Raw genomic sequence first — 57,000 nt, 5'->3', positions numbered from 1 at the left:
GATATCCATAAAGACTCCATGTGTAAGTAATTTTGCGTGCCAGCAGATTACAAGGTTCAACGAGAAATGGTAAGCGAGAAAAATGCGCTATAGATTTACGTTTTAGCCAGGGCGCAGCCTTTTTTGATCTCGTTTAGCTAAGCCATCAACCACTAAATTCCATGAATCGTTGATCAGATCGCGAAGTAACGCTTCGGAGATTTCTTCGCCGGGATAGACCGAAATCCAGTGCTTTTTATTCATGTGATACCCAGGCTTAATGCTTGGATATATCTGCTGATTTAACAGGGATTTTTGTGGATCGGACTTCAAATTGATAAAGGGAACGCCGCGCAGTTCTGACGACAACATAAAAATCTTGCCGCCAATTTTAAAGACATCAAACTCCGGGCCAAACGGCCAGCAAAGCTCGACAAAGGGTAACTCAAGGGCCAGGCGTTTCGCCGTTTCGTGCAGTGATTGCTTATCCATAAACGTTCCTTTAGGCGAAGGAGAATAAGCAAAGTATGCCGCGAAGCACGACGATAATCGACGTTTAATCCGCCAGCGAGAACCAGCGTCGCCAGATAAAGCGCAGAACAAAATACTCAATAGCGCCCAGCACTAAAAACCACAGGCAAAACAATAAAGTGTAAAGCTGGCTAAGATCCATCAAATGGAACGAGGTCACCAGTTTTTGTGCCAGCGTCAGCCCCAGTGCGGGGGCGGGCAGCAGCAGGCAAGAGAGAAAAGCCATCAGCAAGATGCCAGCTGCGGTGGTCAAGGTTTCTAAAGGGTGTTTCATAACATTGTTAAATGTAAGTTAAAACACCATTGTCAGGGATATTCTTCTGTAAGGCAATTCCCGGCTTAGTCACCGGCCCAGATCTCACAATGCTTTTTCACCAACCCAATCAGCGAGCCGCCATCGGCGACGAAATCGCGCATCAATTGTGCTTCATTCAGGCCGCTGGCAACCTGGCGATACAGGGCCTCAATCGCACTCGACGCACCAATTTTATGTGCGGAAGGGGCGATTTTTTCCAGTAAACGCAAGGTGTCTTCCGTTAGAGGCCGACGATCGCCGGTGTGCGGATCGGTAATGACGCCTTCCAGACCATAACGGCAGGCCTGGAAACGGTTGAATTTATACAGCAGGTAATCTTTCTCCTGATGTTTGAACGGGCGTTCCGTCAGTAACCAGTGGGCGGTAGCCTGAATCAATCCTGCCATATTTACCGCATGGCTAAGAGTTAACGGGGTATCCATCACCCGAACTTCCACCGTACCAAAATGGGGGCTGGGGCGAATATCCCAGTGCAGATCTTTAATGCTGTCGATCATCGTGGTGTAACTCAGACAGCGAAACAGGGCTTCAAATTGTTGCCAGTTACTGACCCACGGCATCGGGCCATTATCGGGAAAGGCGGAAAAAATATTGGGTCGTGAGGAGGCAAAGCGTGTATCCGTTCCTTGCATATACGGTGACGCGGCGGAAAGGGCGATAAAGTGCGGCACAAACCGTGACAAGCCGTGCAGCAAATAAATAGCGTCATCGCCACTGGCGCAGCCAACATGGACATGCTGACCAAAAACGGTCGCTTGCTGGATGAGATAGCCAAAGTTTTCCAGCGTTCGTTGATAGCGTTCGTTATCGCATACCTCCTGACGCTGCCATTTCTGAAACGGGTGTGTGCCACCGCCGCAAATTTCCAGATGATGGTCTGCGGCTGCCTGCAATACGACTTTCTGCATTGCTGAAAATTGCCCGGCAGCCTGGTTGATATCACGGCAAACATCCGTCGCCAGCTCCAGCATACTTTCGGTGATATCGTGCTTTACCTCCCCGGCAGTGATCTCATTTTTAACCGCGTCAATCAGCGTTGAAGAGTCCTGGCTTAAGTCATAGCCCGGCGGATTAACCACCTGCATTTCCAGTTCAATACCGAGGGTAAAAGGTTCAGAAACATGAAAATTGGGTAATGGCATAGGTTTCTCTTATGTTGGCGTTTTCATTTCAGTATAGAAGTGGGAGCGGCTGGGCGAGATGCGGAAGTTCTGGAATGTTTCTTTCTTGTTGTGATTGCGAACTGATATAACAGTTTAAGACATCAGCAAAAGGGGAAGGTCGTGCCGGAAATTAATCAATATGGACAGACGGTCGGCGATGCGCTGCCGGACTGGCAAGGTGCAGCGGTTTTACCGCGTCATTTACTGGAAGGACAATGGTGTCGACTGGAGCCACTAGACGCGCAACGTCACGCAGGCGATCTGTTTGATGCATATGCTCAGGCGCCAGACGAGCGTGACTGGACGTGGCTTGCCAGCAGTCGTCCGGCAAGTGTTGCTGCTACCGAGTCATGGATTGCTGGCAAAGTGAATGATCTTTCACTGGTGCCCTTTGCCGTGGTTGATAATCGTTCTGCGCGGGCCGTTGGGCTGGTCTGTTTTATGGCAATCGAACGCGAACATGGTTCGGTTGAAATCGGCCATGTTACCTGGTCTCCGCGAATGAAAAATAGCGTGCTCGGTACAGAAGCGATCTGGTTACTTTTGCAATGCGCCTTTGCTCATAATTATCGGCGCGTGGAGTGGAAATGTGATTCGCTTAATCTGGCATCACGCCGCGCTGCTGAACGTTTAGGTTTTGTTTTTGAAGGTCGTTTCCGGCAGAAAATCGTGCGCAAAGGGCGTAACCGTGACAGCGACTGGTTATCGATTATTGATAGCGAATGGCCGCAATGTGGCAAGGTGCTGCAGAGCTGGCTGGCGGAGGAGAATTTTGACGAGCTGGGAGGGCAGAAAAAAAGCCTGGCCAAGTTGCGGATCGGATAATGAATGACAGAAGTCCGAAACAGGATTTACTGTATAAATAAACAGCCATTTTGCTAAGGAAGGGTAAGATAACTGCGGGTGCCTGAAGCTTTCCGGTTTCAGGTTTACTCTGAGGTCTGGAAAGATGAAGCCCCAGGAGATATTTCTATCAACCCTGGGGCTACCACTCCAAACCCGAACAATTTGGATGGTAGTCCCTTCTTCGCATGGAGGCAATATAAACATGCTGACGAAATATGCCCTTGTGGCAGTCATAGTGCTGTGCTTAACGGTGCTGGGATTTACGCTTCTGGTCGGAGACTCGCTGTGTGAGTTCACCGTAAAGGAACGTAATATTGAGTTTAAGGCTGTTCTCGCTTACGAACCGAAGAAGTAGCCGTTGTGCGGGGAGTAATCCCCGCATATCCGGTTGTCAGGTCAGGATGGTAAGGCACCTGCTTTACACTTTCGCCCGCGGTCAGTGATGGCTGCGGGCGATTTCGTTTTAAGGGCAATGATCAGTTTTGCCGACAGAAGTCCGAAACAGGATTTGCTGTATAAATAAACAGTTATTTTGCTAGGAAAGGGTAAGATAACTGCGGGTGCCTGAAGCTTTCCGGTTTCAGGTTTACTCTGAGGTCTGGAAAGATGAAGCCCCAGGAGATATTTCTATCAACCCTGGGGCTGCCACTCCGAACCTCAACAACTCGGATGGTAGTCCCTTCTTCGCATGGAGGCAATATAAACATGCTGACGAAATATGCCCTTGTGGCAGTCATAGTGCTGTGTTTAACGGTGCTGGGATTTACGCTTCTGGTCGGAGACTCGCTGTGTGAGTTCACGGTAAAGGAACGTAATATTGAGTTTAAGGCTGTTCTCGCTTACGAACCGAAGAAGTAGCCGTTGTGCGGGGAGCAATCCCCGCATATCCGGTTGTCAGGTCAGGGTGGTAAGGCACCTGCTTTACACTTTCGCCCGCAGTCAGTGATGGCTGCGGGCGAATCGTACCAGATGTTGTCAATTAATCGTGTTGGCACAGTGATATGACTATCTTTTGTTTAAGCTGCCAGTGCACAGCAAACTGCTCATCCTCTCGTCGAATGATGATCCGCTGTTTATTCCAGCTAATTATCTGATAATCCAGAAAACCTGGAGCGGCCTGTATCTTGTTTGCCTTAAATGCACTCTCTTTGGCGGAAAATGCCAGTGTCAGCGCCAGAGAAAAGGCTAAACCGCAGTCTGCGAGTCGCTCGTGTTCCGCTGGTGTAATAATGCTGTCTGTCAATTCTGCCGCTGTTTGCGCAGAAAAAATTTCTTCGATATCAATGCCAATCGGTTGACGAGATACCACGGCTAATGCCGTAGTCCCGCAGTGGCTAATACTGCCATTTAACCCCGCAGGCCACACAGGTTGGCGTAGCTCGCCGATTGCGGGTACACCTTTATAGCCATATTCCCGCAACGCATAAACAGCAGCGATCCGCCCGGCCAAATGTTCGGCTTTGCGTTTCCGCCCAGCGTTTTGCAGTTGCGCGTAGTGCGGTAGCCAGAGTAAATCCTGCTCGCGAAAACTCGCCGGATCAAACTCAACAAAATGTAGCGTATGTCCGGTAAAGGGGAGGGAGGTATGCGTAGTTTTCATGTCGACCATATTAGAGGCTGATGACAAACGCAAAACTGCCTGATGCGCTACGCTTATCAGGCCTACGTGGTCCTGCAATATATTGAATTGGCAAGATTTTGTAGGCCTGATAAGGCGTTCACGCCGCATCCGGCATGAACGACGCGCGCTTTGTCAACAATCTGACGTTAGCATCAGAAGTGAGTGTTAACGCTCATATACCACGTACGTCCCGGCTCGTTATAGGTATACGCCCCGGCACCTGCGATATAGTTGGCGCCTGCCAGATCGCCTGTGGTCTGGGCATTACCCGCACGCCACAAACGCTTGTCGAACAGGTTGTCCACGCCGCCGGTCAGACTGACATTCTTCGTCACATCCCAGGTCGCGCTCAGACCCACAATGCTGTACGGACTGATTTCTTTGGTTTCCGGGCCAACGGCTGGCTGACCTTTATAGTTGTACTTCTTCGGCTGCTGCTTGCCGTACCAGGTGAAGGTCGTTTGCATCGACAAATCTTCCCGTGCCTGCCAGCTCAGCGTTGAGTTCAACGTATATTCCGGGATGATCGACAAACGGTCGCCCGTGGTTTTGTTTTCACTCTTCAGCATATAAGTGATGTTATTAGTCCACATGACCGTTTCGCTAACCGGTACGTTTAACGATCCTTCCAGACCTTCAACTACCGCTTTCGGCACGTTATCCCACTGATAGAGATCGGTGCCAGCCGCATTTTGCCCTACAGCCACATAGCCCGCTTCAATCTTATTGCGATAATCGTTACGGAACCAGGTGACGCCCGCCAGCCAGCCGTCGCGTTTGAACTCCAGACCAATTTCTTTGTTGATACTGGTTTCCGCTTTCAGGTCATCGTTACCCTGCAGATAGCAGCCGCCCGCGCTGGCGTAACAGCCCTGACCTTTACTGTAGAGAATGTAGTTCGGGTTGGTCTGGTACAGGCTCGGCGCTTTATAGGCGCGGGCAATGCCCATTTTCAGCGTGAAGTCATCGCCTAAACCTTGCGATATGTTCAGCGCCGGGCTCCAGTTATCGCCAACAATGCTGTGATGATCGAAACGCAGCCCTGGCGTTACGATGGTGCTGTCAGTCAGCTCCATGTTGTTTTCGGCAAACAACGAGAAAATTTCTGCTTTTGAATATGGGCTACGGTCGGTGGCGCTCACGCCATCAATAGCACCACCGGTATTCGTTCCGGTCAGCGCCTGTGTGTTGGAACTCAAGTCCTTCATCCGCTGCTGATTCCACTCCGTACCCAGCGTCAGCGTCTGGTTAACAAGGAAATCAATCGGCAGGTTAACTTCGCTGTGCAACATCACGTCATCAAGATCGATATCGACGAAATCCTGTGTCGCTTTTTCGTTAAATTTCCCTTCGGTGCCGCCCGCCAGACCTTCCGGAATACGCGAGTTACGCGTGTGTTCGTACTGTACCCAGTTGCTGGTGGTCACGCCGTTATCCCAGCCGCCGTTCCAGGTCAGTGAGTAGTTCTGACGATACAAGCGGTTGGTTTCATCACCATATTTCGAGCGGGTATAGGAATCGGAGTTGGTGTTCTGTGTGTCGCCCGCATACAGGTTGCCCTGGCGGCTGTAGCCTGCTTCCAGTTCGAGTGATTGCAGAGGCGCGAAGTCCCAGCGAACTACGCCATTAATATCCTTGTTGATCACCCCTTCGCGCCCAGCGGGCAGCGTATCCGCATATGTACCGGCACGCGCGGACTGATGCCCCTGGTTAATATCCCACGCGTCGGCCTGGGTTTTGTCGAGGTTGCCATATAGACGGAAGCTGAATTCATCTCCCAGCGGACCGGTCAGGCTGAAGTTGGTACGTTTGGTGGCACCTTCCTCTTTATGTTCTGGGGCGTTGAAATAAGCATCCCAGGAGCCATGCCACTCACCGCTGCCTTTTTTGGTAATGATGTTAACCACGCCGCCCGCAGCGCCGTTACCATAACGCGCAGCTGCCGGACCACGCAGAACTTCAATACGTTCAATCATTTCAGGCGGCACCCAGGAAGTATCACCACGGGTATCGCGCTCGCCACGCCAGCCCTGACGCACCGAGTTACGGCTGCTGACCGGCTTGCCGTCAATCAAAATCAGCGTGTTTTCCGGCCCCATGCCGCGAATATCAATCTGGCGGTTATTACCACGTTGACCACTGGTGGAGTTGCCGGTCAGGTTAACGCCTGGCATGGTACGGATGATTTCCGACACATCGCGGGCAACGGGGTTTTTGCGGATTTCATCTGCGGTGATGGTAGAAACGCCAGGCGCTTGCAAGTTCTGCTCGGCGGCGGTAACGACAATGGTATCGTCATGTGAAACAGGAGTATCGGTTGGCTCTTGTGCCTGTGCTACCCCATAAATCCCCAGATTGACCAACAAGGCCAGGGAATGAATCTTCTTGTTCATTGTTTTATTCCTGCATTTTTGCCACGAATTGCAACTGTCGGGCATGGTCGTCATCAACACGACGCATCCCGCTACCGCGAAAACCTTTGATCCTGAAAGACACGCAGTGCAGTTGGTTAATAAATGTCCGCGCTTCCCACGGCGCGCCATTACGCTATTGCAAATGCAAATAGTTATCAATAATATTATCAATATATTTCTGCAATCAATGAAAAAATTCACAATAAACATAAGGTTATGATGTGGCGGCGTTAAAGGTGGGAAGTGATAGCTGGTGGCAGTCGAAACATGGCCCTGAATGGCAGCGTCTTAATGACGAAATGTTTGAGGTCACTTTCTGGTGGCGTGATCCACAAGGTTCTGAAGACTACTCGACGATAAAGCGCGTATGGGTCTACATCACTGGCGTCACCGATCACCATCAAAATAGCCGCCCCCAGTCGATGCAGCGAATTGCAGGTACCGATGTCTGGCTGTGGACGACACAACTCAATGCCGAATGGCGCGGCAGCTACTGTTTTGTTCCCAGCGAACGCGATGACATTTTTTCTGCACCATCCCCTGATCGCCTCGAATTGCGTGAAGGCTGGCGAAAACTATTACCTCAGGCGATAGCCGATCCGCTGAATCCACAAAGCTGGAAAGGCGGGCGAGGGCACGCTGTTTCTGCACTCGAAATGCCGCAAGCGCCCCTGCAACCGGGTTGGGATTGTCCGCAAGCGCCAGAAACGCCTGCTAAAGAAATTATCTGGAAAAGTGAACGTCTGGGAAATTCACGCCGTGTATGGATTTTTACCACCGGAGATGTAACAGCAGGAGAACGCCCGCTGGCAGTTTTGCTTGATGGCGAATTTTGGGCGCAAAGTATGCCTGTCTGGCCTGTGCTGACTTCGCTGACCCATCGTCAGCAACTTCCTCCCGCCGTGTATGTGTTGATCGACGCTATCGACACCACGCACCGCGCCCACGAACTGCCGTGTAATGCTGATTTCTGGCTGGCAGTACAGCAAGAGTTATTACCCCTGGTGAAAGCTATTGCCCCTTTTAGCGATCGTGCCGATTGCACCGTGGTCGCCGGACAGAGTTTTGGTGGGCTTTCCGCGCTGTATGCCGGACTGCACTGGCCTAAACGCTTTGGTTGTGTATTAAGCCAGTCAGGATCGTACTGGTGGCCGCATCGGGGCGGGCAGCAAGAGGGCGTGTTACTTGAACAGCTAAAAGCTGGTGAAGTTAGCGCCGAAGGTCTGCGCATTGTGCTGGAAGCGGGTATTCGCGAGCCGATGATCATGCGGGCCAATCAGGCGCTGTATGCGCAATTACACCCCATAAAAGAATCCATTTTCTGGCGTCAGGTTGACGGCGGACATGATGCGCTTTGTTGGCGCGGTGGCTTGATGCAGGGGCTAATCGACCTCTGGCAACCGCTTTTCCATGACAGGAGTTGAATATGGCATTCAGTAATCCCTTCGATGATCCACAGGGAGCGTTTTACATTTTGCGCAATGCGCAGGGGCAATTCAGTCTGTGGCCGCAACAATGCGCGTTACCGGCAGGCTGGGACGTTGTGTGTCAGCCGCAGTCACAGGCGTCCTGCCAGCAGTGGCTGGAAGCCCACTGGCGTACTCTGACACCGGCGAATTTCACCCAGTTGCAGGAGGCGCAATGAGCCAGCATTTACCTTTGGTCGCTGCACAGCCCGGCATCTGGATGGCAGAAAAACTGTCGGATTTACCCTCCGCCTGGAGCGTGGCGCATTACGTTGAGTTAACCGGAGAGGTTGATGCGTCATTACTGGCCCGCGCGGTGGTTGCCGGATTAGCGCAAGCAGATACGTTGCGGATGCGTTTTACGGAAGATAACGGCGAAGTCTGGCAGTGGGTCGATGATGCGCTGACGTTCGAACTGCCAGAAATTATCGACCTGAGAACCAACATTGATCCGCACGGTACTGCGCAGGCATTAATGCAGGCAGATTTGCAACAAAATCTGCGCGTCGATAGCGGTAAACCACTGGTCTTTCATCAGCTGATACAGGTGGCGGATAACCGCTGGTACTGGTATCAGCGTTATCACCATTTGCTGGTCGATGGCTTCAGTTTCCCGGCCATTACCCGCCAGATCGCCAACATTTACCGCGCATGGCTGCGTGGCGAACCAACGCCTGCTTCGCCGTTTACGCCTTTCGCTGATGTGGTGGAAGAGTACCAGCAATACCGCGAAAGCGAGGCCTGGCAGCGTGATGCGGCATTCTGGGCGGAACAGCGTCGTCAACTGCCGCCGCCCGCGTCACTTTCCCCGGCACCTTTACCGGGGCGCAGCGCTTCGGCAGATATTCTGCGCCTGAAACTGGAATTTACTGACGGGGAATTCCGCCAGCTGGCTATGCAACTGTCAGGTGTGCAGCGTACCGATTTAGCCCTTGCGCTGGCGGCTTTGTGGCTGGGGCGATTGTGCAACCGCATGGACTACGCCGCCGGATTTATCTTTATGCGCCGCCTGGGATCGGCAGCGTTGACGGCGACCGGACCCGTGCTCAACGTTTTGCCGTTGGGTATTCACATTGCGGCGCAAGAAACGCTGCCGGAACTGGCAACCCGACTGGCGGCTCAACTGAAAAAAATGCGTCGCCATCAACGTTACGATGCAGAACAGATTGTCCGTGACAGCGGACGCGCGGTGGGAGAGGAACCGTTGTTCGGTCCGGTACTCAATATCAAGGTGTTTGATTATCAACTGGACATTCCTGGTGTACAGGCGCAAACCCATACCCTGGCAACCGGTCCGGTTAATGACCTTGAACTGGCGCTGTTCCCGGATGAACACGGTGATTTGAGTATTGAGATCCTCGCCAATAAACAGCGTTACGATGAGCCAACGTTAATCCAGCATGCTGAACGCCTGAAAATGCTGATCGCCCAGTTCGCCGCGGATCCAGCGCTGTTGTGCGGCGATGTCGATATTATGCTGCCAGGTGAGTATGCGCAGCTGGCGCAGATCAACGCCACTCAGGTTGAGATTCCAGAAACCACGCTGAGCGCGCTGGTGGCAGAACAATCGGCAAAAACACCGGATGCTCCGGCGCTGGTTGATGCGCGTTACCAGTTTAGCTATCGGGAAATGCGCGAGCAGGTGGTGGCGCTGGCGAATCTGCTGCGTAAGCGCGGCGTTAAACCAGGCGACAGCGTGGCGGTGGCATTACCGCGCTCGGTCTTTTTGACCCTGGCGCTACATGCAATTGTTGAGGCTGGTGCAGCCTGGCTACCGCTGGATACCGGCTATCCGGACGATCGCCTGAAAATGATGCTGGAAGATGCGCGTCCGTCGCTGTTAATCACCACCGACGATCAACTGCCGCGCTTTGCTGATGTTCCAGATTTAACCAGCCTTTGCTATAACGCCCCGCTTACCGCACAGAGCAGTGCGCCGCTGCAACTTTCACAACCGCACCACACGGCTTATATCATCTTCACCTCCGGTTCCACTGGCAGGCCAAAAGGGGTAATGGTCGGGCAGACGGCTATCGTTAACCGTCTGCTTTGGATGCAAAATCATTACCCGCTCACGGGCGAAGATGTCGTTGCCCAAAAAACGCCGTGCAGTTTTGATGTCTCGGTGTGGGAGTTTTTCTGGCCGTTTATTGCCGGGGCGAAACTGGTGATGGCTGAACCGGAAGCGCACCGCGACCCGCTCGCTATGCAGCAATTCTTTGCCGAATATGGCGTAACGACCACGCACTTTGTGCCGTCGATGCTGGCGGCATTTGTTGCATCGCTGACTCCGCAAACCGCTCGCCAGAATTGCGCGACGTTGAAACAGGTTTTCTGTAGTGGTGAGGCCTTACCGGCTGATTTATGCCGCGAATGGCAACAGTTAACCGGCGCGCCGTTGCATAATCTATATGGCCCGACGGAAGCGGCGGTAGATGTCAGCTGGTATCCGGCTTTTGGCGAGGAACTGGCACAGGTGCGCGGCAGCAGCGTGCCGATTGGTTATCCGGTGTGGAACACGGGCCTGCGCATTCTCGATGCGATGATGCATCCGGTGCCGCCGGGTGTGGCGGGTGATCTCTATCTCACTGGTATTCAACTGGCGCAAGGATATCTTGGACGACCCGATCTGACCGCCAGCCGCTTTATTGCCGATCCTTTTGCCCCAGGTGAACGGATGTACCGTACTGGAGACGTTGCCCGCTGGCTGGATAACGGCGCGGTGGAGTACCTCGGGCGCAGTGACGATCAGCTAAAAATTCGCGGGCAGCGTATCGAACTGGGCGAAATCGACCGCGTGATGCAGGCGCTGCCGGATGTCGAACAGGCTGTTACTCATGCCTGTGTAATTAACCAGGCGGCAGCCACTGGTGGTGATGCGCGTCAACTGGTGGGCTATCTGGTGTCGCAATCAGGCCTGCCGCTGGATACCAGCGCATTGCAGGCGCAGCTTCGCGAAACATTGCCACCGCATATGGTGCCCGTGGTTCTGCTGCAACTTCCACAGTTACCACTTAGCGCCAATGGCAAACTGGATCGCAAAGCCTTACCGTTGCCTGAACTGAAGGCACAAGCGCCGGGGCGTGCGCCGAAAGCGGGCAGTGAAACGATTATCGCCGCGGCATTCGCGTCGTTGCTGGGTTGTGACGTGCAGGATGCCGATGCTGATTTCTTTGCGCTTGGTGGTCATTCACTACTGGCAATGAAACTGGCAGCGCAGTTAAGCCGACAGTTTGCCCGCCAGGTGACGCCGGGGCAGGTGATGGTCGCGTCAACCGTCGCCAAACTCGCAACGATTATTGATGGTGAAGAAGACAGCTCCCGGCGTATGGGATTCGAAACCATTCTGCCGTTGCGTGAAGGTAATGGCCCGACGCTGTTTTGTTTCCATCCGGCGTCCGGTTTTGCCTGGCAGTTTAGCGTGCTCTCGCGTTATCTCGATCCACAGTGGTCGATTATCGGTATTCAGTCGCCGCGCCCTTATGGACCCATGCAGACGGCGGCAAATCTGGATGAAGTCTGCGAAGCGCATCTGGCAACGTTACTTGAGCAACAACCGCACGGTCCTTATTACCTGCTGGGGTATTCGCTGGGCGGTACGCTGGCGCAGGGCATTGCGGCGCGGTTGAGGGCTCGTGGCGAACAGGTGGCATTTCTTGGCTTGCTGGATACCTGGCCGCCAGAAACGCAAAACTGGCAGGAAAAAGAAGCCAATGGTCTGGACCCGGAAGTGCTGGCGGAGATTAACCGCGAGCGCGAGGCCTTTCTGGCAGCCCAGCAGGGAACGGCGTCGACAGAGTTGTTTACCACCATTGAAGGCAATTATGCCGATGCAGTGCGGCTATTAACCACCGCCCATAGTGAACCGTTTGATGGCAAAGCTACGCTGTTTGTTGCGGAGCGTACACTTCAGGAAGGTATGAGCCCCGAACGCGCCTGGTCGCCGTGGATAGCAAAGCTGGATATTTATCGCCAGGATTGCGCGCATGTGGATATTATTTCTCCAATCGCATTTGAAAAAATTGGACCAATTATTCGTGCCGCGCTAAATAAATAACTTTATCTTAAATGCAAATCCATAATTACGATAAATAATTATGGATTTTGTTATTTATCGTATTAATATTTACTGAGTGGTTTGTCTGAAAATGCGCCAAACATTGCGTTTGCTGCGTGGAATTTACAAAGTTCAGCTTCGGATAATTCTCACCAACTGGTAAAGTGTGCGCCGTGGAAATTTACCCTCATTGGACTCATTTTCAGGTTATACCGTATGTCAACACTGAATATTAAGCAGGAAAGCGACTCGCATTTTCCCGATTATCATCTGGCACCAGCCCGTAATAATGAAATTGATTTACTTAATCTTATCGAAGTTTTATGGCACGCAAAAAAACAGATCATGGCTGTCGTTTTTGCCTTTGCCTGTATCGGGTTGCTGGTGTCATTTATCCTACCGCAAAAATGGACCAGTGCGGCGGTTATAACGCCGGCAGAACCTGTGCAATGGCAAGATCTGGAGAAAACATTTACTAACCTTCGGGTACTGGATCTGGATATCAAAATTGATCGTACAGAAGCATTTAACCTGTTTATCAAGAAGTTTCAGTCCATTAGTTTGTTGGAAGATTATCTTCGTTCATCGCCGTATGTTATGAACCAATTGAAAGAGGCGAAAATTGATGAACAGGAGTTGCATCGGGCTATTGTCACATTGAGCGAGAAGATGAAAGCGGTTGATGACAATGCCAGTAAGAAAAAAGATGAACCGTCATTGTATACCTCCTGGACGCTAAGTTTCACCGCACCTACCAGTGAAGAGGCACAGAAAGTGTTGGCCGGGTATATCGATTATATCTCTGCGTTGGTGGTGAAAGAGTCGATAGAAAACGTACGTAATAAACTGGAAATCAAAACCCAGTTTGAAAAAGAAAAGCTGGCGCAGGATCGCATTAAAACGAAAAACCAACTCGATGCAAACATTCAGCGTCTCAATTATTCACTCGATATTGCTAATGCAGCAGGCATTAAAAAACCTGTTTACAGTAATGGTCAGGCAGTAAAAGATGACCCTGATTTTTCTATTTCTCTCGGCGCAGACGGTATTGAACGCAAACTGGAAATTGAAAAAGCGGTCACCGATGTTGCGGAACTGAACGGTGAATTACGTAATCGTCAGTATCTTGTAGAACAATTAACAAAAGCAAATGTCAACGATGTTGATTTTACGCCGTTTAAATATCAGTTGCGTCCGACGTTGCCGGTGAAAAAAGACGGTCCGGGCAAAGCGATTATTGTGATCCTTTCCGCGTTGATCGGCGGTATGGTGGCTTGTGGTGGCGTGCTGTTGCGCCATGCGATGGCATCCAGAAAACAGGATGCCATGATGGCAGACCACTTAGTTTAAATCTTCGCGGTTGAAGGTGCCGTTCGCCCGAGCGGCACCACGAGCGGCGTTCCGGCAACTGGATCGTCAATAATCATGCAGCGCAGACCATAAATGCGCTCGATCAATTCAGCAGTGACAATCTCCTTCGGCGCTCCCTGAGCAACAATTTTCCCTTCCCGCAACGCAATCAAATGGCTGGCGTAACGACAGGCCTGATTAAGATCGTGCAGCACTGCCGCCAGGGTATAGCCTTTCTCACGGTTCAGTTCGCTTAACAGTTCCAGCAAATCAATTTGATGACTGATATCCAGCCAGGTCGTTGGTTCATCAAGCAGCATAATCGCCGTTTCCTGGGCCAGCACCATCGCGATCCACGCCCGCTGGCGTTGTCCGCCGGAGAGGGTATCCACGCTTTGATCCGCCAGATGAGTTATTCCCGTGGCCTGCATCGCATTCGTTACCGCTTCTTCATCTTCTTTGCGCCAGCGGGTAAACAGCGGTTGATGCGGGTAACGCCCCCGCGCTACCAGCTCCTGCACGGTGATATCTCCCGGCGTGGTAGCATTTTGCGCCAGTAGACCAATCCGGCGTGCAACTTCTTTACTGGCGTAATGTTGAATGTGCTCGCCATCCAGCCAGACATGCCCGTGAGCAGGCGTCATCAGGCGGCTTAGGGTACGCAGTAACGTGGATTTACCGCAGCCATTTGGCCCGATAATTGCCGTGAAGTGACCATCAGGAATTTCTACAGTCAGATTTTCCGCAACGGTATATTTGCCATATCCCAGGGTTAACTGTTCGCCGCGCAAACGGGCTACTGATTCGGTCATTTTTTGCGAGACTCCTGAATTAACAAGACGATAAGGTAAATACCGCCGAGGCTGACGGTAACGACACCAACCGGAAGTTGATACGGCATAAACAGTTGCTGAGCGCAGAGATCGGCCGCCAGCAGTAACAGCGCTCCGCACAGCGCCGCCTGGGTCAGCCCCCAGCGAGCGGTGCCGCTAATGCGTCGGGCAATGTGTGGCGCGACCAGCGCAATAAAGGAAATCGGCCCCGCCAGAGCAGTTGCCGCAGCGGTAAGCACCACCGCCACCAGCATCATTAACAGACGCGAACGTTCGACGCTGACGCCCAGCGCACACGCGGTATCATCGCCCATTTCCAGTAAGCGCATTCGCCGCACCAGCAAGGCGGCGGCAATGAGCATCAATATAATGATGGGTGCGGAAGGCGAGGTTTTTGCCCACGTCAGGCCGTTGAGCGATCCGGCATTCCACAAACCCGCTGTTAGCGCCGTTTCTAAAGACGCTTTCAGCAGCAGCCAGGTATTAAAGGCCACCAACATGGCGCGGACGCCGATGCCGATAATAATCAACCGAAAGGTGTCGATGCCGTTACGCCAGGCAAGCAGCCAGACCAGCAGTGACGTGACAATACCCCCTGCCATTGCTGCCAGCGCGATAGCCGTCAGGTCCTGACCAAACAGCACCATCGCCACCAGCACGCCGCTCCACGCTCCGGTGTTAAAGCCCATTACGTCAGGGCTGCCGAGTGGGTTACGCATCAACGACTGAAAAATCGCGCCGCTGACGCCCAGCGCCGCGCCAATTAACAACGCCATCAGCACGCGTGGTAAACGCCATTCGGTGACCACCATCGTCATACTGCGCGGCGCATCACCCATCAGCGCGGCGAATACCTGCGAGGTTTCCAGCGTGACGGCACCGCTGCGTAATCCCCAGACACTCGCCACCACGCAGGCGGTAATCAGCAGTAAGCAGGTGATGATTAATCGGCGAGAGACGTAAATCATGCGCCACCTCGTGTTTTACGTCGCACGAGGAAGATCAGCACCGGAGCACCAATAAAGGCACTGACCACGGAAACGCGCAGCTCGCCGGGCACAATCACACGCCCGATGATATCGGCAAACAGCAGCAGGGCAGGGGTAGCGAGTAGCGTGACGGGCAGCGACCAGCGATGATCGGCACCTACCAGCCAACGCGCCATATGCGGCATCATCAGGCCAATAAAGGCAATCGGGCCAACTACCGCCGTCGCACTACCACAAAGCACGGTAATCGCCAGCAGACCAATCAACTGTGTGCGCGCCACGCGACTGCCCAGCGCCGTCGCGGTGTCGCTGCCAAGGCTTAAACTGTTCAGCGCGCGACTCAGTAATAGCGCAGTTGCTCCGGCGATCAGCACCGGGATCAGCACCACTTTTAAAGTGTGTAGATTACGAATATCCAGCGAACCGGCTTGCCAGAAACGCAGTTGATCGTAGACGTCAGGATTAAGCAGGGCGATGCCGCTGGTCAGTCCTTCCAGTACCGCCGCCAGCGCCACGCCCGCCAGGGTTAAACGCACCGGACTTAATTGCCCGCCGCCCTGGCTGCCGGTAAAGGCTACAATCAACGAGGCCACCAGCGCCCCGGCGAAGGCCATCGCCAGTTGTTCCTGCGCGGATGAGTAACCAAACAGCGCCGCACCCAGCACAATGGCAAAACTGGCTCCGGCATTCACGCCAAGTAAACCAGGATCGGCAAGTGGATTTCGGGTGAGGGTTTGCATTAACGCCCCGGCAAGCCCAAGCGCACTGCCCGCCAGCAATCCGGCCAGGGTACGCGGCAGTCTCGCGTCGAGGACGATAGTGCAGTCGGCGCTCTGGCAGGTGCCGGAGAGGGCCTCCAGCACTACGGAAGCGGGGAGTGATTTTGCCCCAATGAGCAGGCTTAATGCCGTCGCGATAATCAGTAATAACAGCAATCCGGGCACGGCAATGGCGCGTGTCACGGCAACAGAACCAGACATACGAACTTCCATGATAATGAAATTAATTATCGTTATCGATCTTATTTGGATATGTTAGCATGTGCAGCCTAAGAATAGGTATTTAAAATATTTGATGGCAAGGCATTGTAATGAATAAACAATCCTGGCTGCTTAACCTCAGCCTGTTGAAAACGCACCCGGCGTTTCGCGCAGTATTCCTCGCTCGTTTTATCTCTATTGTTTCTCTGGGTTTGCTCGGCGTCGCGGTGCCGGTGCAGATCCAGATGATGACGCATTCTACCTGGCAGGTGGGGCTTTCGGTGACGCTGACCGGCGGCGCGATGTTTGTCGGTTTGATGGTCGGCGGCGTGCTGGCGGATCGCTATGAGCGCAAAAAAGTGATTCTGCTGGCGCGCGGCACCTGTGGCATTGGCTTCATTGGACTGTGCCTGAACGCGCTGCTGCCGGAGCCGTCTTTGCTGGCAATCTATTTACTCGGATTATGGGATGGTTTTTTCGCGTCACTTGGCGTTACGGCGCTACTGGCGGCGACACCTGCACTGGTAGGGCGTGAAAACTTAATGCAGGCCGGGGCGATCACCATGTTGACCGTGCGGCTGGGATCGGTGATTTCGCCCATGATTGGCGGCTTACTGCTGGCGACTGGCGGCGTAGCCTGGAACTATGGGCTGGCGGCGGCGGGCACGTTTATTACCTTGCTACCGTTGTTAAGCCTTCCGGCGTTGCCACCGCCACCGCAGCCGCGTGAGCATCCGTTGAAATCATTACTGGCAGGATTTCGTTTTCTGCTCGCCAGTCCGCTGGTGGGCGGCATTGCGCTGCTGGGTGGTTTATTGACGATGGCGAGCGCGGTGCGCGTACTGTATCCGGCGCTGGCTACCAACTGGCAGATGTCGGCGGCACAGATTGGTTTTCTTTATGCGGCGATCCCGCTCGGCGCGGCTATCGGCGCATTAACCAGCGGGAAGCTGGCACATAGCGCGCGACCAGGGTTGTTGATGTTGCTCTCCACGCTGGGATCGTTCCTCGCCATTGGTCTGTTTGGCCTGATGCCGATGTGGATTTTAGGCGTGGTTTGTCTGGCGCTGTTCGGCTGGCTGAGCGCGGTCAGTTCGTTGCTGCAATATACAATGCTGCAAACACAGACGCCGGAAGCGATGTTAGGGCGGATTAACGGTTTGTGGACGGCACAGAACGTGACGGGCGATGCCATAGGCGCGGCGCTGCTGGGCGGTTTGGGAGCGATGATGACACCGGTGGCTTCCGCAAGCGCGAGCGGTTTTGCTTTGTTGATTATCGGCGTGTTGTTGTTGCTGGTGCTGGTGGAGTTGCGGCGTTTTCGCCAGACGCCGCCGCAGGTGACAGCGTCCGACAGTTAATGCTTAAAACAGCGCCTTAAGTCGTTCCAGCACTTGCATGGCGCTGTAGTAATCCAGTCGGAACGTCTCGGTTCCCAGCGCATAAACCTGCTTGTTTTGTACTGCAGGCAGGTGCGCGAGCAGCGGATTGGCATAAATTGCATCGGCATCTTTCTGATCACCAGCGAACAGGAATAGTGACTCGCCATTTAACCCTGCCGCCAGATTTTCCCCACCAAGCTGAATGATGTCATGGCGTTTGCCCTGGCTTTGGCTGGCGTTTAACCCTGCGGGCAACTTCGCCAGCGTAAAGCCGAGTTGTTCCAGCATCTGCCCTTGTGCTGATTCCGGCGTCCAGAGATTGGCACTGTGTGCAGCGGCGGTATAGACAATGGCAGTGACCGGCTGCGGCGGTAATTTGATTTGCTCTTTCGCCGCCGCCAGTTGCTTATCAAACTGTGCAATCCGCTCTGCCGCTTGCTTCTCATGCCCGGTAATTTCGCCAAGTTGCGTTAACAGCGACTGCCAGCTTTTGTCGTCGTAATTGATGATTAATGTCGGGGCGATGGTGGAAAGCTGATCATACAGCGCCAGCGCCGAATCCCCGCCTGTTGCGCTAATTAAAATCAGATCCGGCATTTGCGCGGCAACGGCTTCGGCGCTCGGTTCGCCGATATAGAGCCGTTGCAGTTTGCGTTCTTTCGCCACCTTGCTCCACTGGCGTAAAAAGCCCTGGTCATCCGCGACGCGGTTATTTGGCGTGGTCGCGCCGCTGGCAATCACTGGGGCATCAATCGCCAGCAACGAACCCGTCAGCGTGACGCTGGTTGAGACGATGCGCTGTGGCTGGCTTTCCAGCATATGAGTGCCGCGGCTGTCAGTCACCTGACGCGGCCAGTCGGCGGCCTGCACTGCGGATATTCCTGAAAGTAAAAAGCCTGTTAGTAGAAGAGCGGTGCGGTAGAGCGGGGCGAGTCTCACAAATCAGCGTCCTGTTATTAATGAAGTTAATGCTTCTCATTTTCATTGTAACGACAACCAGATGCAACCCCGAGTTGCAGATTGCGTTACCTCAAGAGTTGACATAGTGCGCGTTTGCTTTTAGGTTAGCGACCGAAAATATAAATGATAATCATTATTAAAGCCTTTATCATTTTGTGGAGGATGATATGGATACGTCACTGGCTGAGGAAGTACAGCAGACCATGGCAACACTTGCGCCCAATCGCTTTTTCTTTATGTCGCCGTACCGCAGTTTTACGACGTCAGGATGTTTCGCCCGCTTCGATGAACCAGCTGTGAACGGGGATTCGCCCGACAGTCCCTTCCAGCAAAAACTCGCCGCGCTGTTTGCCGATGCCAAAGCGCGGGGCATCAAAAATCCGGTAATGGTCGGGGCGATTCCCTTCGATCCACGTCAGCCTTCGTCGCTGTATATCCCTGAATCCTGGCAGTCGTTCTCCCGTAAGGAAAAACAAGCTTCCGCACGCCGTTTCACCCGCAGCCAGTCGCTGAACGTGGTTGAACGCCAGGCAATTCCGGAACAAGCCACGTTTGAACAGATGGTCGCCCGCGCCGCCGCTCTTACCGCCACGCCGCAGGTCGACAAAGTGGTGTTGTCACGGTTGATTGATATCACCACTGACGCCTCCATTGATAGCGGCGTATTGCTGGAACGGTTGATTGCGCAAAACCCGGTTAGTTACAACTTCCATGTGCCATTGGCTGATGGTGGCGTTCTGCTCGGGGCCAGCCCGGAACTGCTGCTGCGCAAAGACGGCGAGCGTTTTAGCTCTATTCCGTTAGCCGGTTCCGCGCGTCGTCAGCCGGATGACGTGCTCGATCGCGAAGCGGGTAATCGTCTGCTGGCGTCAGAAAAAGATCGCCATGAACATGAACTAGTGACTCAGGCGATGAAAGAGGTACTGCGCGAACGCAGTAGTGAGTTACACGTTCCCTCCTCTCCACAATTGATCACCACGCCGACGCTGTGGCATCTCGCAACTCCCTTTGAAGGTAAAGCGAATTCGCAAGAAAACGCACTGACTCTGGCCTGCCTGCTGCATCCGACCCCCGCGCTGAGTGGTTTCCCGCATCAGGCCGCGACCCAGGTTATTGCTGATCTGGAGCCGTTCGACCGCGAGCTGTTTGGCGGCATTGTGGGTTGGTGTGACAGCGAAGGTAACGGCGAGTGGGTGGTGACTATCCGCTGCGCGAAGCTGCGGGAAAATCAGGTGCGTCTGTTTGCCGGAGCGGGGATTGTGCCTGCGTCGTCACCGTTGGGTGAGTGGCGCGAAACAGGTGTCAAACTTTCTACCATGTTGAACGTTTTTGGATTGCATTAAGGAGCGAGGATGAGCATTCCATTCACCCGCTGGCCGGAAGAGTTTGCCCGTCGCTATCGGGAAAAAGGTTATTGGCAGGATTTGCCGCTGACCGACATTCTGACCCGCCACGCCGCGAGTGATAGCATCGCGGTTATCGACGGCGAGCGGCAGTTGAGTTACCGGGAGCTGAATCAGGCGGCGGATAACCTCGCCTGTAGTTTGCGCCGTCAGGGCATTAAACCTGGTGAAACCGCGCTGGTACAACTGGGTAACGTCGCTGAACTTTATATTACCTTTTTCGCGCTGCTGAAACTGGGCGTTGCGCCGGTGCTGGCGCTGTTCAGCCATCAGCGTAGTGAACTGAACGCCTATGCCAGCCAGATTGAACCCACATTGCTGATTGCCGATCGCCAACATGCGCTGTTTAGCGGGGATGATTTCCTCAATACTTTCGTCACAGAACATTCCTCCATTCGCGTGGTGCAACTGCACAACGACAGCGGTGAGCATAACTTGCAGGATGCGATTAACCATCCGGCAGAGGATTTTACTGCCACGCCATCACCTGCTGATGAAGTGGCCTATTTCCAGCTTTCCGGCGGCACTACCGGCACACCGAAACTGATCCCGCGTACCCATAACGACTATTACTACAGCGTGCGCCGTAGCGTCGAGATTTGTCAGTTCACACAACAGACGCGCTACCTGTGCGCGATCCCGGCGGCTCATAACTACGCCATGAGTTCACCAGGATCGCTGGGTGTGTTTCTCGCTGGCGGCACTGTCGTTCTGGCGGCCGATCCCAGCGCCACGCTCTGTTTCCCATTGATAGAAAAACATCAGGTTAACGTTACCGCGCTGGTGCCGCCGGCAGTCAGTCTGTGGTTGCAGGCGTTGATCGAAGGCGAAAGCCGGGCGCAGCTTGCCTCGCTGAAACTGTTACAGGTCGGCGGTGCGCGTCTTTCTGCCACGCTTGCGGCGCGTATTCCCGCAGAGATTGGCTGCCAGTTGCAGCAAGTGTTCGGCATGGCGGAAGGGCTGGTGAACTACACCCGACTTGATGATAGCGCGGAGAAAATTATCCATACCCAGGGCTACCCAATGTGCCCGGATGACGAAGTGTGGGTTGCAGATGCTGACGGAAATCCACTGCCGCAAGGGGAAGTTGGACGCCTGATGACGCGCGGGCCGTATACCTTCCGCGGTTATTACAAAAGTCCACAGCACAATGCCAGCGCCTTTGATGCCAACGGTTTTTACTGTTCCGGCGATCTGATCTCTATTGATCCAGAGGGTTACATCACCGTGCAGGGGCGCGAGAAAGATCAGATCAACCGTGGCGGCGAGAAGATCGCTGCCGAAGAGATCGAAAACCTGCTGCTGCGCCATCCGGCGGTGATCTACGCCGCACTGGTCAGTATGGAAGATGAGCTGATGGGCGAAAAAAGCTGTGCTTATCTGGTGGTAAAAGAGCCGCTGCGCGCGGTGCAGGTGCGTCGTTTCCTGCGCGAACAGGGTATTGCCGAATTTAAATTACCGGATCGCGTGGAGTGTGTAGATTCACTTCCGCTGACGGCGGTCGGGAAAGTCGATAAAAAACAATTACGTCAGTGGCTGGCGTCACGCGCTTCAGCCTGAAGGAGAGAACACGATGGCTATTCCAAAATTACAGGCTTACGCGCTGCCGGAGTCTCACGATATTCCGCAGAATAAAGTCGACTGGGCCTTTGAACCGCAACGTGCCGCGTTGTTAATCCATGATATGCAGGACTATTTTGTCAGCTTCTGGGGTGAGAACTGCCCGATGATGGAGCAGGTGATCGCCAATATTGCGGCGCTGCGCGACTACTGCAAACAGCACAATATTCCGGTTTATTACACTGCCCAGCCGAAAGATCAGAGCGATGAAGATCGGGCGCTGTTGAATGATATGTGGGGGCCGGGCCTGACCCGCTCGCCGGAACAGCAAAAGGTGGTGGATCGCCTGACGCCAGATGCCGACGACACGGTGCTGGTGAAGTGGCGCTACAGCGCGTTTCATCGTTCTCCGCTGGAGCAAATGCTCAAAGAGAGTGGACGTAACCAGCTGATTATTACCGGGGTATATGCCCACATTGGCTGTATGACCACCGCAACCGACGCATTTATGCGCGATATTAAACCGTTTATGGTGGCGGATGCGCTGGCCGATTTCAGCCGTGACGAGCATTTGATGTCGCTGAAATATGTGGCCGGACGGTCTGGCCGGGTGGTGATGACTGAAGAATTACTGCCAGCACCTGTCCCCGCCAGCAAAGCGGCGCTGCGTGAGGTGATCCTGCCGTTGCTGGACGAGTCCGATGAACCGTTCGATGACGACAACCTGATCGACTACGGTCTGGATTCGGTGCGCATGATGGCGCTGGCGGCGCGCTGGCGCAAAGTGCATGGTGATATCGACTTTGTCATGCTGGCGAAAAACCCGACCATCGACGCCTGGTGGAAGCTACTCTCCCGCGAGGTGAAATAATGGATTTCAGCGGTAAAAATGTCTGGGTAACTGGCGCGGGGAAAGGTATCGGCTACGCCACGGCGCTGGCGTTTGTTGAAGCGGGAGCGAAAGTTACAGGTTTTGATCAAGCATTCACTCAGGAGCAATATCCCTTTGCGACCGAAGTGATGGATGTTGCCGATGCTGCGCAGGTGGCGCAAGTGTGTCAGCGACTGTTAGCTGAAACGGAGCGACTGGACGCGCTGGTCAATGCGGCGGGAATTTTGCGCATGGGCGCGACCGATCAGCTCAGTAAGGAAGACTGGCAACAGACTTTTGCGGTCAATGTCGGCGGTGCGTTTAACCTGTTCCAGCAGACCATGAATCAGTTTCGTCGCCAACGGGGCGGGGCGATTGTCACTGTGGCGTCCGACGCTGCGCACACGCCGCGTATTGGCATGAGTGCTTATGGCGCGTCGAAAGCGGCGCTGAAAAGCCTGGCGTTGAGCGTCGGACTGGAACTGGCGGGTAGCGGTGTGCGCTGCAATGTGGTTTCGCCGGGTTCAACCGACACCGATATGCAACGCACGCTGTGGGTGAGCGATGACGCCGAAGAGCAGCGTATTCGCGGCTTTGGCGAGCAGTTTAAACTCGGCATTCCGCTGGGGAAAATCGCCCGTCCACAAGAGATCGCCAACACGATTTTGTTCCTCGCTTCCGATCTCGCCAGCCATATCACCCTACAGGATATCGTGGTAGATGGCGGCTCAACGCTGGGGGCATAAGCATGATCTGGAAACGCCATTTAACGCTCGACGAACTGAACGCCACCAGCGATAACACAATGGTGGCGCATCTGGGAATTGTGTATACCCGTCTGGGCGATGATGTGCTGGAAGCCGAAATGCCAGTTGATACCCGTACTCATCAGCCGTTTGGCCTGCTGCATGGCGGCGCGTCGGCAGCGCTGGCGGAAACGCTGGGATCGATGGCCGGATTTATGATGACCCGCGACGGACAGTGTGTGGTGGGCACGGAACTTAACGCCACCCATCATCGCCCGGTGTCTGAAGGCAAGGTACGCGGCGTCTGCCAGCCGTTGCATCTTGGGCGGCAAAATCAGAGTTGGGAAATCGTCGTTTTCGATGAACAGGGGCGGCGTTGCTGCACTTGTCGGCTGGGTACGGCAGTTTTGGGATGAGCCCGACAGAATTAAATGAGATTGTTGGAAAACTCGGTTAACGGAGTGATCGAGTTAACATTGTTAAGTTAAATATTGGTTTCAACTCCGATTTGCATGGTTGCTGTGTTGTTAAATTGCACAAAGATGTTATAGAAACAAAATGTAACATCTCTATGGACACGCACACGGATAACAACTATGAACAAATCAGGGAAATACCTCGTCTGGACAGTGCTCTCTGTAATGGGAGCATTTGCTCTGGGATACATTGCTTTAAATCGTGGGGAACAGATCAACGCGCTGTGGATTGTGGTGGCGTCGGTCTGTATCTATCTGATCGCTTACCGTTTTTATGGTCTGTATATCGCCAAAAATGTGCTGGCGGTTGACCCGACGCGTATGACGCCAGCGGTGCGCCATAACGATGGGCTGGACTATGTACCGACAGACAAGAAAGTGCTGTTCGGTCACCATTTTGCGGCTATTGCCGGAGCAGGCCCGCTGGTGGGGCCAGTGCTGGCAGCGCAAATGGGCTACCTGCCGGGGATGATCTGGCTGCTTGCCGGGGTGGTTCTTGCTGGTGCAGTGCAGGACTTTATGGTGCTGTTTGTTTCTACGCGCCGTGACGGTCGTTCGCTGGGTGAGCTGGTCAAAGAAGAGATGGGGCCAACCGCCGGGGTGATTGCGCTGGTCGCCTGCTTTATGATCATGGTCATTATCCTTGCCGTGCTGGCGATGATCGTGGTGAAAGCCCTGACCCATAGCCCGTGGGGAACGTATACCGTTGCGTTCACCATTCCGCTGGCGCTGTTTATGGGGATCTACCTGCGCTATCTGCGTCCGGGGCGTATTGGCGAAGTGTCGGTGATTGGCCTGGTGTTCCTGATTTTCGCCATTATCTCTGGCGGCTGGGTGGCAGAAAGCCCGACCTGGGCACCGTACTTTGACTTTACCGGCGTGCAGCTGACCTGGATGCTGGTGGGTTACGGTTTTGTGGCGGCGGTGCTGCCGGTGTGGTTGCTGCTGGCTCCGCGTGACTACCTCTCTACCTTCCTGAAAATCGGGACTATCGTCGGTCTGGCGGTGGGCATTTTGATTATGCGCCCGACGCTGACCATGCCTGCGTTGACTAAATTTGTTGATGGTACTGGCCCGGTATGGACTGGTAACCTGTTCCCGTTCCTGTTTATCACCATCGCCTGTGGCGCGGTGTCTGGCTTCCATGCGCTGATCTCTTCCGGTACCACGCCGAAGATGCTGGCGAACGAAGGGCAGGCGTGTTTTATCGGCTACGGCGGAATGTTAATGGAATCCTTCGTGGCGATTATGGCGCTGGTTTCTGCCTGTATCATCGATCCAGGTGTGTACTTCGCCATGAACAGCCCGATGGCGGTGCTGGCTCCGGCAGGAACGGCGGATGTGGTCGCTTCTGCCGCGCAGGTAGTGAGTAGCTGGGGTTTTGCGATTACTCCGGATACGCTAAACCAGATTGCCAGCGAAGTGGGTGAACAGTCGATCATTTCCCGTGCGGGCGGTGCGCCGACGTTGGCGGTGGGGATGGCCTACATTCTGCACGGCGCGCTGGGCGGCATGATGGATGTGGCGTTCTGGTATCACTTCGCCATTCTGTTTGAAGCACTGTTTATTCTGACCGCAGTAGATGCAGGTACGCGTGCTGCGCGCTTTATGTTGCAGGATCTGCTGGGCGTGGTTTCTCCGGGCCTGAAACGGACCGATTCACTGCCTGCTAACCTGCTGGCAACGGCGCTGTGCGTGCTGGCGTGGGGCTACTTCCTCCATCAGGGGGTGGTCGATCCGCTGGGCGGTATTAACACTCTGTGGCCGCTGTTTGGTATAGCCAACCAGATGCTGGCAGGGATGGCGCTGATGCTCTGTGCCGTAGTGCTGTTCAAAATGAAACGTCAACGTTACGCCTGGGTGGCGCTGGTACCAACGGCCTGGTTGCTGATTTGTACCCTGACCGCAGGCTGGCAGAAAGCGTTTAGCCCGGATGCGAAAGTCGGCTTCCTGGCGATTGCTAACAAGTTCCAGGCAATGATCGACAGCGGCAATATTCCGTCGCAGTATACTGAGTCACAACTGGCGCAACTGGTGTTCAACAACCGTCTGGATGCTGGGTTAACCATCTTCTTTATGGTGGTCGTGGTGGTTCTGGCACTGTTCTCGATTAAGACGGCACTGGCGGCATTGAAAGAGCCGAAGCCAACGGCGAAAGAAACGCCGTATGAGCCAATGCCGGAAAATGTCGAGGAGATCGTGGCGCAGGCGAAAGGCGCGCACTAAAGTCAGAGTGTGGGGGAATGTGCCGAGCGTTCCCCTTACTCTCAGCCCGAGCGTGTTGATAGCAATTAAGCCCTCATAATTCAGGAGGGCATTTGTATTACCGGAGGTTTAGATGTTTGATTCACTGGCAAAAGCCGGAAAATATTTAGGTCAGGCGGCGAAGCTGATGATCGGTATGCCTGATTACGACAACTATGTCGAACATATGCGGGTTAACCATCCTGATCAAACGCCGATGACCTACGAGGAGTTTTTCCGTGAGCGGCAGGACGCGCGCTACGGTGGAAAAGGCGGCGCGCGCTGCTGCTAAATGTGTACGTCAGGCTTTAAACGATTCCACTTTTTCGAACGCTGCACGCAAGGTATCAGGTGTCAGCGTGACTGGCAGGTAATGAATGGATTCCACCGGACGTAAGGTGTGGGTAATCACTTTGTCGATCTCCGCCTGATTATTGATATCCACTTCCAACTCCGCCAGCGTAGTCGGCAGATGAAAACGCTGATACGCCCCGGTTAATTGCGCCAGCACATCATCCTGGCCCAGCAAGGCGCTTTGCACCAGAATACCGTAGGCAACTTTGGTGCCGTGGAGAAACTTCTCGGTTTGCGGCAGTACAGTCAGACCGTTGTGCACGGCATGGGCCGCCGCCACACGCGTAAAACGATCGCCCAGACCACCGACCATTCCGCCTCCGGCAATAATGGCATCCACCACATCGCAAAATGATAGTGTTAACTGCTGATTTTGCTGATCGGCAAGCGCCTGCTCGCTACTGTTTAACAAGACGTCGCGAATGGCCTGCGCGTTATTAATCCCCAGACGCACGGTTAGCGGCAACGTTTCTGGTTGCGGGGCCAGTACTACCGCTTCATACCATTTCGCCAGCGTGTCACCGATCCCCGCCAGCAGATATTGTTGCGGCGCATTGAGGATAATCTCCGGTTCCACCAGCACCATAAAATTGGCGTCGTCGAAAATCTCATAATGCAGCGCCTGTCCGGCGTCGTTATACCAGACGGAGAGCGGTGTCCAGGCAGCGCAGGTGGCGGCGATCGTCGGAACGGCAACAAATGGCAGACCGAGACGGCGGGCGAGGGCTTTCGCGGTGTCGAGCAGTGCACCGCCCCCGACGCCAATCACCACGCTGCGATCGTCACCGGACTCAGCCGCCAGTTGTTGTACATCGCTTTCGCTGCAATGACCGCGAAACAAAATATGCTTTGCCCCCGGCAGTTCAAACGCTGTCGGAAGTTTGGTTTGCGCCGCAGCAATGGCGCGTTCGCCGTAGATCCACACCGCGCGAGAAAGTTGTTCATCAGTGAAAAAATCGTGCAGGTGATTGAAACTTCCAGGATGAGAAAAGTAGTTAGCCGGGCCGACGACGACGCGGATGGGATTGTGAGGCATGTTGTGTTGTCCTTATTGTTTTATTTAGACATCTAAACGTCTTGATTGCCAAATACTAGCATCGTGTTATAGTGCCTTCAACACGCAACTTCGTCAGGTACAATAAAAATGACAAATAACCCTCTGATTCCACAAAGCAAACTTCCACAACTTGGCACCACTATTTTCACCCAGATGAGCGCACTGGCGCAGCAACACCAGGCGATTAACCTGTCGCAAGGCTTTCCTGATTTTGATGGTCCGCGCTATTTACAGGAGCGGCTGGCGTACCACGTTGCCCAAGGGGCAAATCAATATGCGCCCATGGCCGGCGTGCAGGCATTACGCGAGGCGATTGCTGAGAAAACCGCGCGGCTGTATGGCTATCAACCAGATGCCGATAGCGATATCACCGTAACGGCAGGGGCGACGGAAGCGTTATATGCAGCGATTACCGCATTGGTGCGCAATGGTGATGAAGTGATTTGCTTTGATCCCAGCTATGACTGTTACGCCCCCGCCATCGCGCTTTCGGGGGGAATAGTGAAGCGTATTGCACTGCAACCTCCGCATTTTCGCGTTGACTGGCAGGAATTTGCCGCATTGTTAAGCGAGCGCACCCGACTGGTGATCCTCAATACGCCGCATAATCCCAGCGCCACCGTCTGGCGGCAGGCTGATTTCGCCGCTTTGTGGCAGGCAATTGCCGGGCACGAGATTTTTGTTATTAGTGATGAAGTGTACGAGCACATCAACTTTTCACAGCAGGGCCATGCCAGCGTGCTGGCGCATCCGCAGTTGCGTGAGCGGGCGGTGGCAGTTTCTTCATTTGGCAAGACCTATCATATGACCGGCTGGAAAGTGGGCTATTGCGTTGCGCCTGCGCCCATCAGCGCCGAAATCCGCAAAGTGCATCAATATCTGACCTTTTCGATCAATACCCCGGCGCAGCTGGCGCTTGCGGATATGCTACGTGCAGAACCTGAGCATTATCTTGCGTTACCGGACTTTTATAGGCAGAAACGCGATATTCTGGTGAACGCCTTAAGTGAAAGTCGGCTGGAGATACTACCCTGCGAAGGTACTTACTTTTTGCTGGTGGAATACAGCGCCGTGTCTACGCTGGATGATGTTGAGTTTTGCCAGTGGCTGACGCGGGAGCATGGCGTGGCGGCGATCCCGCTATCGGTATTTTGCGCCGATCCCTTCCCCCATAAACTGATTCGTCTCTGTTTTGCCAAGAAGGAATCGACGTTGCTGGCAGCAGCTGAACGCCTGCGCCAGCTTTAGTTATTTGACAGTCCAGGCGCGGGAATATTGACGGTCGGCAAACAGTTCTTGCAGGCCGTTAATTTGCTTCAGGCGCAGCACTTCGTCGCTATCCATTCCCAGTTCTTTGCCGATTTTATTGTCGTCCCATCCCAACTGGCTGAGTTCACGGACGATTTCTGACATGGCGGTGATTTGATGGCGTCCACGAGCGCGGTTGTGGCGAATTGTTGCAGCGATGCACTCGTTACGATCCCCTCCCAGACAGGTAACCGGTAAATACCCTTTTAAGCGCGTTTTTAACGTGTTAGATCCTTTACCAATTTCATGACGGTGAAAGCCATCAACAATCTCTATTGTGTCAGATTGAGTGTTAGTCACCACGATAGGTTGGGTAAAACCATCAATTTCAATGGATTTTTTTAGCAGCTTCTTCTCTGGCGGTGCCACATTATTGGGGTTGTAATCATTCGGCACGAGTTGGCTATTTTTAACCCACAGAACGCAATCCACGGGCTCTTCACGAAAGGGGCTAACCTGATGGATCGCCATGCGGATTTCATTAATCGCTTTGATGCGATCGTCTTCCGGCAAGCTGGCGAGAAATTGGGTTAAATCCTGCGTTAATCGTTGTTGCATAGTATCCCCCATTCCTGACGTTTTCCTTTTATCCGTTCGTTATAACGCTGATAGTTCTTCGCTTTCGTAGGACTAAATGATAATGCCCGGCACCAGTAATCGTTATTGAGTAAAACTTTGCATATTCGCCGCCAGGAGGGGATATCTTTCGTGCCAATGTCCCCTTGCTGGGTTTGTGGAACCTCGATGCCTTTTTTCTGATACCAGTGCAAATAAATGGCGATTTTATTGCGGTAATGCTCAGCTGTTTTCTCCGGCATGCTATCGAGCAGCAATAATGCATACTCTTGCCAGTCTAAATGCTCTGGCTTGAGGATTTTCCGATGCCCATAGAAATGATTGTCATGTCCGGCGTAAATTCCGCCGCTTTTTACACCGCTGACTCGTGCGCACATAGCAGCCCAGCGATCCGGTTCGATAACGTGATAGAGCCATAATCCCTGCCGTTGCTCCGGGCCAAAAGGTTCGCAAATTCGCATCTGACGCAGAGGGACGCCTGCCTGATACATTAGGTTATACAGTGGGTTGCAGAGACTTTGATGATTTGCATACCAGGTCCAGATATCAGCCACTTTCCAGTCGTAGATGGGGTAAATGTACCAGCTATGACCGCCTGGTGCGGCCGTAGTCCAGGGTTTATCGTCGGCAAAACGCTGTTTATTCGAACTGGCGATAGCAACGAAACGGTTATAGGACTCGTCAGCCCGGATGCCGATCATCATGTCCGCCGGACGTTTTTGCGAAAACCATTCGGCAAATTCACGCACGAAATGTTCAAACGTCATACCCGGTTGATAAAACGAGAAAAATGTCGGATCGGTTATCGCATCTTCCGGGGGCAGGCGTACCCATTCAACATCAGGTTCCCAGCATTGCCATTCGGGTTGATACTGAGAAAGAGAGTTTTGCGTCGTAAGAGGCAGCGCTACCCAATAAAATTCTTCAATGACATCTGCATACTGCTCTCGTAGGGACTGAATATAGTGAATAGTTAAAGAAAACTGTGCTTCCCAGTCGATAAACAGAACGTATATTTTTTTTCCCATTTTTCTGGCCAGATTCGCGGTTAGATGAAGCATTAAGCCTGAATCTTTACCGCCAGAAAATGAGACACAAACGCGGGGTAGGGTGTTGAGTGTCCAGGTAATACGCTCTTGTGCAGCTTCCAGAATATTGAGCGGAAGCGGAATTTTATAAATGGACATCTGAAAACGCTCTCTTAACGTGATCTGGAGAATAGTGCGATAGTTTTCTGATTATAGTAGTAACAAATTAAAATAAGATATCTCATTTTATATTCATCGGCTGAATTTTTTATGAGGAGCATTGTCCTTATTGAACGGTGTTCAGGATAAATTATCATTTAAGCGATCAATAAATCGGGAGAATCCCAGATTGTTTAATGATGATTTGTTATAGGAGATATAAAGCGTATTAGAGGGTAGGTTTTGCTCTAGCTTTATTTGTTTTAATTGTAGGTTCTTTTGATTGCTGCGATATAACTCAACGGGAACAATGCCCAATAAATCGGTTACCGCAATAGTATTGATGATAGTAAACAGTGAAGAACTACGGAATGCTATTTTTCGGTTTGTCAGAAGAGCTTCTATTTCCATCTGAAAATCTTCAAGTCCAGATGCTTTTGATATCAGAAAAGTAAACTCTTCATCAAGAATTTCTTCGCGGCTGCTGTATTCCGTTATTCTCGGATGGGATGAACTACAGATAAGTGTATTGCGTATCGATTGAAAAGGTACACAGCTCACCGAGCGACTGATAACTGGCGTTAATGTGATGACCAGATCTGCTTTGCGATAAGCTAATAAATCTTCGGCACTTTCTGCTGACATCATAATGTCATGATGTTCAATTTCTACGGACGAATCTTGTCGGAGACATCCGATCAAAAGGCTACTGTTCGTTGAGGAAATAAGTTGCGGGCCGTAAATAATAAATTTTTTCTTTAGCTCAGATTTATTGACAATGTTGATGGTTTGTTCAAGATTTTTAAGGTTTTTCTCAAGATGATGATGCAAATTTAAACCCGTTGTTGTTGGTGCAATCCCTTTACCGGATCGAGTAAACAAGGGATCATTAAATTGCGCTCGTAGACGTTGTAAAGACTGGCTTACTGCAGAAGGTGTTATGTATAACGATTCAGCTGCCTTGCTAATACTGAGATGTTGATAGATGCACTCAAAAATGACAAGTAAGTTTAAATCAAATTTTTTTAGGTCGTAAAGATTAGCCATGATGTACTCCATTCATATACTTGTTTTCATGATATTCATCAAGTCAATGATATGGCTTTATGTATTTCAATATATTATGTTGTTTTGCTTAATCTATGATTAAGTTTTTCTAAACTAGCATAGTTGATATGCGTGAGGTGAGCAATACTTGCTATTATTTGGATAACTGAAAAGTGATATGTATTTCAGTTATCCATGAATTGAATGTTAATTATTCCCCATAATAATGTTTAAGGTCTTTTTATCTGGTAATCCAACAGCCTGCTGTAATGTTTTTTCTGGGCTCATGTAATAAATCGCAGGGGTGACATTTGCACCCAGTTCGTCCATCAACGCCTCGTTGGCACTGAGAATCTTCATCTGTTCAGGTGTAACGTTCCCGGAGAGGTTCAGCTTTAATTTGCCGCCAGATGCTTCATATTCTTGCCACGTTTTTGCCGGATCTTTAGACGCGAGGATTGCCGCTGCGGTGGCGGGGCTTTCTGGTTTTATCACGCCAACCAACAAAGTACGAATCTGTACTTTACCGGCCTCAACCCACGGGCGTGCTTGTTGCCAGAATTGTTTGCAATATGGGCAGAAAGGATCGGCAAAAACATAAACCACGATCGGCGCGTCTTTTTTACCGTCAAGTAGCCAGTTTGATTGTTCCATACGCTGCCACATTTCGCGTCCGGCAGGCGCGTAAATCTCTTTTTCAATAAGAGCGTTACTGAGGTTTTCTCCCTTTTCGTTGTACATATAGCCAGAGATGGCATGTTTACCGTCTGGCGTAAGGTAGATAGTGACCCCCATGTCCTGATATTTCCCCAGATAACCTTTCAGACCGCCTGGCGCATCGAACGATTTAATAATCGTAATCCCCTGTTTTTCAATCGCTTTTACGGGGGCGGGAAGCTCTTCGGCGTAAACGATTCCCGGTAGCAGGGTAAAAAAAATTATCTTTTTTAACATTAATTTGTCCTTTTCAGTCAGTGCAAAATTTGAGTAAAAGGCATAACCTATCACTGTCATAGGTAAGAGCTTAGAACAGGTGATTGCCCTTTGTTTATGAGGGTGTTGTAATCCCTCTCGGCATTGCGGTCGTCATCGCAACACCGCAGCCTGCTGAACAGGCGCTGAAGATACCAAAGGGTAGTTCAGGTTACGCGGCCACCTGGAAAGGAGGCCCATTTTACTTTTATCGCCGCTGGCGGTGCAAAGTTCACAAAGTTGTCTTACGAAGGTTGTAAGGTAAAACTTATCGATTTGATAATGGAAACGCATTAGCCGAATCGGCAAAAATTGGTTACCTTACATCTCATCGAAAACACGGAGGAAGTATAGATGTCCTTGATTAACACCAAAATTAAACCTTTTAAAAACCAGGCATTCAAAAACGGCGAATTCATCGAAATCACCGAGAAAGATACCGAAGGCCGCTGGAGCGTCTTCTTCTTCTACCCGGCTGACTTTACTTTCGTATGCCCGACCGAACTGGGCGACGTTGCAGACCATTACGAAGAACTGCAGAAACTGGGCGTAGACGTATACGCAGTATCTACCGATACTCACTTCACCCACAAAGCATGGCACAGCAGCTCTGAAACCATCGCGAAAATCAAATACGCGATGATCGGCGACCCGACTGGCGCCCTGACCCGTAACTTCGACAACATGCGTGAAGATGAAGGTCTGGCTGACCGTGCGACCTTCGTTGTTGACCCGCAGGGTATCATCCAGGCAATCGAAGTTACCGCTGAAGGCATTGGCCGTGACGCGTCTGACCTGCTGCGTAAAATCAAAGCTGCTCAGTATGTAGCTTCTCACCCAGGTGAAGTTTGCCCGGCTAAATGGAAAGAAGGTGAAGCAACTCTGGCTCCGTCTCTGGACCTGGTTGGTAAAATCTAAATTTCCTTCGTCTTTCGCGCTACCAACTCCGGCGCGAAATACTTCGGAAATTCACCTAATTCTTCGGGTGCTGCGGCACCCGATTTTCTTCCCCGCATCATGATGCAAGCTGCATCCAGGTAGCCGATGAAGGCCGCTTGCATGATGATGTTTAAAGCCCAGGAGATAAACATGCTCGACACAAATATGAAAACTCAACTCAAGGCTTACCTTGAGAAATTGACCAAGCCTGTTGAGTTGATTGCCACGCTGGATGACAGCGCTAAATCGGCAGAAATCAAGGAACTGTTGGCTGAAATCGCAGAACTGTCAGACAAAGTCACCTTTAAAGAAGATAACAGCTTGCCGGTGCGTAAGCCGTCTTTCCTGATCACCAACCCAGGTTCCAACCAGGGGCCGCGTTTTGCAGGCTCCCCGCTGGGTCATGAGTTCACCTCGCTGGTACTGGCGCTGCTGTGGACCGGTGGTCATCCGTCGAAAGAAGCGCAGTCTCTGCTGGAGCAGATTCGCCATATTGACGGTGATTTTGAATTCGAAACTTATTATTCGCTCTCTTGCCACAACTGCCCGGACGTGGTGCAGGCGCTGAACCTGATGAGCGTACTGAACCCGCGCATCAAGCACACTGCAATTGACGGCGGCACCTTCCAGAACGAAATCACCGATCGCAACGTGATGGGCGTTCCGGCAGTGTTCGTAAACGGGAAAGAGTTTGGTCAGGGCCGCATGACTATTTCCGAAATCGTCGCCAAAATCGATACTGGCGCTGAAAAACGTGCAGCAGAAGAGCTGAACAAGCGTGACGCTTACGATGTGCTGATTGTCGGTTCTGGCCCGGCAGGGGCTGCGGCAGCAATTTACTCCGCACGTAAAGGCATCCGTACTGGTCTGATGGGCGAACGTTTTGGCGGTCAGATCCTCGATACTGTTGATATCGAAAACTACATCTCTGTGCCGAAAACCGAAGGCCAAAAACTGGCAGGCGCGCTGAAGGTTCACGTTGATGAATACGATGTTGATGTGATTGATAGCCAGAGCGCGAGCAAACTGATCCCGGCAGCGGTTGAAGGCGGTTTGCATCAGATTGAAACGGCTTCCGGCGCGGTACTGAAAGCTCGCAGCATTATCGTGGCGACCGGTGCAAAATGGCGCAACATGAACGTTCCGGGCGAAGATCAGTATCGCACCAAAGGCGTAACCTATTGCCCGCACTGCGACGGCCCACTGTTTAAAGGCAAACGCGTAGCGGTTATCGGCGGCGGCAACTCCGGTGTGGAAGCGGCAATCGACCTGGCAGGGATTGTTGAACACGTAACGCTGCTGGAATTTGCCCCAGAAATGAAAGCTGACCAGGTTCTGCAGGATAAACTGCGCAGCCTGAAAAACGTCGACATCATTCTGAATGCGCAAACCACGGAAGTGAAAGGCGACGGTAGCAAAGTCGTAGGTCTGGAATATCGTGATCGTGTCAGTGGCGATATTCACAACATCGAACTGGCTGGTATTTTCGTCCAGATTGGTCTGCTGCCGAACACCAACTGGCTGGAAGGCGCAGTAGAACGTAATCGTATGGGTGAGATAATCATTGATGCGAAATGCGAAACCAACGTCAAAGGCGTGTTCGCTGCCGGTGACTGTACGACGGTTCCGTACAAGCAGATCATCATCGCTACTGGCGAAGGTGCTAAAGCCTCTCTGAGCGCTTTTGACTACCTGATTCGCACCAAAACTGCATAAGAAGAAGTAAGATTCACCTGCAATTGCTTAGCCGCCGGGGTCAAACCTGGCGGCTTTTTTTATAAAAAACGCCCTGCCGGGATTGCTCAGGGCAGGGCGTCATAAATGCGTTAATTTGTTAACGAACGACTAATACTGGCAGATTGGCGTGACGGATCACGTTGGAAGCGTTGGAACCTAACAGATGGGTTGAAATCGATGGATTTCGCGAACCGATAACCACAACATCCGCATCCAGTTCTTTAGCTAACTCGTTCACTTCATCTCGCACGTTACCAAAACGGACATGTGGTTTGATACGGGATGGATCAATATTGAAATGGCCGACCATTGTCTGTAAGCGCTCTTCGGCTTCATGTTGCAAATGTTCTTCGAAACGACGCACATCAGCAGCAAAACGGTGCAGACTAAGGCTTGCGGCGCCCGGTAATACATGGAGTAAATGAATTACGCCATCATCCTGGGCGAGAAATTCAGCGTGACGAACGGCTTTGTCGCTCAATTCCATTTCAAATACGTCTACTGGCATAATGATTGTTTTGTACATAAGCATTCCCTCCTTGCTATTGCATGAACATATAACAGCATATTATTGATTATGATTCTATGATTTGCGAAGTTGATTTGATCTGGGATAGCAATTGATCTGGAAAATGGATTAAGTCAGCTACTACCAGCGTTGCTCAAGATATAGCACTGCCACAACAAGAATTGCTGCAATGAATATATAAAACGCAGTAATACCGAGAGCTTCGCTCATAGGGGGATCCGCTGGTGGATAACTTGTTCAGATTAGAACGCAGCGGTGAAGAGCAAAATGATAAGTCTGGTTGATATTTGAGCGGAAAGAGGATGCAGAAGCATCCTCCGGGCAAAGCGAATAACGCTTGTGCAGATGGGATTAAAGCAGGTAGTCGCCAGCGGCTTCAGGCTGGTATTCGAGTTCCAGCACTTCAAGGTGGGTAGCAACGCCGCCCGGAAGTTCCCAGTGGATGGTATCGCCAACGCGCAACCCCAGCAGTGCGGCACCAACCGGAGCCATAACGGAAAGTTGAGTATTACTGTCGGTCATTTTTGCCGGATACACCAGTGTACGCACACGGACTTCGCCATCGCTAAGATTGCGGAATTTAACCCGACTGTTCATCGTCACCACATCGTGCGGCATCTCTTCTGGCGAACACATTTGGGCGCGATCCAACTCTGCGTTTAACGCGTCGGCGATTGGCAAACCGGCATAGGCAGGTTGCTCCAGCAGAATATCGATGCGTTCGGCATCCAGGTCGTTAATGATGATTGTTGGTCTGGACATTTTTACTCCATGTCGTCGGTACTGCGATTGTCGCAGATAAACATACCCAAAAGAAAACCCTCACCGTCAGGCGGCGAGGGTTTAGCTCATATGATGATACTGACTGTTGCTCACTCTTTGAAGTGATTTACATCACATTCAGGTAATTCCTTAATGCTGAGCGATTTGTATAAATCTTAATCGAAAAACAGCGTAAGGGATAAATTTTCGTGATGGATCAACGTCCGCTGCGCTGGATCTCAATAACCTGCTTTATCAATCACAAAGGCTTTGCCACAGTTGCCAGGGTGAGGTTGTGGCAAGAATGAGCTTGCCGAGAGCGGCGCATTGATGGCATCAGCTTTGATTGAAATCTGGATTTCAGTCAAATACGCCGGATTACCCTGGCACGTTAACTTGACCGCTTTGACGTTCTCTTTCCCCCAGTTTTTGGCAAAGGCGTCGTCAAAGTCACTGCGGCTCACGGTTTTACCGTAGTTATCAGCGAGGAATTTTCCGGCTGCGCTCTCTTTGATCTCTTGATTCAGACGTACCATCGTCCCGAAGTAAGCGTCCGGATCAAAACCAAAGCAGGCGCCGTGTTTCGCGTATTCATAACGTTCCAGACAGGAACGACCACCTGCGCCCGGCATAACTTCACTCAATTTAGCTGCTGTTTCCAGCGATAACCCTGTTTCCGGTGAAGAACACATCCGGCTGGCGCGAGCTTCCGGCAGGTTTGGGACTGGGCGAGTGGCGCAGCCGAAGCGCATCCAGCGGCGTTCATCAACGCCACGCGCAGCAACCGATTTAGGTAATCCTGGCCACAGACCATGTACGGTCAGAAAATCGGCCTTGTTGCTCGTTTCGGTTTGCAGTCGACACTCATCGCGTTCGTTACGATTTCGGTCGTGCTGACTCTGGCAAAACCCGGTTTGCCAGGAAAGAGCTAAAACGTAACGATCAAAATCGCCATACTGTTTTGCCTGTAATGCAGCGGCGTTGACAGAAGATAAGGGGAGCAGAGAAGCCGCCAGTAAAGCGGCGTTACGCCAGAATATTTTCATAGTGGGTGTGGAACTCATACATGCACTGAATACTATCTATTAAATCATAAAAAAGCCCGCCAGGTTGGCTAACCTGGCGGGCGCGGTGATTTATTCAGCGTTTGGCGAACGTATTAGTTCCACATGGCGAGAATCGGCCAGCCTACCAGAAGCAGCATGGCAATATAAATCACCCCGAAGATAGCCCCAAGACGCCAGTAATCTTTTGATTTCACATAGCCGCAGCCGTAAATAATCACACCTGGGCCAGTAGCATATGGGGTCAGACAGCCCATGATACCGATAGACAGCACCAGCAGAATACACAGTTGTTCCATCGGTACGCCCGGAATACCTTTACCGACCGCCAGAATGACCGGCAGCATGGTTGCGGTGTGCGCTGACAGGCTGGCAAACAGGTAATGAGCAAAATAGAACACCAGCACGAGGACGATAACCGTCGCATTTGGCGAAAAACCTTCCAGATGCGTACTCATGGTGCTGGCGAACCAGTCGATAAATCCGGAACGAGTCAGGCCATTAGCCATGACGACCAGCGTTGCCAGGTTGACCAGCGTGTTCCATGCGCTGTTATAACGGGTAATGTCTTTCCACGGCACAACGTGCAGCGCCAGCATCAGCGAAACAGCCAGCAGGCCAACCGCAGTGGCATTAATCACTTCGCTGCCAAATACCCATAAACCTAAGCTGAGCAACACAAGGCCAATCAGCGTCCATTCTCTACGTGTCAACGCCCCCATGGTTTTTAGTTCATCACCCGCCCAGGTTGCCACTTCTTCACTGTGTGTGATTTCCGGTTTGTACAGCACGTAGGAAAGCCACGGCGCAATGATAAGCAAGATAACCCCAACCGGCAGGAAGCAGAGGAACCACTGTAACCAGCTAATCTGGATACCGGCAATTTTGCTGACGAACTCCAGACCCAGCACGTTTGGTGCTGCACCAGTGACAAACATAGAGGAGCTAAGACTGGTACTAATGACCATCATCCACATCAAATAGCCGCCAATACGACGCGCGGACGGATCGTTCGGGAATGATTTAAATAGCGGCGGCAGGTTTTTAATGACCGGGAAAACCGTACCCCCGGTACGCGCGGTGTTGGACGGTGTAAACGGTGCCAGCAGAATGTCGATAATGACAATCGCATAACCTAACGTCAGCGTGCGTTTCCCCATGAATTTCACCAGGAAAAGGGCAATACGACGGCCTAATCCAGAAACTTCATATCCTAATGCAAAGATAAATGCGCCAAATACCAGCCAGACTGTGGTACTGGAAAAACCAGCCAGCCCCCATTTCAGCGCCTGTTTTTGCGCATTAAACGCTGGGTCAGCTAATTCTTTGGCGTCAAAGAGCAGGTAATTACTGCCAATCACGCAAATAGTAACCGCAATAAAACTGATCGCTGTTGCCGGGATTGGCTCGAGGATCATTCCGACAATCATTGCCACAAACACAGCGAAGTAATGCCATGCCTGCGGCGGCATACCGTCGGGGACAGGGATAAGAAACATGACACCCATCACCACCAGTGGGGCCAATAGTTTCCATATATTATCTTTTGCTAAAGACATACGGGTTCTCCGAAAATTAATATTTCCAAATTTATCAAGTGCTTAAATTATTAAATCTGTGCTAAAAACCAGGTAAGGATCAGCAGGTCGGCACTGCCGCCTGGACTGAGATTTCGTTCGATACACTCCCTGTCGAACTGCCGGAGATAATCGAGATCGGCGGGGGTTCGAATGCCCCCTTTTTGCAATAGTGTTTGCGCCTCGCGCTGTAGCCAGCGCAGGCCCCCCTCACCACCGCGCGATGCAACGTTGGTATCGCCGTTGGTAGCCATCAGTAGGAGCAAGGTATCGAGCAATGCCAGTTCAGGATCTAGCCCCTGATCCAGCAGAGTGAGGTAATGCGGTAGGGCGTGGTTGATCACCAGTGGATAACCTGCTTCGGCTTCACCGCGCGCGCCGGTAAGGCCAAGTTGCTGGTACAACCGTTGACCTGCGGTCAGTTGTTGATTATTGGTACGCAGTTCGCGCTCGGTCAGACCACGGCAGAAACTTGCCGCCGTCGAACAAACGGTTGTGGGCGTTACCGGCTGGTTGAGCTGAAGCAAACGGCCAATTGCTGCACATAGCAGCCCTAAAGAAAAAATGCTGCCTTTATGCGTGTTTACGCCCGCAGTGGCGCGGAACATATCACCTTCGCAAGCCATACCAATTGGGCGTAATCCGTGGAGTACCGCTTCCGGTGCCATTTCTGCACTACAAGCACCAAATTCAATGAAACGGGGTAACCAGCCCTGGATCGCCAGTGCGCTACGGTGGAAATCTTCCAGCGCCATATCTTTGTGCGCACCGCAGTTAATGCGATCTACCAGGCCTGGTTTCGGTGACAGATTGACTTCAGTCAGCATGGCGCGCCAGCCCAGCAGGGCGTATTCATTGATTAATGACGCAGCAAGCTTTGTGGTTTTAGTTGACGTTGCAGGCATCGACATCGTTCAGCAGCGCCTCCATGCGGTTGAGTAAATCGGTCAGTTGGTGGGTTTTCCCGCGCGCGCAGACGGCTGCGCTTTGCTCGCATAGCAGGCAGCGGCGAGGCGGCAGCGAATAATCGCGGCGGGAGAGAATTTCGCCTTCGGGCGTCAGGACATCGATATCCCATAAACGCCCGAGAGGATGACTATGTTCAAGCTCAATCGTGGCGAGCTTGAGGTCGCGAGCTGGAGCGGCAATGCTCAACATGCCCTCCGGCCCGCTGGCGGAAACCAGTGCAGCCTGCTCCTGAATTTGCCAGCCCTGCTTTGCGGCTAAAGCGCGCAAGGCTGTCACGCCATGATTAAAAATTCGGCGTGTGACCTCGCTGTCTTTAATCGGACCCGGCGCAACCACGGTAAAGGAGACCAGTGGAACAGGATGGCGCTTGAGCCAGGCGTGTTGCCGTGCTTGCCTTTCATCCCGGCTGACGAGCAACTCGGGAATTGAAACCGCATGGTGGCTGGCGAGTTCAGGGAGCAGGTGCATGGCTTATTCCTTCACCTGATGCACAACGTCAATCACCGAGCCATCGCGGTAGCGCACGACGGCAACGACGCGGTCGGTGAATTCAATCGGCTGTGGTTCACCGGTCAGCAGACGCGCACGTTCGCGCAGCCACTCAATGGAAACCACTTTTATGCCTGCTTCCTGCAGACGTTCTGCCAGTTCCGGACGTGCCGGGTTAACAGCGATGCCGTGGTCGGTGACCAGAATATCGACGCTGGACCCTGGGGTAATGCAGGTCAGCACGTTATCCACCAGAGTAGGGATACGACCGCGCACCAGTGGCGCAACAATGATGGAAAGCGCAGAGGCAATTGCGGTATCGCAGTGACCGCCGGAAGCGCCACGCAGCACACCGTCAGAGCCGGTCAGCACGTTAACGTTGAACTGGGTATCAATTTCCAGCGCGCTCAGTACCACCACGTCGAGACGATCAACCGATGCACCTTTAGAGCCCCAGTTAGCGTACTGGTTGGCACTGATTTCGATGTGATTCGGGTTACGGGCCAGCGATTGTGCAGCGTGGCTGTCAAAGCTCTGCACATCCAGCAGTTTGCGGATCAGACCTTTTTCGTGCAGATCAACCATCGTTGCGGTAATGCCACCGAGGGCGAAGTCGGCGCGAATATCGCGGCTACGCATTTTGTCTTCCAGGAAACGGGTTACCGCAAGCGAAGCGCCGCCGGTGCCGGTCTGCATGGAGAAACCTTCTTTGAAGTAGCCAGAGTTGACAATCACATCCGCAGCGCTGCGGGCAATCAGCAGTTCGCGCGGGTTAGTGGTCATACGGGTTGCGCCAGCGCCGATTTTCGCGGCATCGCCAACGCGATCAACTTTGACGATCAAATCAACCTGACCTTGCTCAATGCTTGCCGGATTATGCGGATAAGGCAGCAGTTCTTCGGTGAGCATCACGACCTGTTTTGCGTTGTCGGCATCAACCATTGCATAGCCGAGGGAGCCGCAGCAGGCTTTACCGGTGTAGCCGTTGGCATTACCGAATTCATCGCAGGACGGGACGCCGAGGAAAGCGACGTCGATGTTCAGTTCGCCGCTCTGTACCAGATGCACGCGACCGCCGTGGGAGTGGATTTGCACCGGTTCAGCCAGCAGGCCACGGGAGATTTCTTCTGCCAGTGGGCCGCGTAAACCGGAGGTATAAATGCGGGTTACCACGCCCTGACGGATATGTTCTACCAGCGGCGCATGGCAATCACTCAGGGAACTGGACGCCAGGGTCAGGTTTTTAAAGCCCATCTTCGCGATGACGTCCATCACCATATTGACGGTCAGGTCACCACCACGAAAAGCATGGTGGAAGGAGACGGTCATACCATCTTGCAAACCAGAACGACGAATGGCTTCTTCCAGGTTGGCGCACAATTTGCGATCGCGTGCTTTTTCAGCCTGATAGGTTTGTTTCGGCGAGTTCTGGAAAGCGGAAAGATCGCATTCAGCGTGACGATTCCAGGCTGCTACCCGTTCTTGTCGTTGAGATTGTTCAATTTTCTGCGTCATTTTGATTGCCTTATTCTTCGCGGATGCCGGAAAGTTCTGCACGGGAGAGCACCAGACGGGCGCGATCGATAACCGGACCGTCAACCATCTTGCCGTTCAGGGAAACGACGCCAAGGCCTTCGCGAGCGGCGGCTTCAGCGGCTTCTACGACGCGGCGTGCGTGATCCACTTCTTTCTGGGTTGGAGCGTAGAGGTTGTGCAGCAGATCAATCTGACGCGGGTTGATCAGCGATTTGCCGTCAAAGCCCAGTTGTTTGATGTGGGCGGCTTCTTGCAGGAATCCAGCTTCGTTGTTGGCGTCGGAATAGACGGTATCGAACGCCTGAATACCCGCAGAACGTGCGGCCTGCAAAATAGAGCAGCGAGCGAACAGCAGTTCAGTTCCTTCCGGAGAGCGTTCTGTACGCAGGTTGCGCACGTAGTCTTCTGCACCGAGGGCGATACCGATCAAACGCTCGGAAGCGTGAGCGATTTCCACCGCGCGGGTAATGCCCAGCGGTGATTCAATCGCCGCCAGCAGCCCCGTGATACCTGGTTCACGACCACAAGCTTTTTCAATACGCAGGATCTCTTTTTCGATATCCAGAACGTCCTGAGCGGTATCGGTTTTCGGCAGACGCACAACGTCTGCGCCACCGCGAACGACGGCTTCCAGGTCGTTAACGCCCCATTCAGAATCCAGTGCGTTAACACGTACGATGGTTTCAATATCGCGATACAGCGGATGTTGCAGCGCGTGGTAGACCATGCGACGTGCGGTGTCTTTTTCACGCAACGCCACGGAGTCTTCGAGGTCGAACATCAGAGCATCAGCTGGGTAGATGAAGGAGTTGCTGACCATCGCGGCATTGGCGCCAGGCACAAACAGCATGCTGCGGCGGGTGCGAGTTTTACGTTGTTGCAGCGAAGCGGAAATCATTGGCAATCCTCCCATGGCAGCGCCGGGATACCGCTGGCGCGTGCCAGCAAGGCTTCCAGTCGTGCACGTAAAATGCAGTCCAGTGCGCCTTTGTCATCGACATTCAGCTGTACGCCGCGCACGTTATAGCGGGCTAGAACGTCCAGAATGGTGGTGCGAATCGCATCGCCAAACTGTTTCTCAACGCTGCTGTTGATTTGCAGGTCGATATCCTGCGTATCGAGTGGGGCGATGCGTATCATCACATCCCCAGACTCAAGGGTGCCTGCAACGGCGGGCTGGTTTATTTTCATTTTTCACCTGTTTCTTATGCGGGGGTCTTTTGACGAACTGCCGCGTCCTGGCGGGCGTGTTCAAGCAGATTCTGCAAGTAATGCAGAGTGGGTGCCGGGACCAGTGGCGCGATAGCCGTGAGATCGTTTTTCACCAGCAGTTGACGTACCCGGGAAGCGGATATCGGCAGTTCCTGGTAACGCAGTCGCTCAATTTCAACCAGTTCGATGGGCGGTGCGGAGATGGTCGGTGTTTCCAGCCAGTAGCGCATATCCTGGTTGTACTGTGCGGTCACGCGACAAATGGGTTCAGTACCAACAAAGCGATGAGTAACGCCCAGCGCGGGCGCGAGGTACTGACGGAAAATTTTCAGGTCAATTTCGGTGTAACAATGGTTGATGACGCTCTGTTCTTTAATGAAGTAGCAGGGGAACGTGGCGCGGGAGATGATGTACTCGGAGCCGCGATGCACGGTCAGGCGCGGAATATCGGCGGTGCCTTTTAACACCAGATCTAACCGGTCGTCATAGGGAAAGCGTGAAGAGTCTTCTTTGACTAAAAACAGATGCAGCCAGTCGCACTGTGCCGCAGCTTGTTGAATCAGATAACGGTGGCCGTTAGTAAAGGGATTGGCGTTCATGACGATACAGCCAATCTTCTTCCCTTCATGACGGAATTTCTTCAGCGATTCGGCATAGCGTTTCAGACGTGTGGCGCTATTTTCCATCAACACCATCACGCCAGGTACGCTGGTTAACGTATAGAAACCGCACTGACGGAACAGCGCCTCGTATTCGGTTTTGGTATAAATAAACAGATGCGTGCTGTGCCGTTCATAGGCGAGGTTTATCAGTTCGGTGGCTAATGTCAGCGCCAGTCCTTCACCACGAACTGATTCACTAATAGCGACGCACTTAATGATATTTCCGGCAATTCCGCCGCAGGCAATAAGGCGGTCGTTACGGGTTACGGTAATAAATACTTCGACCGTGGTGTCAACACTCAAATCATTTTCATGCAGAAAGTGGGTAATTTCCGCCATCTTTTTATTTTCTGAACGTTTTACCCGGGTGAAAATATCATTGCCGAACATAATAAATAGTATCCTGAAGGTGCATTTTGTTATCGATTTGCAACAAATGTTGTTCGATGTAGCAAATTGATAACCTTTTATTTTCAGTTGAGAGAAAGGGTTGTGAGTGAGGTATTTCTGTTTCTCCTTTCGCCATACATCCTAAGGAGTATTGCATCGTGAAATTTTGATTTATTTCACATAGAGTTAGTGGTTTTTTATTTATTTAATGGTTTTAAGTTTTTTAATTAATGTAATTACGAATTAACCCGTAGGTTTAATTGATTTAATTGATTTAATGAATGAAATTTGTCACGATCATATTTGATATTTATAAATCGAGATTCAACATTTTAATTACATCCGCCAAAAAACAGGGCTTACCCCGCAAGGAAAAAAATGTTGCAGTTTAATGAGAATAAACAGTTTGCTTTTTTCCAACGACTGGCGTTCCCGTTGCGTATTTTTTTGCTGATTTTGGTGTTCTCGATATTTGTCATCGCTGCGTTGGCGCAATATTTTACGGCCAGCTTTGAGGACTATTTAACGCTTCATGTTCGTGACATGGCAATGAATCAGGCGAAAATTATTGCCTCCAATGACAGTATCATCACCGCAGTGAAAACGCGTGACTACAAACGGCTGGCGATTATCGCCAACAAATTGCAAAGAGACACCGACTTCGATTATGTGGTGATTGGTGACCGGGATTCGATCCGCCTTTACCATCCTAATCCGGAAAAGATTGGTTACCCCATGCAGTTTACCAAACCGGGAGCGCTGGAAAGAGGGGAGAGTTACTTCATCACCGGCAAAGGGTCGATAGGTATGGCAATGCGCGCCAAAACGCCGATCTTTGATGACGATGGCAAAGTCATCGGCGTGGTGTCGGTGGGGTATCTGGTGAGTAAAATCGATAGCTGGCGGGCAGAGTTTTTATTACCGATGGTGGGCGTGTTTGTCGTGCTGTTAGGCATTCTGATGCTGCTGTCGTGGTTCTTAGCTGCGCATATCCGCCGCCAGATGATGGGGATGGAACCAAAGCAGATTGCGCGCGTGGTCCGCCAGCAAGAGGCGCTTTTTAGTTCGGTTTATGAAGGGCTGATTGCGGTGGACCCGTATGGGCATATTACTGCCATCAACCGCAACGCAAGAAAAATGTTGGGGCTGAGTTCCCCCGGACGGCAGTGGCTGGGCAGACCTATTGCAGAGGTTGTCAGACCGGCTGATTTCTTTACCGAACAAATTGATGAAAAACGTCAGGATGTGGTAGCGAATTTTAATGGTCTGAGCGTTATTGCTAACCGCGAAGCTATTCGTTCTGGTGATGATTTGCTAGGTGCAATTATTAGTTTTCGTAGTAAAGATGAAATATCTACCCTTAATGCGCAACTGACGCAAATTAAACAATATGTTGAAAGCCTGCGCACACTACGTCATGAACATCTCAATTGGATGTCTACGCTCAATGGTCTGTTGCAGATGAAAGAGTATGATCGTGTGCTGGCGATGGTTCAGGGGGAGTCCCGGGCTCAGCAGCAACTTATTGATAGTCTGCGTGAAGCATTTGCCGACCGCCAGGTGGCGGGGCTTCTTTTTGGTAAAGTGCAGCGCGCCCGGGAGCTGGGGCTAAAAATGACGATTGTTCCAGGCAGCCAACTTTCACAACTGCCGCAAGGGCTGGACAGCACTGAATTTGCGGCGATAGTGGGCAACTTACTCGATAATGCCTTCGAAGCCAGTCTGCATAGTGATAAAGGGAATAAGACAGTCGAATTATACCTGAGCGATGAAGGCGACGACGTGGTAATTGAAGTGGCCGATCAGGGCTGCGGCATTCCAGAGTCTCTTCGCGACAAAATATTTGAGCAGGGCGTCAGTACGCGTGCTGATGAACCCGGTGAGCATGGCATTGGGTTGTATCTTATTGCCAGCTATGTAACGCGCTGCGGTGGAGTTATTACTCTCGAAGAGAATGATCCCTGCGGTACTTTATTTTCAATCTATATTCCGAAAGTGAAACCTGATGACAGCTCCATTAACCCTATTGATCGTTGAGGACGAAACACCGTTGGCAGAAATGCATGCGGAATATATTCGTCACATTCCCGGCTTCAGTCAGATATTGCTGGCGGGAAACCTGGCGCAGGCCCGAATGATGATCGAGCGTTTTAAGCCGGGGCTTATCTTGCTGGATAACTATCTCCCTGATGGTAGAGGCATTAATTTGTTGCATGAGTTGGTGCAGACGCATTACCCCGGCGATGTGGTGTTTACCACTGCCGCCAGCGATATGGAAACGGTATCTGAGGCTGTGCGCTGCGGTGTGTTTGATTATTTAATCAAGCCAATCGCTTATGAGCGTCTGGGGCAGACATTAACTCGTTATCGCCAGCGTAGACACATGCTGGAAAGTATTGATAGCGCCAGTCAGAAGCAAATTGATGAGATGTTCAACGCTTACGCTCGCGGTGAACCAAAGGATGAGCTGCCAACTGGCATTGACGCGTTGACGCTAAACGCAGTGAGAAAACTGTTCAAGGAGCCTGGTGTGCAACATACGGCTGAGACAGTAGCGCAGGCTTTGACCATAAGCCGCACCACCGCGAGACGTTATCTTGAATATTGCGCCAGCCGACATCTGATCATCGCCGAGATTGTTCACGGCAAAGTCGGTCGGCCGCAGCGCATTTACCACAGCGGATGAAGAGAGTGCCGGAGGACGCGCTCCTCCGGCCTGGGAAATTACTTACCAGCAACCGCGGCGGTAGTACCGGGCACCATCAACTCTGTAGCCACAATGACAATCACCAGCCCAACAAGCACCGGCACCGAGGTGCGTTTAACCACTTCAAAAGGTGATATTTTAGCCATCCCGGCAACGGCAACCACCACGCCAGAGACTGGCGAAAGCGTGCGCCCCAGGTTTGACGCCTGCAGCATCGGGATTGTCAGGTACGCCGGGTTAATGCCGGAAGAGTGTGCCAGTTTCGGGATCATCTCAACAAAGGCATAGAAAGGCGCATTGCCGGAACCCGTGGTGACTGCTGCCAGCATTGTCAGGATAACCAGCACCAGCATCAGGATTATGCTCGCCGAACCGAACGAGGTGGCGATTGAGATCAGGCTCTGGATAAAGCCGATGGTGCTAAGGCCCTGAGCGAAAACCCCTGCGGCAACTAATAACATTACTACGTTAGCGAAGGCATCAGCCATGCCGCGGTAAGCCACCTCGAGGCCCGAAAAGACTTTTTGCGTATTAAAGCCGCGAAGAAATTCCAGAACAGAGGCAACCAGCATACAGATCACCAGAATGGTGATGATGTGCAATTGCGGACCCCATTTGCCGTCAAAAAATAGCACGCCAATGATCGGTGTAAACGGCAGAATGGCGTAAAACGCAGGCGCGGTGGTTGTGATTTCGCTGACATCTAACATTTCATGAGAGATGTGCTCTTTTTTGTCCAGATAACGCTGCCAGAAAAAGTGGGCAATCGCCATGCCGATAATTGCGGCAATTGAGATAGGAAGTGTTGTTTTGAAGGCGAAATCAATCAGCGGCATTTCAGAAGCCTGTGCTGCCAGCACCACATCACCAGATGTTGGTGCGAGAATAATTGCTGCTGGTGAGGCACAAATGGCAGCTGCCGCGCCGCGACTGATGCCAACGTTCACCATCACCGGGAACAACGTTGCCATCAGTAAAACGCCAAGACCGGTTGCGGAAGAGACTGCCAGTGACATCAGACAGGCGACAAAGTAGGCGGCAATCATCAGCAGGTAAGGGGAGTTAATGTACTGCAGCGGTTTTGATGCCAGTTTGACAACCATATCGTTCGCGCCGATGTGGGTCATATAAGCGGCAAAGCCACACAGCATCATGATCATCATGCCGAGATCGCCGCCACGGCTCATCAGTAATATTTTAATGTATTCAACGATATCTGTGGCGCTGTAGCCAGTGGAAGTCTGGCTGGAAGGTAAAACTTTGTGTCCCATTATAGCGCTGATGATCAGCAGTAGCAGGCCGCCAACAAATAGCACCCCGGTGGCGGAATACCCTTTAATGATGTAGCGAGCTACACCCACAATAACGACAACCCCAATAAGGAGTTCAATAAATGTCTGCATATTCTTTCCTGTCTCCAGAATCTACAATAAATAATAAAAAAATCCTAAAATAAGAAAAAAATATGCCGAATAAATTGACTTCAGGTGCTGATTGAAATCAAGAAAGCTGTCATTAAGACATTGATGTTGCTGTTTTTATACCTGGATAACAAAATTTATTTTAGGGGGAGTAATTACAACATAATGATGTTTATAAACTGATGAGCGATTGATGCAATTTTGTTAATTGTTTTATGGTATTTTGTACGTCAAAAAAATAATCTTGTATGCGTATCATGTGGCAATGCAAACAATGATTTTATTGATGTTTTTATTGTATCTAATTGAAAAATAAATGAATGATAATTATTTTTATGGGTGTAGCTTTTATTTTCATGAGTTGTTCTTTAGCTGAAAATATTTCTTGGTCTCCAGAGTAATCCGATGGTTTTATTAGCAAATTTCATGAAATAAATTTTTCAGGCGCTCGGATTATTCTTTATGTTTGCCTTGTTAAGGTTGTATTTATTTTTCTTTGGCTATGCTGGTAATATATTTTTGATAAGTTTTCTGTGGTTGCTAATGGGCGCTAGTAAATGTGTTACCGTATTTTCCTTTATTTTTATTCAGTTAATCAGCATTGAAGAAGTTTCTGCTAGTGCAGAGCAATGGATTGCGACATTTAAAGATAATGTCGCAGAAACCTGGCAGCGGCCAGAACATTATGATCTGTATATTCCCGCCATTACCTGGCATGCACGTTTCGCTTATGACAAAGAAAAGACCGATCGCTATAACGAAAGACCGTGGGGTGGCGGTTTTGGTCAGTCACGTTGGGATGAGAAAGGCAACTGGCACGGTTTGTACGCGATGGCGTTTAAGGATTCGTGGAATAAATGGGAGCCCATTGCCGGATACGGTTGGGAAAGTACCTGGCGACCGCTTGTCGATGAAAACTTTCATGTCGGTCTGGGATTCACTGCTGGTGTGACGGCGCGTGATAACTGGAACTACATACCTGTTCCGCTGATACTGCCATTGGCTTCTGTGGGCTATGGGCCTGCAACTTTTCAGATGACCTATATCCCTGGCACTTACAACAATGGCAATGTTTACTTTGCCTGGATACGGTTTCAGTTTTAGACAAGTCATGTTTTAATAAAAGCCTTAAAAATCAGTATGTAATGAAATTAACATCAAAAATAACGCGACTTTTATCACTTTTTAGTAAAGTTGCACTGGACAAAGCGTACCACAATTGGTGTACTGGTAACCGACACAGCATTTGTGTCTATTTTTCATGTAAAGGTAATTTTGATGTCTAAGATTAAAGGTAACGTTAAGTGGTTTAATGAGTCCAAAGGATTCGGTTTCATTACTCCGGAAGACGGCAGCAAAGATGTGTTCGTACACTTCTCTGCAATCCAGACTAATGGTTTTAAAACTCTTGCTGAAGGTCAGCGCGTAGAGTTCGAAATCACTAACGGTGCCAAAGGCCCTTCTGCTGCAAACGTAATCGCTCTGTAAGATACGTCAGCAAGAATTCAAAACCCGCTTATTCAGCGGGTTTTTTTTGGTCTTCAGTGTGCGGTTGATGCTGAAAATAGCCAAAAAGCCAGTGCGGTCATGGCAAAGGAACCTAACAGGTTAACGAAGACGTTCAGTAGCGCCCAGCCAAAACGCCCCTCCTGCAATAAAAACACCACTTCTGCCGAAAATGTTGAGAAGGTCGTTAGCCCGCCACAAAAACCAGTGGTGATTAATACTTTCCACACCGGATCGATATTAGTCATGCGGCTAAACCAGGCAAACCCCATTCCTATGATAAATGCCCCAATCAGGTTTGCTGCCAGAGTTCCGAGTGGAATAGCCTGGTGCAGTGGGTTAAACCGCATACTTAACATCCATCTCGCCACGCTTCCCGTACCACCACCAATAAAAACTGCTAAAAGGAGTTGTAACACAGCTAAATCCTGCTATTTGATTTGTATGAGTGATAAGTTTAACGCCGAATATTCGTCGTTGGCGAATTTTACAACTCTGACAGGAGGTGGCAATGCTGGTTGCCGCAGGACAATTTGCTGTTACATCAATATGGGAAAAGAACGCTGAGATTTGCGCTTCGTTAATGGCACAGGCGGCGGAAAACGACGTATCGCTGTTTGTCCTGCCGGAAGCGCTTCTGGCGCGCGACGATCTTGACCCGAATTTGTCAGTTAAATCGGCACAGTTGCTGGAAGGGGAATTCCTCGGACGTTTACTGCGGGAAAGTAAACGTAACATGATGACGACGATTCTGACGATTCATGTTCCCTCAACCCCTGGGCGCGCGTGGAATATGCTGGTGGCGCTGCAGGCGGGGAAAATTGTCGCCCATTATGCCAAATTGCATCTCTATGATGCGTTTGCCATTCAGGAATCGCGCCATGTGGATGCAGGTGATGAAATAGCCCCTTTACTGGAGGTTGAAGGCATGAAAGTGGGGCTGATGACCTGCTATGATTTACGCTTTCCAGAGTTGGCATTAGCCCTGGCATTACAGGGCGCGGAAATCCTGATCCTGCCAGCGGCCTGGGTTCGCGGGCCACTCAAAGAGCACCACTGGTCAACCTTGCTAGCCGCTCGTGCTCTGGATACCACCTGTTATATGGTGGCTGCGGGGGAGTGCGGGAACAAAAATATCGGACAAAGCCGGATTATAGATCCCTTTGGCATCACCATTGCAGCAGCGGCAGAAATGCCAGCGCTCATTATGGCGGAAGTGACGCCCGAACGTGTGCGTCAGGTGCGCGCGCAACTTCCCGTCTTAAACAACCGTCGCTTTGCGCCGCCGCAATTATTATGATGTTTTTTTACTCGGCGCTTGATTCACCTTGTTACAGATTGCTATTGTGTGCGCGCGTCGAATGACCGTTAATATTCTCTGGTTTTTAAGGCGCGTTCTGTTGCCAGTTTTATGTCAAGAAGGTATCTATGGGTGAGATTAGTATTACCAAACTGCTGGTAGTTGCGGCGCTGGTCGTTCTGCTGTTTGGGACTAAGAAGTTACGTACGCTGGGCGGAGACCTGGGAGCGGCCATTAAAGGGTTCAAGAAAGCGATGAATGATGATGACGCTGCGGCTAAAAAAGGCGCAGACGTTGATATTCAGGCTGAAAAGCTCTCTCATAAAGAGTGACGTGGCGAGCAGGACGCTCCCTCAATATCTTGTTCGATAAAAAAACCCGCTTCAGATAGCGGGTTTTTTATCAGACAGATGTAAGCAATTATTACACGATTACTTAACTTCCATCCCTTTCGCCTGCAAGTCGGCGTGATACGAAGAGCGGACAAACGGACCGCATGCAGCATGGGTAAAGCCCATCGCCAGCGCTTCGGCCTTCATTTCATCAAACTCATCCGGGCTAACGTAGCGTTGTACCGGCAGGTGATGGCGGCTTGGCTGCAGATATTGCCCCAGCGTCAACATGGTTACACCATGGCGGCGCAGATCGCGCATGACTTCAATAATCTCTTCATTGGTTTCACCCAGTCCCACCATCAAACCGGATTTGGTCGGGATCTCCGGATGCGCTTCTTTAAAGCGTTCCAATAGTTTTAGCGACCAGTTGTAATCTGCGCCCGGGCGTACCTGACGGTAAATACGCGGTACGTTTTCCAGGTTGTGGTTGAATACATCTGGCGGCGTGGCGGTCAGAATATCCAGCGCACGATCCATACGACCACGGAAATCCGGCACCAGAGTTTCAATTTTGATTTCCGGGCTTTTTTCCCGGATGGCAGTAATGCAATCCGCAAAGTGCTGGGCTCCGCCATCGCGCAGGTCATCGCGGTCAACGGAGGTGATAACCACATAACGCAGCGCCATATCAGCAATGGTCTGTGCCAGTTTTACCGGCTCGTTGGCATCCGGGGCGACCGGGCGACCGTGGGCAACGTCACAGAACGGACAACGGCGGGTACAAATGGCGCCGAGGATCATAAACGTTGCTGTGCCGTGGTTGAAGCATTCTGCCAGGTTAGGGCAGGAGGCTTCCTCACAGACAGAATGCAGGCCATTTTTGCGCATTGCGGCTTTGATGCCCTGGATACGTGTAGAGTCCGCGGGAAGCTTGATTTTCATCCATTCCGGCTTGCGCAGCAGGGCTTCGCGCTCTGTTGCCACGTTTTTAACCGGGATAAGGGCCATCTTATCGGCATCGCGGTATTTAACACCGCGTTCCATCACAATGGGTTTACTCATAGCGTGCGTGTTCCAGTTGCGAATTACGAAGGAAAGCGTTTCAATTCAATAGATTGTTGTAATTATCAACTATTTTTGAATTAACGACTGGCAGTATATCATTGAAACGGCCCAGAAAGCAGCCAAAGCGGTCGCGAAAATGTAAAATTGTTGTTGGTTTGTGCCATTTTATCGTTCGGCACTGTGAACTCTATGTAACGATACTTTTTCAAAACACATTCGATAGCATCAGTTCCCCGCGAAGTATTGGAATACGCTGACTGCAATGACCCAATATGATTTGGGTCATTTATGAGGGAGAATTAAGCAGGGATATATTCTACGTCAGGATTTTTGAGTAGCGCTAAAATATTTGCCAGTAAGCGTGGTGCAATATTATCGGTGGTCGCATCAGGTTTCCATTGCGATATTTTTGCCATTTCCATCCCGGCATAACCACAAGGGTTGATACGTAAAAATGGCGAAAGATCCATATTGACGTTTAATGCCAGACCGTGGAATGAACAGCCGCGGCGAATACGCAATCCGAGCGAACAAATTTTCTTTTCCCCAACGTAGACACCAGGAGCATCAGCCCGAGGGTGCGCTTCAATATCCAGCTCGGCCAGGGTATTCACTACCGTTTGTTCGAGCAAGGTCACCAGTTCACGCACGCCCAACTTCCTGCGTTTGAGGTTAAGCAATACATACATCACCTGTTGCCCCGGCCCGTGATAAGTTACCTGGCCGCCGCGATCGCTCTGGATCACCGGAATATCACCCGGCATTAAAATATGTTCCGCTTTACCTGCTTGTCCCTGGGTAAATACAGGATGGTGTTCAACCAACCAGATTTCATCAAGGGTATTTTCATCACGGGTATCGGTGAATTCATGCATAGCCTGAGAAATAGGCTCGTAAGGCTGAAGGCCGAGCTGGCGGACAAGAATTTTATCCTGATACAAAACGGCATCTCCGTGGAGAATGAGTAAAAGTGGGGAAAATTATATCACAGCGAGGGGAGAGGAGTTACCCGACCAGAGGCCGGGTAACGGAGAAGCAAATTACAGAACCATACGGACGATATCGATTTTGCCCAGTTCTTCGTACAGAGTTTCAACCTGCTCGATATGAGTGGCGTTGATAGTGATAGATACCGAGTGGTAGTTGCCTTTGCTGCTTGGTTTTACCGTTGGGTTGTAGTCACCTGGCGCATGGCGCTGTACCACTTCAACCACCTGATCAACCAGCTCAGGTAACGCCTGCCCCATTACTTTGTAGGTAAAAGGAGTAGGGAATTCAAGCAGTTCGTTAAGTTTGGTTTTCATGTCAGCTCCGGCGTAACGTAATTAAATAGCAACTCCCGCCAGAGGGCGGGAGTTTTTTACTGATGCTTAGTATATGGGGGCGGAAATTACACTTTCAAGTGTTCAATTTTTAGCCGAACCAGTGATGGAACATTAATTTAATGTAATCAATGATTTTGCCGAAGAAGTTACCTTCCGGAATTTCCTGTAACACCACCAGCGGGCGTTGTTCGATAGTTTTGCCATCAAGCTGGAAGTTGATGGTGCCAACGACCTGGTTCTTTTGCAGAGGCGCATGTAGTTCACTGCTGTTCAGCACGTAGCTGGCTTTCAGGTCTTTCATGCGGCCACGCGGAATGGTCAGGTAAACGTCTTTATCAACCCCTAACGAAGCGCGGTCAGTATTACCAAACCAAACCGGCTCAGAGGCGAACTCTTTGCCAACTTTCAGTGGGTTAACCGTTTCGAAGAAACGGAAGCCCCAGGTCAGCAGTTTTTTACTTTCGGTTTCACGGCCTTTGAACGTGCGTCCGCCCATGACTGCGGAGATCAGACGCATCTGACCTTCCGTTGCGGAGGCGACAAGGTTGTAGCCCGCCTTGTCAGTATGGCCAGTTTTGATTCCGTCGACATTCAGGCTGTTATCCCATAGCAGGCCGTTACGGTTGAGCTGGCGAATACCGTTAAAGGTAAACTCTTTCTCTTTATAGATAGCGTATTCGTTAGGGACATCACGAATCAGGGCCTGACCGATCAGCGCCATATCACGCGCGGAGCTGTACTGACCGTCAGCGTCCAGACCGTGTACAGTCTGGAAGTGGGTATTTTTCAGGCCCAGGGCGTTAACGTAACTGTTCATCAGACCAACGAAAGCATCCTGGCTACCGGCGGCGAAGTCAGCCATGGCAACACAAGCATCGTTACCAGATTGCAGGTTGATACCACGGATAAGCTGAGAAACCGGTACCTGCATGCCAGGTTTGAGGAACATCAGCGAAGAACCTCTGAACACCGGGTTACCGGTGGCCCAGGCGTCATTGCCGATGGTCACTAAATCAGATTCTTTGAATTTACCTGCTTTCATTGCCTGACCGATAACGTAGCTGGTCATCATTTTGGTCAGACTTGCAGGGTCGCGACGGACATCCGCATTTTGCTCGGCGAGCACTTTGCCGGAGTTATAGTCGATCAGGATGTAAGACTCCGCGTCGATCTGCGGTACACCCGGGATCATGGTTTTGATATTCAGGTCATCGGCATGTGCAGCAGAGATAAAGGCTGTGCAAAGAGCCGTGGTGAGCGCCAGGCGCTTCATGATACGAGCGGAAAAAATGGTATTCATGGTCTGAACTACGACATCCGTGATGGAATTTAAAATAAGTGCCCTACTATAGCAAATGCACTACCGCCAGGCATCCGACTTTCCGCGTGACTTTGTTAACGTCATTTACAGAAATTGACATTTCAGATGCCTGCCTTACGTTATTGCGCGGTGGTAATAAATGACTGTAATTGGGCTTCGGTTTGTAAACGTTGCTGCAAGGCACTGGCTTCAGCTTTGTTGGCGAATGGACCAAGCTGAATACGCCAGACCGCGCCGTTTTGGGCCACGCGACCGGGTACGCCGAACTTTTGTCCCAGTTGCTGTTGATACTGTTGCGCGCGTGCCTGATCGCTAACGGCCCCCACTTGCACCATAAAGTTACCGCTGGCGCTTTGCGAAGTGGCTTGCGGTGTCACCATTGCAGATGTTGTTGCAGGTGCTGAGACAACGGGCTGTGGTGCAGGCGTCGGTTCGCTGCCTTCCAGTACGCCGGGCGCCAGGGTAGTCGGCGCGCCGAGGAAGCCGCTGCTGGTTACCGGCGCGCCGGTCGGATCTTCGCTTTTCAGCGTTGAGTTGCTGACCGGGAGAATATCACCCTGCGGGACAGACATAGAGTTTGTTCCGCTGCCGCCGTTTAAATCGGGCGGCGCAGGCAGGGCGTAAGTCTGTTTGGCAATGGTAGTACAAGCCATGCCTGGGCCAGAAAATGAACCATCCTGGGCGACGATAATAGGATCGATACGAACTTTTGTATTGTTCGAGGTGTTAAGACGGTCAGCTGCCGCGCGTGAAAGTGAAATCACACGGTCGTTGCCGTAGGGACCGCGATCGTTAATGCGCACCACGATCATCCGCCCATTAGCCAGGTTGGTGATTCTGGCGTAGCTGGGGATGGGGAGCGTTGGATGCGCCGCCGTCAGCTGCGTTGGATCAAATGCTTCGCCAGATGCTGTCAGATTGCTGCCAGGTTCGGCATCATAAATGGCTGCAAGGCCCGCCTGACTAAAGCGTGAAGGGTCCTGCACGATTTTGTAGCTTCTGCCGTCGCGCTGATAATCCTGATTTGCCGTCGCGTTCAGTGGTTCGAAACGTGGTTCCGCCCCGCTAATTTCAACTATAGGGCCGTTACATACCGCAGGCTGCGGCACACTTACCGTCTGTTGCTGACCATCATCGCTAGTACATGCCGCGAGCATTCCTGCCGCGATGCAGATCCCGAGCCACTGCTTACGCATTCGCACCTCTTACACGCTTTTCGACAACATTTTCCTGTGGGTGTGGATTGACATCACAATCCCAAACCCAGCCATCAGCACTATGAGCGCCGATCCTCCATAACTGACCAGCGGGAGTGGAACCCCTACAACCGGCAGAATACCGCTTACCATACCAATATTTACGAAGACATAAACGAATAATATCAGCATTAAGCCGCCAGCCATGACGCGACCAAAGGTAGTTTGTGCTCTGGCTGCAATCCACAGTCCGCGCATGATGAGCAGAAT

Annotated in this window: 58 protein-coding genes and 1 pseudogene (2 of these 59 running past the window's edge); 24 read left to right on the top strand and 35 right to left on the bottom strand. The window is 51.7% G+C overall.

The genetic code is table 11. The annotated features are described in order from the left end of the window. The 4 genes from nfsB to D9738_RS12075 all read right to left on the bottom strand — a co-directional run. Positions 1-9: the beginning of an oxygen-insensitive NAD(P)H nitroreductase gene (nfsB, locus tag D9738_RS12090; protein ID WP_130260261.1), read on the bottom strand. The gene continues 645 nt to the left of window position 1, outside the view; 9 of the gene's 654 nt are visible here — the first part of the coding sequence; it begins with the start codon at positions 7-9; the stop codon falls past the left edge of the window. Positions 10-102: 93 nt separating this feature from the next. Continuing rightward, positions 103-471: an MmcQ/YjbR family DNA-binding protein gene (locus D9738_RS12085; RefSeq protein WP_130206405.1), complete on the bottom strand. Its 369-nt coding sequence runs from the start codon at positions 469-471 to the stop codon at positions 103-105. 64 nt (positions 472-535) lie between these two features. Then, positions 536-784 carry a DUF1158 domain-containing protein gene (locus D9738_RS12080; RefSeq protein ID WP_130260260.1) on the bottom strand — a complete coding sequence of 83 codons (249 nt, stop codon included), beginning with the start codon at positions 782-784 and terminating at the stop codon, positions 536-538. 65 nt (positions 785-849) lie between these two features. Next, positions 850-1,968, bottom strand: a complete 1,119-nt coding sequence (locus D9738_RS12075) for a YbdK family carboxylate-amine ligase (RefSeq protein WP_130206409.1) — start codon at positions 1,966-1,968, stop codon at positions 850-852. A gap of 141 nt (positions 1,969-2,109) precedes the next feature. Here D9738_RS12075 and D9738_RS12070 point away from each other — a divergent pair, with 141 nt between their 5' ends. After that, positions 2,110-2,814 (top strand): GNAT family protein, encoded by a 705-nt coding sequence (locus D9738_RS12070; RefSeq protein WP_130260259.1) that lies wholly within the window; start codon positions 2,110-2,112, stop codon positions 2,812-2,814. Positions 2,815-2,818: 4 nt separating this feature from the next. Here the strand turns inward: D9738_RS12070 and D9738_RS25505 are convergent. Then, positions 2,819-3,069 (bottom strand): annotated as a pseudogene (locus D9738_RS25505) (hypothetical protein); the annotation flags it as partial. On the opposite strand from D9738_RS25505, the gene hokE (D9738_RS24910) reads away from it, so the two are divergent. Together hokE (D9738_RS24910) and hokE (D9738_RS12055) are read left to right on the top strand one after the other, a co-directional pair. Next, complete coding sequence (gene hokE / locus D9738_RS24910) at positions 3,038-3,190, top strand: type I toxin-antitoxin system toxin HokE (protein ID WP_000956465.1); 153 nt, start codon at positions 3,038-3,040, stop codon at positions 3,188-3,190. The pseudogene D9738_RS25505 and the gene hokE (D9738_RS24910) sit on opposite strands and share 32 nt — an antisense overlap. A 350-nt stretch (positions 3,191-3,540) precedes the next feature. Then, positions 3,541-3,693, top strand: a complete 153-nt coding sequence (gene hokE, locus D9738_RS12055; protein ID WP_000956465.1) for a type I toxin-antitoxin system toxin HokE — start codon at positions 3,541-3,543, stop codon at positions 3,691-3,693. A 121-nt stretch (positions 3,694-3,814) separates the two neighbouring features. On the opposite strand, the gene entD is transcribed toward hokE (D9738_RS12055), so the two are convergent. Together entD and fepA are read right to left on the bottom strand one after the other, a co-directional pair. After that, positions 3,815-4,435, bottom strand: coding sequence for an enterobactin synthase subunit EntD (gene entD / locus D9738_RS12050; protein ID WP_130260258.1), 621 nt, complete (start codon positions 4,433-4,435; stop codon positions 3,815-3,817). A 173-nt stretch (positions 4,436-4,608) separates the two neighbouring features. Beyond that, entirely contained in the window at positions 4,609-6,849 is a 2,241-nt protein-coding gene (gene fepA, locus D9738_RS12045) for a siderophore enterobactin receptor FepA (RefSeq protein WP_130260257.1), read from the bottom strand. Positions 6,850-7,091: 242 nt separating this feature from the next. Here fepA and fes point away from each other — a divergent pair, with 242 nt between their 5' ends. The 4 genes from fes to wzz(fepE) all read left to right on the top strand — a co-directional run bounded on the left by fes (position 7,092) and on the right by wzz(fepE) (position 13,743). Beyond that, positions 7,092-8,294: an enterochelin esterase gene (fes, locus tag D9738_RS12040; RefSeq protein WP_130260256.1), complete on the top strand. Its 1,203-nt coding sequence runs from the start codon at positions 7,092-7,094 to the stop codon at positions 8,292-8,294. A 2-nt stretch (positions 8,295-8,296) separates the two neighbouring features. Further along, a complete protein-coding gene (gene ybdZ / locus D9738_RS12035) occupies positions 8,297-8,515 on the top strand; it encodes an enterobactin biosynthesis protein YbdZ (protein WP_000885787.1) in 219 nt (72 codons plus the stop codon). Further along, positions 8,512-12,393, top strand: a complete 3,882-nt coding sequence (gene entF / locus D9738_RS12030; RefSeq protein ID WP_130260255.1) for an enterobactin non-ribosomal peptide synthetase EntF — start codon at positions 8,512-8,514, stop codon at positions 12,391-12,393. The genes ybdZ and entF overlap by 4 nt, the downstream gene beginning before the upstream one ends. 216 nt (positions 12,394-12,609) lie before the next feature. Then, positions 12,610-13,743: an LPS O-antigen length regulator Wzz(fepE) gene (gene wzz(fepE) / locus D9738_RS12025; RefSeq protein WP_130260254.1), complete on the top strand. Its 1,134-nt coding sequence runs from the start codon at positions 12,610-12,612 to the stop codon at positions 13,741-13,743. Here wzz(fepE) and fepC read toward each other — a convergent pair. Genes fepC through fepD form a run of 3 tightly spaced genes read right to left on the bottom strand, consistent with a single transcriptional unit; the run spans position 13,740 to position 16,545 of the window. Then, positions 13,740-14,555: an iron-enterobactin ABC transporter ATP-binding protein gene (gene fepC, locus D9738_RS12020; protein ID WP_130260253.1), complete on the bottom strand. Its 816-nt coding sequence runs from the start codon at positions 14,553-14,555 to the stop codon at positions 13,740-13,742. The genes wzz(fepE) and fepC overlap by 4 nt on opposite strands. Continuing rightward, the gene (gene fepG / locus D9738_RS12015; RefSeq protein WP_130206425.1) at positions 14,552-15,544 is read right to left on the bottom strand and encodes an iron-enterobactin ABC transporter permease; all 993 of its coding nucleotides are present in this window, start codon (positions 15,542-15,544) and stop codon (positions 14,552-14,554) included. Before fepG ends, fepC begins: the two co-directional genes overlap by 4 nt. Beyond that, complete coding sequence (gene fepD / locus D9738_RS12010; RefSeq protein ID WP_130206427.1) at positions 15,541-16,545, bottom strand: Fe(3+)-siderophore ABC transporter permease; 1,005 nt, start codon at positions 16,543-16,545, stop codon at positions 15,541-15,543. Before fepD ends, fepG begins: the two co-directional genes overlap by 4 nt. A 110-nt stretch (positions 16,546-16,655) precedes the next feature. On the opposite strand from fepD, the gene entS reads away from it, so the two are divergent. Beyond that, a complete protein-coding gene (entS, locus tag D9738_RS12005; protein WP_130260252.1) occupies positions 16,656-17,906 on the top strand; it encodes an enterobactin transporter EntS in 1,251 nt (416 codons plus the stop codon). A gap of 3 nt (positions 17,907-17,909) precedes the next feature. On the opposite strand, the gene fepB is transcribed toward entS, so the two are convergent. Then, positions 17,910-18,866 (bottom strand): Fe2+-enterobactin ABC transporter substrate-binding protein, encoded by a 957-nt coding sequence (gene fepB / locus D9738_RS12000; protein ID WP_130258593.1) that lies wholly within the window; start codon positions 18,864-18,866, stop codon positions 17,910-17,912. 188 nt (positions 18,867-19,054) lie between these two features. Between fepB and entC the strand changes: the two genes are divergently transcribed. The 7 genes from entC (at position 19,055) to D9738_RS11965 (ending at position 26,479) form a co-directional block, all read left to right on the top strand. After that, positions 19,055-20,230 (top strand): isochorismate synthase EntC, encoded by a 1,176-nt coding sequence (gene entC / locus D9738_RS11995; protein ID WP_130260251.1) that lies wholly within the window; start codon positions 19,055-19,057, stop codon positions 20,228-20,230. Between the two features lie 9 nt (positions 20,231-20,239). Next, positions 20,240-21,850, top strand: coding sequence for a (2,3-dihydroxybenzoyl)adenylate synthase EntE (gene entE, locus D9738_RS11990; RefSeq protein WP_130260250.1), 1,611 nt, complete (start codon positions 20,240-20,242; stop codon positions 21,848-21,850). A gap of 13 nt (positions 21,851-21,863) precedes the next feature. Further along, positions 21,864-22,721, top strand: a complete 858-nt coding sequence (gene entB, locus D9738_RS11985) for an enterobactin biosynthesis bifunctional isochorismatase/aryl carrier protein EntB (protein WP_053265668.1) — start codon at positions 21,864-21,866, stop codon at positions 22,719-22,721. Then, positions 22,721-23,467, top strand: a complete 747-nt coding sequence (gene entA, locus D9738_RS11980) for a 2,3-dihydro-2,3-dihydroxybenzoate dehydrogenase EntA (RefSeq protein WP_000347651.1) — start codon at positions 22,721-22,723, stop codon at positions 23,465-23,467. The genes entB and entA overlap by 1 nt, the downstream gene beginning before the upstream one ends. Positions 23,468-23,469: 2 nt before the next feature. After that, complete coding sequence (gene entH / locus D9738_RS11975; protein ID WP_000637953.1) at positions 23,470-23,883, top strand: proofreading thioesterase EntH; 414 nt, start codon at positions 23,470-23,472, stop codon at positions 23,881-23,883. Between the two features lie 180 nt (positions 23,884-24,063). Continuing rightward, entirely contained in the window at positions 24,064-26,169 is a 2,106-nt protein-coding gene (gene cstA / locus D9738_RS11970) for a pyruvate/proton symporter CstA (RefSeq protein ID WP_001043146.1), read from the top strand. 112 nt (positions 26,170-26,281) lie between these two features. After that, positions 26,282-26,479 (top strand): YbdD/YjiX family protein, encoded by a 198-nt coding sequence (locus tag D9738_RS11965; RefSeq protein WP_000460431.1) that lies wholly within the window; start codon positions 26,282-26,284, stop codon positions 26,477-26,479. 9 nt (positions 26,480-26,488) lie between these two features. Here D9738_RS11965 and hcxA read toward each other — a convergent pair whose 3' ends face one another. After that, the gene (hcxA, locus tag D9738_RS11960) at positions 26,489-27,577 is read right to left on the bottom strand and encodes a hydroxycarboxylate dehydrogenase HcxA (protein WP_130260249.1); all 1,089 of its coding nucleotides are present in this window, start codon (positions 27,575-27,577) and stop codon (positions 26,489-26,491) included. A gap of 108 nt (positions 27,578-27,685) precedes the next feature. Between hcxA and ybdL the strand changes: the two genes are divergently transcribed. Further along, complete coding sequence (ybdL, locus tag D9738_RS11955; RefSeq protein WP_130260248.1) at positions 27,686-28,846, top strand: methionine-oxo-acid transaminase; 1,161 nt, start codon at positions 27,686-27,688, stop codon at positions 28,844-28,846. Here ybdL and D9738_RS11950 read toward each other — a convergent pair whose 3' ends face one another. The 4 genes from D9738_RS11950 to dsbG all read right to left on the bottom strand — a co-directional run bounded on the left by D9738_RS11950 (position 28,847) and on the right by dsbG (position 32,670). Then, positions 28,847-29,476 carry a ParB/RepB/Spo0J family partition protein gene (locus tag D9738_RS11950; RefSeq protein WP_130260247.1) on the bottom strand — a complete coding sequence of 210 codons (630 nt, stop codon included), beginning with the start codon at positions 29,474-29,476 and terminating at the stop codon, positions 28,847-28,849. Next, a complete protein-coding gene (locus D9738_RS11945; RefSeq protein WP_130260246.1) occupies positions 29,449-30,669 on the bottom strand; it encodes a phosphoadenosine phosphosulfate reductase in 1,221 nt (406 codons plus the stop codon). The genes D9738_RS11950 and D9738_RS11945 overlap by 28 nt, the downstream gene beginning before the upstream one ends. A gap of 141 nt (positions 30,670-30,810) precedes the next feature. Then, positions 30,811-31,716 (bottom strand): LysR family transcriptional regulator, encoded by a 906-nt coding sequence (locus tag D9738_RS11940; RefSeq protein WP_130206447.1) that lies wholly within the window; start codon positions 31,714-31,716, stop codon positions 30,811-30,813. A 207-nt stretch (positions 31,717-31,923) separates the two neighbouring features. Then, entirely contained in the window at positions 31,924-32,670 is a 747-nt protein-coding gene (gene dsbG, locus D9738_RS11935; protein ID WP_130260245.1) for a thiol:disulfide interchange protein DsbG, read from the bottom strand. 372 nt (positions 32,671-33,042) lie between these two features. Here dsbG and ahpC point away from each other — a divergent pair, with 372 nt between their 5' ends. After that, positions 33,043-33,606 carry an alkyl hydroperoxide reductase subunit C gene (ahpC, locus tag D9738_RS11930; protein ID WP_000052796.1) on the top strand — a complete coding sequence of 188 codons (564 nt, stop codon included), beginning with the start codon at positions 33,043-33,045 and terminating at the stop codon, positions 33,604-33,606. Here ahpC and D9738_RS24755 read toward each other — a convergent pair. Beyond that, the gene (locus D9738_RS24755; RefSeq protein ID WP_165383272.1) at positions 33,603-33,779 is read right to left on the bottom strand and encodes a hypothetical protein; all 177 of its coding nucleotides are present in this window, start codon (positions 33,777-33,779) and stop codon (positions 33,603-33,605) included. The two genes, ahpC and D9738_RS24755, sit on opposite strands and share 4 nt — an antisense overlap. Here D9738_RS24755 and ahpF point away from each other — a divergent pair. Next, positions 33,778-35,343, top strand: a complete 1,566-nt coding sequence (gene ahpF / locus D9738_RS11925) for an alkyl hydroperoxide reductase subunit F (RefSeq protein ID WP_032183601.1) — start codon at positions 33,778-33,780, stop codon at positions 35,341-35,343. The two genes, D9738_RS24755 and ahpF, sit on opposite strands and share 2 nt — an antisense overlap. A gap of 118 nt (positions 35,344-35,461) precedes the next feature. On the opposite strand, the gene uspG is transcribed toward ahpF, so the two are convergent. From uspG to citC, 10 genes are all read right to left on the bottom strand, one after another. Then, the gene (uspG, locus tag D9738_RS11920) at positions 35,462-35,890 is read right to left on the bottom strand and encodes a universal stress protein UspG (protein ID WP_130206453.1); all 429 of its coding nucleotides are present in this window, start codon (positions 35,888-35,890) and stop codon (positions 35,462-35,464) included. Positions 35,891-36,244: 354 nt separating this feature from the next. Continuing rightward, complete coding sequence (gene rnk, locus D9738_RS11915; protein ID WP_130206455.1) at positions 36,245-36,655, bottom strand: nucleoside diphosphate kinase regulator; 411 nt, start codon at positions 36,653-36,655, stop codon at positions 36,245-36,247. A gap of 239 nt (positions 36,656-36,894) precedes the next feature. Then, positions 36,895-37,701, bottom strand: coding sequence for a ribonuclease I (gene rna, locus D9738_RS11910; protein WP_130206457.1), 807 nt, complete (start codon positions 37,699-37,701; stop codon positions 36,895-36,897). 113 nt (positions 37,702-37,814) lie between these two features. Next, a complete protein-coding gene (gene citT / locus D9738_RS11905; RefSeq protein ID WP_130206459.1) occupies positions 37,815-39,278 on the bottom strand; it encodes a citrate/succinate antiporter CitT in 1,464 nt (487 codons plus the stop codon). Between the two features lie 50 nt (positions 39,279-39,328). Further along, the gene (gene citG / locus D9738_RS11900; RefSeq protein WP_130206461.1) at positions 39,329-40,207 is read right to left on the bottom strand and encodes a triphosphoribosyl-dephospho-CoA synthase CitG; all 879 of its coding nucleotides are present in this window, start codon (positions 40,205-40,207) and stop codon (positions 39,329-39,331) included. After that, on the bottom strand, positions 40,182-40,733 hold the full coding sequence (gene citX / locus D9738_RS11895; protein ID WP_000550408.1) for a citrate lyase holo-[acyl-carrier protein] synthase: 552 nt from the start codon (positions 40,731-40,733) through the stop codon (positions 40,182-40,184). Before citX ends, citG begins: the two co-directional genes overlap by 26 nt. 3 nt (positions 40,734-40,736) lie before the next feature. After that, complete coding sequence (gene citF, locus D9738_RS11890) at positions 40,737-42,269, bottom strand: citrate lyase subunit alpha (RefSeq protein ID WP_130260244.1); 1,533 nt, start codon at positions 42,267-42,269, stop codon at positions 40,737-40,739. A gap of 10 nt (positions 42,270-42,279) precedes the next feature. Further along, a complete protein-coding gene (gene citE, locus D9738_RS11885) occupies positions 42,280-43,188 on the bottom strand; it encodes a citrate (pro-3S)-lyase subunit beta (RefSeq protein WP_001586796.1) in 909 nt (302 codons plus the stop codon). Continuing rightward, on the bottom strand, positions 43,185-43,481 hold the full coding sequence (gene citD / locus D9738_RS11880; RefSeq protein ID WP_000700703.1) for a citrate lyase acyl carrier protein: 297 nt from the start codon (positions 43,479-43,481) through the stop codon (positions 43,185-43,187). Before citD ends, citE begins: the two co-directional genes overlap by 4 nt. Positions 43,482-43,495: 14 nt before the next feature. Then, a complete protein-coding gene (gene citC / locus D9738_RS11875; RefSeq protein WP_130206465.1) occupies positions 43,496-44,554 on the bottom strand; it encodes a [citrate (pro-3S)-lyase] ligase in 1,059 nt (352 codons plus the stop codon). Between the two features lie 378 nt (positions 44,555-44,932). Here citC and dpiB point away from each other — a divergent pair, with 378 nt between their 5' ends. Both dpiB and dpiA read left to right on the top strand, forming a co-directional pair. Then, positions 44,933-46,591 carry a sensor histidine kinase DpiB gene (dpiB, locus tag D9738_RS11870; protein ID WP_130260243.1) on the top strand — a complete coding sequence of 553 codons (1,659 nt, stop codon included), beginning with the start codon at positions 44,933-44,935 and terminating at the stop codon, positions 46,589-46,591. Beyond that, positions 46,560-47,240 (top strand): two-component response regulator DpiA, encoded by a 681-nt coding sequence (gene dpiA / locus D9738_RS11865; RefSeq protein ID WP_130206469.1) that lies wholly within the window; start codon positions 46,560-46,562, stop codon positions 47,238-47,240. Before dpiB ends, dpiA begins: the two co-directional genes overlap by 32 nt. Positions 47,241-47,278: 38 nt before the next feature. On the opposite strand, the gene dcuC is transcribed toward dpiA, so the two are convergent. Then, on the bottom strand, positions 47,279-48,664 hold the full coding sequence (dcuC, locus tag D9738_RS11860; protein WP_130260242.1) for an anaerobic C4-dicarboxylate transporter DcuC: 1,386 nt from the start codon (positions 48,662-48,664) through the stop codon (positions 47,279-47,281). 561 nt (positions 48,665-49,225) lie between these two features. On the opposite strand from dcuC, the gene pagP reads away from it, so the two are divergent. Both pagP and cspE read left to right on the top strand, forming a co-directional pair. After that, positions 49,226-49,786: a lipid IV(A) palmitoyltransferase PagP gene (pagP, locus tag D9738_RS11855; protein ID WP_130260241.1), complete on the top strand. Its 561-nt coding sequence runs from the start codon at positions 49,226-49,228 to the stop codon at positions 49,784-49,786. Between the two features lie 174 nt (positions 49,787-49,960). After that, positions 49,961-50,170, top strand: a complete 210-nt coding sequence (gene cspE / locus D9738_RS11850) for a transcription antiterminator/RNA stability regulator CspE (protein ID WP_000034825.1) — start codon at positions 49,961-49,963, stop codon at positions 50,168-50,170. A 53-nt stretch (positions 50,171-50,223) separates the two neighbouring features. Here the strand turns inward: cspE and crcB are convergent, their stop codons facing one another. Beyond that, on the bottom strand, positions 50,224-50,607 hold the full coding sequence (gene crcB / locus D9738_RS11845) for a fluoride efflux transporter CrcB (protein WP_130206475.1): 384 nt from the start codon (positions 50,605-50,607) through the stop codon (positions 50,224-50,226). Between the two features lie 92 nt (positions 50,608-50,699). On the opposite strand from crcB, the gene D9738_RS11840 reads away from it, so the two are divergent. Beyond that, a complete protein-coding gene (locus tag D9738_RS11840; RefSeq protein WP_130206477.1) occupies positions 50,700-51,488 on the top strand; it encodes a deaminated glutathione amidase in 789 nt (262 codons plus the stop codon). Between the two features lie 128 nt (positions 51,489-51,616). Next, positions 51,617-51,820, top strand: a complete 204-nt coding sequence (gene tatE / locus D9738_RS11835; RefSeq protein WP_064528973.1) for a twin-arginine translocase subunit TatE — start codon at positions 51,617-51,619, stop codon at positions 51,818-51,820. Between the two features lie 99 nt (positions 51,821-51,919). Here the strand turns inward: tatE and lipA are convergent, their stop codons facing one another. The 6 genes from lipA to mrdB form a co-directional block, all read right to left on the bottom strand. Continuing rightward, positions 51,920-52,885, bottom strand: a complete 966-nt coding sequence (gene lipA / locus D9738_RS11830) for a lipoyl synthase (RefSeq protein ID WP_000042625.1) — start codon at positions 52,883-52,885, stop codon at positions 51,920-51,922. Positions 52,886-53,187: 302 nt separating this feature from the next. Beyond that, positions 53,188-53,829 (bottom strand): lipoyl(octanoyl) transferase LipB, encoded by a 642-nt coding sequence (lipB, locus tag D9738_RS11825; protein WP_130206479.1) that lies wholly within the window; start codon positions 53,827-53,829, stop codon positions 53,188-53,190. 99 nt (positions 53,830-53,928) lie between these two features. Beyond that, the gene (ybeD, locus tag D9738_RS11820) at positions 53,929-54,192 is read right to left on the bottom strand and encodes a DUF493 family protein YbeD (protein WP_130206481.1); all 264 of its coding nucleotides are present in this window, start codon (positions 54,190-54,192) and stop codon (positions 53,929-53,931) included. A 109-nt stretch (positions 54,193-54,301) separates the two neighbouring features. Further along, positions 54,302-55,513, bottom strand: coding sequence for a D-alanyl-D-alanine carboxypeptidase DacA (gene dacA, locus D9738_RS11815; protein WP_064528971.1), 1,212 nt, complete (start codon positions 55,511-55,513; stop codon positions 54,302-54,304). Positions 55,514-55,653: 140 nt separating this feature from the next. Further along, a complete protein-coding gene (gene rlpA, locus D9738_RS11810) occupies positions 55,654-56,730 on the bottom strand; it encodes an endolytic peptidoglycan transglycosylase RlpA (RefSeq protein WP_130260240.1) in 1,077 nt (358 codons plus the stop codon). Between the two features lie 9 nt (positions 56,731-56,739). Then, positions 56,740-57,000 carry the 3' portion of a peptidoglycan glycosyltransferase MrdB gene (gene mrdB, locus D9738_RS11805; RefSeq protein ID WP_000131717.1) on the bottom strand. It continues 852 nt past the right edge of the window, so the window shows 261 of its 1,113 coding nt (coding positions 853-1,113); the start codon falls outside the window, past its right edge — the gene reads right to left on this strand; it ends in the stop codon at positions 56,740-56,742.

The organism is Escherichia sp. E10V5, from assembly GCF_004212315.1.
Lineage (GTDB): Bacteria > Pseudomonadota > Gammaproteobacteria > Enterobacterales > Enterobacteriaceae > Escherichia.
Note: the sequence above shows the minus strand (reverse complement) of the source record. Positions and strands in the feature narration are given on the sequence as shown.

Excerpts from the sequence above, each read along its gene's own strand:
- D9738_RS12085 (WP_130206405.1), bottom strand. The coding sequence starts at position 471 with ATGGATAAGCAATCACTGCACGAAACGGCGAAACGCCTGGCCCTTGAG.
- D9738_RS12080 (WP_130260260.1), bottom strand. The coding sequence starts at position 784 with ATGAAACACCCTTTAGAAACCTTGACCACCGCAGCTGGCATCTTGCTG.
- D9738_RS12075 (WP_130206409.1), bottom strand. The coding sequence starts at position 1,968 with ATGCCATTACCCAATTTTCATGTTTCTGAACCTTTTACCCTCGGTATT.
- hokE (WP_000956465.1), top strand. The coding sequence starts at position 3,038 with ATGCTGACGAAATATGCCCTTGTGGCAGTCATAGTGCTGTGCTTAACG.
- hokE (WP_000956465.1), top strand. The coding sequence starts at position 3,541 with ATGCTGACGAAATATGCCCTTGTGGCAGTCATAGTGCTGTGTTTAACG.
- entD (WP_130260258.1), bottom strand. The coding sequence starts at position 4,435 with ATGAAAACTACGCATACCTCCCTCCCCTTTACCGGACATACGCTACAT.
- fepA (WP_130260257.1), bottom strand. The coding sequence starts at position 6,849 with ATGAACAAGAAGATTCATTCCCTGGCCTTGTTGGTCAATCTGGGGATT.
- ybdZ (WP_000885787.1), top strand. The coding sequence starts at position 8,297 with ATGGCATTCAGTAATCCCTTCGATGATCCACAGGGAGCGTTTTACATT.
- entF (WP_130260255.1), top strand. The coding sequence starts at position 8,512 with ATGAGCCAGCATTTACCTTTGGTCGCTGCACAGCCCGGCATCTGGATG.
- fepC (WP_130260253.1), bottom strand. The coding sequence starts at position 14,555 with ATGACCGAATCAGTAGCCCGTTTGCGCGGCGAACAGTTAACCCTGGGA.
- fepG (WP_130206425.1), bottom strand. The coding sequence starts at position 15,544 with ATGATTTACGTCTCTCGCCGATTAATCATCACCTGCTTACTGCTGATT.
- fepD (WP_130206427.1), bottom strand. The coding sequence starts at position 16,545 with ATGTCTGGTTCTGTTGCCGTGACACGCGCCATTGCCGTGCCCGGATTG.
- entS (WP_130260252.1), top strand. The coding sequence starts at position 16,656 with ATGAATAAACAATCCTGGCTGCTTAACCTCAGCCTGTTGAAAACGCAC.
- entC (WP_130260251.1), top strand. The coding sequence starts at position 19,055 with ATGGATACGTCACTGGCTGAGGAAGTACAGCAGACCATGGCAACACTT.
- entE (WP_130260250.1), top strand. The coding sequence starts at position 20,240 with ATGAGCATTCCATTCACCCGCTGGCCGGAAGAGTTTGCCCGTCGCTAT.
- entB (WP_053265668.1), top strand. The coding sequence starts at position 21,864 with ATGGCTATTCCAAAATTACAGGCTTACGCGCTGCCGGAGTCTCACGAT.
- entA (WP_000347651.1), top strand. The coding sequence starts at position 22,721 with ATGGATTTCAGCGGTAAAAATGTCTGGGTAACTGGCGCGGGGAAAGGT.
- entH (WP_000637953.1), top strand. The coding sequence starts at position 23,470 with ATGATCTGGAAACGCCATTTAACGCTCGACGAACTGAACGCCACCAGC.
- cstA (WP_001043146.1), top strand. The coding sequence starts at position 24,064 with ATGAACAAATCAGGGAAATACCTCGTCTGGACAGTGCTCTCTGTAATG.
- D9738_RS11965 (WP_000460431.1), top strand. The coding sequence starts at position 26,282 with ATGTTTGATTCACTGGCAAAAGCCGGAAAATATTTAGGTCAGGCGGCG.
- hcxA (WP_130260249.1), bottom strand. The coding sequence starts at position 27,577 with ATGCCTCACAATCCCATCCGCGTCGTCGTCGGCCCGGCTAACTACTTT.
- ybdL (WP_130260248.1), top strand. The coding sequence starts at position 27,686 with ATGACAAATAACCCTCTGATTCCACAAAGCAAACTTCCACAACTTGGC.
- D9738_RS11950 (WP_130260247.1), bottom strand. The coding sequence starts at position 29,476 with ATGGGGGATACTATGCAACAACGATTAACGCAGGATTTAACCCAATTT.
- D9738_RS11945 (WP_130260246.1), bottom strand. The coding sequence starts at position 30,669 with ATGTCCATTTATAAAATTCCGCTTCCGCTCAATATTCTGGAAGCTGCA.
- D9738_RS11940 (WP_130206447.1), bottom strand. The coding sequence starts at position 31,716 with ATGGCTAATCTTTACGACCTAAAAAAATTTGATTTAAACTTACTTGTC.
- dsbG (WP_130260245.1), bottom strand. The coding sequence starts at position 32,670 with ATGTTAAAAAAGATAATTTTTTTTACCCTGCTACCGGGAATCGTTTAC.
- ahpC (WP_000052796.1), top strand. The coding sequence starts at position 33,043 with ATGTCCTTGATTAACACCAAAATTAAACCTTTTAAAAACCAGGCATTC.
- ahpF (WP_032183601.1), top strand. The coding sequence starts at position 33,778 with ATGCTCGACACAAATATGAAAACTCAACTCAAGGCTTACCTTGAGAAA.
- D9738_RS24755 (WP_165383272.1), bottom strand. The coding sequence starts at position 33,779 with ATGTTTATCTCCTGGGCTTTAAACATCATCATGCAAGCGGCCTTCATC.
- uspG (WP_130206453.1), bottom strand. The coding sequence starts at position 35,890 with ATGTACAAAACAATCATTATGCCAGTAGACGTATTTGAAATGGAATTG.
- rnk (WP_130206455.1), bottom strand. The coding sequence starts at position 36,655 with ATGTCCAGACCAACAATCATCATTAACGACCTGGATGCCGAACGCATC.
- rna (WP_130206457.1), bottom strand. The coding sequence starts at position 37,701 with ATGAAAATATTCTGGCGTAACGCCGCTTTACTGGCGGCTTCTCTGCTC.
- citT (WP_130206459.1), bottom strand. The coding sequence starts at position 39,278 with ATGTCTTTAGCAAAAGATAATATATGGAAACTATTGGCCCCACTGGTG.
- citG (WP_130206461.1), bottom strand. The coding sequence starts at position 40,207 with ATGTCGATGCCTGCAACGTCAACTAAAACCACAAAGCTTGCTGCGTCA.
- citX (WP_000550408.1), bottom strand. The coding sequence starts at position 40,733 with ATGCACCTGCTCCCTGAACTCGCCAGCCACCATGCGGTTTCAATTCCC.
- citF (WP_130260244.1), bottom strand. The coding sequence starts at position 42,269 with ATGACGCAGAAAATTGAACAATCTCAACGACAAGAACGGGTAGCAGCC.
- citE (WP_001586796.1), bottom strand. The coding sequence starts at position 43,188 with ATGATTTCCGCTTCGCTGCAACAACGTAAAACTCGCACCCGCCGCAGC.
- citD (WP_000700703.1), bottom strand. The coding sequence starts at position 43,481 with ATGAAAATAAACCAGCCCGCCGTTGCAGGCACCCTTGAGTCTGGGGAT.
- citC (WP_130206465.1), bottom strand. The coding sequence starts at position 44,554 with ATGTTCGGCAATGATATTTTCACCCGGGTAAAACGTTCAGAAAATAAA.
- dpiB (WP_130260243.1), top strand. The coding sequence starts at position 44,933 with ATGTTGCAGTTTAATGAGAATAAACAGTTTGCTTTTTTCCAACGACTG.
- dpiA (WP_130206469.1), top strand. The coding sequence starts at position 46,560 with ATGACAGCTCCATTAACCCTATTGATCGTTGAGGACGAAACACCGTTG.
- dcuC (WP_130260242.1), bottom strand. The coding sequence starts at position 48,664 with ATGCAGACATTTATTGAACTCCTTATTGGGGTTGTCGTTATTGTGGGT.
- pagP (WP_130260241.1), top strand. The coding sequence starts at position 49,226 with ATGGGCGCTAGTAAATGTGTTACCGTATTTTCCTTTATTTTTATTCAG.
- cspE (WP_000034825.1), top strand. The coding sequence starts at position 49,961 with ATGTCTAAGATTAAAGGTAACGTTAAGTGGTTTAATGAGTCCAAAGGA.
- D9738_RS11840 (WP_130206477.1), top strand. The coding sequence starts at position 50,700 with ATGCTGGTTGCCGCAGGACAATTTGCTGTTACATCAATATGGGAAAAG.
- tatE (WP_064528973.1), top strand. The coding sequence starts at position 51,617 with ATGGGTGAGATTAGTATTACCAAACTGCTGGTAGTTGCGGCGCTGGTC.
- lipA (WP_000042625.1), bottom strand. The coding sequence starts at position 52,885 with ATGAGTAAACCCATTGTGATGGAACGCGGTGTTAAATACCGCGATGCC.
- ybeD (WP_130206481.1), bottom strand. The coding sequence starts at position 54,192 with ATGAAAACCAAACTTAACGAACTGCTTGAATTCCCTACTCCTTTTACC.
- dacA (WP_064528971.1), bottom strand. The coding sequence starts at position 55,513 with ATGAATACCATTTTTTCCGCTCGTATCATGAAGCGCCTGGCGCTCACC.
- rlpA (WP_130260240.1), bottom strand. The coding sequence starts at position 56,730 with ATGCGTAAGCAGTGGCTCGGGATCTGCATCGCGGCAGGAATGCTCGCG.